Here is a 57,671-nt window from a genome sequence, read left to right as displayed (position 1 = left end):
AAATGCCGGCACGGACCCCAAGCGTCAAGCGCCGCGCCGCCCGCAAAGGACCCCAGGATCACGAAAACGTTCATAAACAGGACGGCCAGCGATGTCGCAACGACCGAGGCGCCGTCCGCATAGGTGAGTGTTCCGATAACACCGATAAAGTAGCTGGTCTGAAAGCCGGTATATATGAGGAAGCGCATTGCCACCAGGTGCTTAGCCCGCGCGGACAACGAAGGGTGAGGTTTTGAGAGAAGAGATACGAGCACGGAGACTCCTCGTTTCATACGAATACGGGCGGTGGACATTCGCCGCCGTCTGTCAAATCAATCTATCCGCATGAAACATTAAGGACGCATCAGGACCCTTCTCTCCGTTTTTCGCCCGTCATGAACTACTTGGTAGATTGTAAGGCATGTCACAAAAATCTACCAAAGCAAAAACCACCACAAAGGTGCCTGGCCCCTTTGTGGTGGAAATGACGTTTGCCCAGATAGAACCTGCCAAAATAAACCTGTCCCTTTTTGGCAGGTTCAGCGCCAAGCCTTAAAGGTGGTCTTGGATAAGGTCGCAGATGGCGCGGGCGTCGTTGATGTTGATGGCTCGGGTCGCAAAGCCGGCATCGAATGCCTGACGTGCCAGGGCTTCGTTGCAGGCAAGGGCCAGCGTGCGGCCGTCGACCAGGTCGAGCGAGCTCTTGCCGCGCAGACGGTCGACACCGGAGCGCGCGACCACGATGTTGTCGAAGCCCTCGGTCTTGTAGCCCTCGATGATCACCACGTCGACATCGTTGTAACGCGACAGCAGCTCGCGCGCGGGCATCTCGTCCTCCTCGCGCGTGTCGGCGTACTCCGCCCAGCGCGTGGCGCAGATGAGGCCCACGTGCTTGGATCCGGCCTGGTGATGGCGCCAGGTATCCTTAGCGGGCACGTCGATATCAAAGCCGTGGTGCCCGTGATGCTTGAGCGACCCCACGCGCAGGCCGCGGCGGGTGAGCTCGGCAATGACCTTCTCGACGAGCGTGGTCTTGCCCGAGTTTTGGTAGCCGATAAACGCGATCGCGGGGACGGCCGGTATCGGAGCTGCGGGCGCGACGGCGACGGGTGCGCTCGCAGGTGCGGCACCGTCAGTGGCCACGGCCTCAACAGCAGCGGCCTGACGCTCTGCGCGGTCCCATACGCCCGAGCGGCCGCCCTCCTTGTGCAGCAGGCGCACGTCGACGATCTCCATACCGCGATCGACTGCCTTGCACATGTCATAGATCGTTAAACACGCAGCACTCGCGCCGGTCAGGGCCTCCATCTCGATACCCGTCTTGCCCGTCACGCCGGCAGTAACCAGTACGTGAAAGCCAACCTGCCCGTCCGCGCGCGCCGGCGCCCAGCCCTCGGGCACGTCCTCGGCCGGCGTCCCCGCCGGAGCGATGGGCGCAATGTCGCACTTGCTCTTGGTAATGGGCAACGGATGGCACATGGGAATGATGTCGCTCGTGCGTTTGATGGCCATGATGCCCGCCACGCGCGCGCAGGCAAGTACGTCGCCCTTTTTGGCGCGGTCCTGCAGCACCATAGCCTGTGTCTCGGGATGCATGAGGATGGTGCCCTCGGCGATGGCGATGCGATGGGTCTCGGCCTTGTCGGACACATCGACCATGCGCACCTCGCCCTTGGCGTCCACGTGCGTCAGCTCGTTGCGACGTGCGTCACGGGCGGGTTTGGTGGCCGCGCTGGAAGTCGGCTGCGCGGACGCGTCGGCGTTGCCAGCATTCGCCGCGGCCGTGACTTTGTGGGCAGACATCGCGGCCCTGCGAGCGGCCTTGGTGGCATCGGCGTACCTGCTCTTGGCCATATGATCATCCTCCGATTTGGGACATAAATCGTTGCGTACCCTCAATTATCGCGTGTTCCTGCGGTTTGTGGGCCACGGCATCGCGCCAAATCGAAAGTACCTGCATATCATCACCACGGCGCAGGGCGTCGCGCACCGAATACTCGGCATCGCTAAACAGGCACGGACGCACGTTGCCATCGGCCGTCAGGCGCAGACGGTTGCAATTCGCACAAAAATGGTTGGACATGGCGCTAATGAAGCCAACCGTTCCCGCCGCGCCCGGAAAGCGCCAATAGCGCGCAGGGCCCGCGCCGGCAGGAGCATCGTTGATGTCGAGCGGCTCGAGCTCGCCCAGCCCCGTCGCGGTGGCCCCGGCATTGATGCGCGCCCGCAGCTCGTCACTCGGCACGGTATCGCTCGCGTCCCACAGCTCGGGATTGAGCGCGGGCGCATGCGGGTCCACAGCGCAATGCGAGCTCGTGTGCTCGTCGCCGATGGGCATATATTCGATAAAGCGCAGGTGGATGGGACGGTCGAGCGTAAGCCGCGCGAGGGCCGCCACATCCTGGTTGAGCCGGCGCACAATAACGCAGTTGACCTTAACGGGCTCAAAGCCCCAAGCCAGCGCCGCGTCGATGCCGGCCATGGTCTGCTCGAGCCGACCCAGGCGCGTGATCTTTCCAAAGAGCGTAGGGTCGAGCGTGTCGAGCGAGATGTTGACGCGGTTAAGCCCGGCATCTTTGAGCTGCGGCGCCAGCTTGGGCAGCAGGGCGCCGTTGGTGGTGAGCGAGATGTCCTCGATCTGAGGGATCGCGCGGATGTCGCGAATAAGCGGAATAATACGGCGGCTGACCAGCGGCTCGCCGCCCGTCAGGCGCACGCGGCGAATGCCCTCCCCCGCCACCAAGCGCACAAAGCGGGCGATTTCCTCGGCGCTGAGTAACTCGTCGTGTGCACGGGGCGCCACGCCATCGGCCGGCATGCAGTAAATGCAGCGGAAATTGCACTTGTCGGTAACGGCAATGCGCAGGTAGTTGATATCGCGGCCAAAACCGTCATGCTGCACGTGCCCGTCCACGCAGCCCTCCCCTCACGCGGCGTTTTATTCTTCGAAAAACATAATACCCCACGAGAGAATCATGCCGACACCCGTACGACAGGAGAGGTCGCTTCGAACAAGGCCGGCTTCCCAAGCCCATCCTCAACACGCAAACCTTGACTCTATAATCGTTGTAGGGTTTTCACTACACTGGTACGTAAACAGACCCAGCCAGAAAGCCCCACCTATGGAACACGACCTCACACGCGGCAATGTCCTTAAGACCATCGCGGTCTTTGCCCTGCCCTATATGCTCTCGTACTTTTTGCAGATGCTCTACGGCATGGCCGACCTGTACATGATGGGGCAGTTTAGCGGTGCCGCCGGCATCACCGCCGTGGGCAATGGCGCGCAGACGCTCTATATCATTACCGTGACGCTCGTGGGTCTGGCCATGGGAACGACGGTTATCGTCGGCCACGCCGTGGGTTCGCGCCGCTTCGATCGCGCCGAGACCGCCATCGGCAACACCATCACGCTGTTTATGGGTGTCTCGGTAGTGCTGGCAGCCATCCTGCTCGCACTGTGCCCGCAGATCGTGGCGCTCATTGGCACGCCGCCCGAGGCAGTTGAAGGCACCGCCGCCTACCTGCGCATCTGCTTTGTCGGCATTCCGTTTATCGCCGCATACAACATTCTTTCGGCCATCTTTCGCGGGCTGGGCGATTCGCGCTCGCCTATGTACGTGATTGGCGTGGCGTGCATCATCAACATCGCGCTCGATTTTCTGTTTATCGGCCACATAGGGCTCGGCCCCGTGGGTGCGGCACTCGGCACGGTAACCGCCCAAACGGCCAGCGTTGCCCTCGCGCTCGTGTGGCTTAAGAGCCGCCGCACGAACATCCATGTTAAGCGCAGCGACCTGCGTCCCCAGCCCGAGGTGCTCGGCGGCATCCTTAAGATCGGCGTGCCCGTGGCCGTGCAGGACGGCTGCATCCAGGTGGCGTTTATGTTTATCACCGTCATCGCCAACCATCGCGGCCTGGTCGACGCCGCCGCCGTGGGCCTGGTCGAAAAGATGATCAGCTTTTTGTTCATTGTACCGAGTTCCATGGGTGCCACCGTCAGCGCACTCACGGCGCAAAACGCCGGCGCGGGCAAGGGCGACCGCGCGCGTCAGGTGCTCAAAGACACCATGACGATCTCGGTGGTGTACGGATGCCTGATCACGGTGCTGATGTGGCTGGTGGCGCCGGCGTTTATTGGCTTTTTTGCCAAGGACGCTGCAGTAGTCGCTGCCGGCACCGGCTATATGCGCAGCTATATTTTCGACGCGATTTTTGCCGGCATCCACATTTGCTTTAGCGGCTTTTTCGCTGCATACGGCAAGAGCTACATCGGCTTTGCGCACAACGTGCTGGCCGTGGCACTCATTCGCGTGCCGGGCGCGTGGCTGCTGTCGAACGCCTATTCCGACACGCTGTTTCCCATGGGCATCGCCTCGCCGTGCGGATCGATTTTGTCGGCAGTCATCTGTGTTGTCGCGTTTACCGTGCTCAACCGGCGCGGGGCTTTTGACAAGTTGGCAGCGTAGCGGGGCAACGCGAAATCGCCCTCATTGACGACATCATCAGCGACGACCCCGCGACCTACGTGACGCAGATCACGATGCCGGTTTCCCCAACAAAGTAAGAACCGCCCGGAAGGCATCGCGCTTCCGGGCGGTTCTTCAATTTGACTATTGATGCCTTAAGCCTGGGGCACCTCGCCGGTAGCCAAGATCTGCTCGAGTGCGTCCTCATCCAGCACGGGCACACCCAGCTGCTCGGCCTTGGTAAGCTTGGAACCCGCTTTGGGACCGGCAACCAGATAGCTCGTCTTCTTTGATACGCTGCCCGAGACCTTGGCGCCGAGCACCTTGAGCGCCGCGCCCGCCTCGTCGCGCGTGCGGTTGACGAGCGTGCCGGTGAGCACGAAGGTCAGACCCGCGAGCGGCTGTGCGTCGGCGAGCTCGCCTGCCACGCCAGCGTCGGCTGCGGCTTGCGCGTGCGCGGCGCCCAAATCGACCTCGAGCGAAAGGCCCGCCTGGCGCAGACGTTCCAGGACGGCAAGGTTCTCGGGCACGGCCAGGAACTGCTTGACGCTCGCCGCAATCTTGGGGCCGATGCCCTCGCACTCGGCAATGTCTTCTTCGCTCGCCAAGATGAGCTTGTCAATCGACAGGAATCGCTCGGCGATGACCTCGCCCACGCTCTTGCCCACGTGACGGATACCCAGGGCAAACAGCACGCGACCGAGCGGCTGGCTCTTGGACTTGTTGAGCTCGGCGATGATTTTCTCGGCCGTCTTGAGGCCTACCGGAATGGGGTCGCCCTTCTTAACGCCCTTTTTGCTGTTAGAGCTGGCATAGGTGCGCCCCGTGTCCAGGCCTGCGATGTCATCGACCGTGAGCTGGTAGAAGTCTGCGACGTCGTGAATCAGCCCGGCGGCGATCATCTTGTCGACGATCTCGTCGCCTAGGCCATCGACGTCCATGCAACCGCGGCTCACCCAGTGGAGCAGGCGCTCCTTGAGCTGTGCGGGGCAGTCGATGGACACGCAGCGGTAAGCCACCTCGCCATCCTCGTGGACCACGGGGCTACCGCACACGGGGCAGACCTCGGGCATATGCCAGTCGACCGAATCGGCCGGGCGCTTATCGAGCACCGGGCCCACGACCTCGGGGATTACGTCGCCTGCCTTGTGCACGATGATGGTGTCGCCCTCGCGCACGTTTTTGCGACGGATCTCGTCGATATTGTGCAGCGTGGCGCGCGCGATGGTAGAGCCGGCAACCGTCACCGGATCGAACTCGGCGACCGGCGTGAGCACACCGGTGCGACCCACCTGGATGCGAATTTCGCGCAGGACGGTCTGCTTTTCCTCGGGCGGAAACTTAAAGGCAATGGCCCAGCGTGGTGCGCGGGCGGTAAAGCCCAGGTCGAGCTGCTGCTGGAAGCTGTCAACCTTTACGACCACGCCGTCGATGTCGTAATCCAGGTCGCCGCGGTGCTCGAGCGCCTGGGCGCAGAACTCGTGGACCTCGGCCGGTGTGGCGCAGCGTGCCACGTTGGGATTAACACTAAAGCCGGCGCTGCGCAGCCAGTCGAGAAATTCGCGCTGGCTGTGGACGTGCAGCGGATCGGTATCGGCGATGGCATAGATAAAGGTGGCAAGATCGCGACGCGCCGTGACCTTGGGATCCTTCTGACGCAAGGATCCGGCAGCGGCGTTGCGCGGGTTGGCGAAGGGGTCGCGGCCCTCGGCATCGGCCTCGCCGTTCAGGCGAACAAAGCTGCCCTTAGGCATGTAGACCTCACCGCGCACTTCGATGGTACGCTCGCGGTCGGCGCCCATGTGAGCGAGCGCCGGCTCGGACAGGTGCATGGGCACATCCTTGATAGTGCGCACGTTGAGCGATACGTCCTCGCCCGTGGTGCCGTCACCGCGCGTGGCGGCGCGTACGAAGGTGCCGTTTTGGTAGGTAAGCGCGACGCCCAGACCGTCAATCTTGAGCTCGCAGGTATAGGTGACGCTACCGGCACCGAGCGCATCCTCGGTGCGCTGGAGCCATGCGTCGAGCTCGTCCAGATCCATGGCATCGTCCATGGAATACATGCGTGCCATGTGCGTGACCGGCGTAAACTGCTCGCTCACGTAGCCGCCCACGCGCTGGGTATAGCTGTCGGGCGTCACCAGGTCGGGGTAGGCGGCCTCGATTTCTTGCAGTTCAACGAGCATTTTGTCAAAGGCGGCGTCCGTGATCTCGGGTGCATCGAGCATGTAGTAGCGGTAGGCGTGGTAATCGAGCTCGTGGCGCAACTCAGCCGCGCGCGCTGCCGCCTGGGCACGGGTATCGGCCGGCGCGGCGGTATCCGTGCTCGCTGTCGTTTCGGTATCGATGTCCACGCCGTCACCAAACAGGCTCGATTGCTCCATAGCGGCACTCCTTCGCTCGATTTCAAACGGATACTAGAGTACCACCGGTCGCAATGGGGCCGAATAGCGGTCTCAAACCGCACCGAATTGGCAGCGACCGGACCGGGGTTGGACAGTTAGTTCAGATTTGTATAATTACGCGCGCTGAATCGAGCTGAAATACCGGCTTTTCGCCCCAATCAATCGTTCTGGACGGCGAATTAGGTTTGCTTCCGTCTTCGAGACACCCATCTCGGCCCATCTTTCATTTCAAAAGCGCTCAAAACACGCCTCAGACCGCACCCGTTTTATACAAATCTGAACTAACTGTCCAAGCCCTTCCGAACCATGCCCTTGCCATTTCTAAATGATCCGTTTTCCTCCGCCCCCAACGGATCAATAGGAAAAGAGGGGCTGTCCCGCGCTGGCGGAACAGCCCCTCTGGCTTCGATATGTGCGATACAGCTCGTTAGAAACCCTGACCGTAGCCTTGCCCCTGGCCCTGCTGGCCCAGCAGCTCCTCCAGATACTGGCGCAGCTGCTCGTCGGTAATGCCGCCGTTGCCGGTGTCGGTCGCGCTGTCGTTCTGCTGCTGGTTCTGCAGCTCCTCATCAGAACCCAGCTCGACCGTGACCTTTTTCTCTTCCTTGCCGCGCACGAGCGTGATCTCGACCTTCTCGCCCACCTCGTGGCTGCGCAGCGCGATAATCAGGCCATCGGCGCTCGTAATCTCATCGTCACCCAGCTTGGTGATGACATCGCCCTCTTGGATGCCAGCCTTGGCGGCAGGACCGTCCTCGACGACACTTGCCACATACGCGCCGCTATCGGTGCCGAGATTGTTAGTGCGGGCGTTGAGCGCGTTGACGCTCGAAAGCGTGGCGCCCAGGTACGGATGAACCGGCGTCTTGCCGTCGATAATCTGGTCGGCGATGTTCTTGGCATAGTTGACCGGAATGGCAAAGCCCACGCCCGAGCTGGAGCCCGAGTAGCTCTCGATAAGAGAGTTAATACCCACGAGTTCGCCATTGTCGTTAACGAGCGCGCCGCCGGAGTTGCCCGGGTTGATGGCGGCATCGGTCTGGATCATGTTGGCGTAGATGGTGTTGCCGCTGGTAGAACTCATGGCCGTGGAGCGATACAGCGCCGACACAATGCCCGTGGAGACAGATTGCTCGTTGCCGAACGGCGAGCCGATCGCCATGACCCACTCGCCCACGTTGAGCTTGGAGGAATCACCAATCTCGATCGGCGTGAGCTTGGAGGCGTCAGCATCCTTGAGCTTGATGACGGCCAGGTCGCTCGAGGCGTCGTTGCCCACGAACTCGGCCTCGTAGGTGGTACCGTCGTCCATGGTAACCACGTACTGGTCATAGCCATCGACCACATGGTTGTTGGTGAGGATGTGGCCCTCGGTATCGAGCACCACGCCCGAACCGACGCTGCCCGAACCATCCGACTCGTCGGCAGACTGCGAAAGCGAGCCATTCTGGCTACCGCTCGAAGTGGCAGTGATGGAAACGACGGAGGGCAGGGCCTTGGCAGAAACGGCCTCGGCAAGCGTGGTGTCCTCGGAGTCGATCGTAATCTTTTGCGTCGATGAACCCGAAGCACCCGCCGTCACGACATTCTTTCCGCCGCCAATGTTGAGCGTGCCACTCATAATGAGCGCGATGACCAGCAGGGCGCCGCAGGCGCAGCCGGCGAGCGCCGTAATAAAGATCGGTAGCTTTTTGGTCTTGGTCTTGACCACCGTGTGCTTGGTTACAACCTGCTGACCGCCCAGCGGCTGGCCGGTCTGTGTGTCGTAGGCCTGCACGTAGGGAATGTTGCCGTCGGCAGGCGTCGACTCCACCTGCACGCGCGGCTGCTGCTGGGTCTCGCCAGCGTTGCCCGCATCCTGGGGACGCTGGGAATCGTTCTCGCTCATAGCTGCGATCCTTTCGTCTAATAACCAAAGGCCCGCCAAACATGTGGCGGGCCATCATTGTTCACGTTGAGTTGTACCCCAATATGCGGGCGAACGTGTATGAGAACGCAATCTTTAAGGAATGCTTAAGTTCTGCTGCAAACTCGAAAGGGATCCACGCATGCGGCAAAACCACCACGAAGGCACCTGCCCCCTTTGCGGTGAAAAGCTAGTCCTTAAACAGATAGCCCACGCCGCGGACGGTGGTAATGTGCGCCGCGATCTGCGGGCCCACCTTAGAGCGGATGCGTCGAATGTGCACGTCGACGGTGCGCGTGCCGCCGCAGTACTCAAAACCCCACACGCGGTGCAGCAGCACCTCGCGGCTGTAGGCGCGGTTGGGGTGCGTCGCCAAAAAGCTCAGCAGCGAGTACTCCATCAGCGTCAGGTCGATGGGCTCGTCGTCGAGTGTCACCTGGTAGGTAGCCAGGTTAATCTCGAGGTTATCGATGTTGAGCACATCGTCGGCGGTGATGGTCTCCTCCTCGCCCATCAGGCGCTGCGCACGAGCCTTAAGCTCGTTGGGTGTCGCCGTGGGGCATACAAAGTCGGCATGCGCGTGATTGGGCAGGCGCAGGGTGCCGAGCGCCTCGTCGTCGACGATTACCAACATGGGAACGCCGCCGCGGTCGTCGAGCCATTTGGCAATCTGATCGATGCGGTCGCTGCGGATGCCATCGGAATCGAGGATCAGCAGGTCAAAGTCATGCGCCGCAGTCGGCGAATCGGGGGTTGCCAGGCTCACCTCGACACCCAGGGTGGTCGTCAAGCTGCGGGCAAACTCGTGGAAGCGCGTCGTGCGCGCCATGAACAGGGCACTCTTTTCGGACATATCGACCTCCAAGGAAATGAGCTCAATCGTACTGGAACGAACCAGCGCGATTAGGAGTTCGCCAGATAATGCTTGATCTCCCACTCGGTAATCGTGGACTCAAACTTATGCCACTCGTCGCGCTTCTTTTTGAGGAAGAAGCTGTGGATGTGCTCGCCGAGGGCATCCTTCATAAACTGCGAGTCCTCAAACACGTCGAGCGCCTCTTTGAGCGAGCGCGGCAGCGGCGTATAGCCGGCCTCGACCATCTGACGGTCGGTAAGCTTGAGCGTCTCGGCCGTTGCCTCGGGCGGGAGTTCCAGCTTGCGCTCGATGCCGTCCAGACCAGCCGCCAGCGTGACGGCGTTGACCAGGTACGGATTGGCCATGGGATCGGGGCTGCGAAGCTCGATGCGCGTGGACAGCTGCTTGCCGGGCTTGTAGACCGGGATGCGGACCATGCTCGCGCGGTTGCGCAGGCCCCACGTAGCGTACTGTGGCACGGAGTCGCCGCCCGTGGTGATGCGCTTGTACGAGTTGACCGTGGGGTTGGTGATGGCGCTGATCTCGCGCGCGTGTGCCAGAATGCCGGCCATATAGTGCTTGGCGATATCGGAGAGGTGGTACTTCTCGTCGTCCTCGCCCCAAAAGACGTTGTTGCCGTCGTGGTCGAACAGCGACTGATGCAAAAACATGGCGCTGCCGTCCTCGCCCGCCAGCGGCTTGGGCATAAAGGAGGCGTGGCAACCGCTCTCGTAGGCCTGCTGCTTAATGATGAGTTTGGCCGTGGTGATGGCGTCGGACATGCTCAGGGCCTCGGCGTGACGCAAGCTCATGCCGTGCTGCGAGCGGCCGGCGGCGTGGAAGGTGTACTCCACGGGCACGGACATCTTCTCGAGCGTGAGCACCGTATTGCGGCGCAGGTCGCGAGCGGCATCGCTCACCGAAAGGTCGAAGTAGCCCACGTTGTCGAGCGGCTCGGGGGTGTGCTCGTCGGGGAAGTAGTAATACTCCAGCTCGGCACCCACGTTGAGCAGGTAGCCGGCCTTCTCGGCCTTATAGAACATGCGGCGCAGGGCGTCGCGCGGGTCGCCGGCAAACGGCTTGCGATCGGGAGTGCACACATCGCAGAACACGCGGGCGACGCCGTTATGGCTCGGGCGCCACGGCAGGATCTGGAAGGTCGAGGCGTCAGGGAACGCGAGCATGTCGGCTTCCTCGGGCGTGGCAAAGCCCTCGATGGCGGAGCCGTCAAAGCCAATACCCTCCTCAAAAGCGACCTCGAGGTCTTCGGGGCTAATGGCAAAGTTCTTGAGGCGGCCGAGAATGTCGACAAACCACAGACGCACAAAGCGGATGTCACGCTGCTCTACGGAACGGAGTACGTAATCGATGTTCTGCTGGTTCATGTCGCTCCCCTTTCTTTCGGGCGGGTTTCGACTGGTCTATATCGCAGATACTATCGCAGAAAAATGTTTCCGCAGGGTTAAAGCGTATCAAGCGCCCAAAAAACGTGCGCGAACAGGCAGTTACGAACGAGCGGCTAGCGCGAGGTCGAAGCGCGGTGTTCGATGTGGCCGGGAACCTCGATGCGTTTAGGCGCCAGCTTTGCGGCATCGCCCACGGTGGTGGTAACAACGTCGATACGCTCGGAGAGGCGATCGACCACGCGCTCGGCGATGGTGAGGGTGTCCTGCGCGGCCGTGGTAACTCCACCAAAGAGCACATGGTTCCAGGGATAGTCGTCAAACGTCGCGATCTTGAGCCCCGCCGGCAGCGAGGGACCAAGCTGCGCCAGCGCCTCGGTCAGGCTCAGGAAAACCAGGCCGTTGACGGCAATGAGGCCGAGCTCTTTTCCTGCATAGCCGCGGATGGTCTTGTCCAGGCGGCCGACGCCCGTGGCGCCCCCGTCGGCCAGGGTGACGACCTCGCCGGAAAGGCCGCGGCGCGAAAGCTCGTCGGTAAAGGCCTCGGCGCGCTCGCGACGGACGGAGCTGTCGTCGCTTGCCTCGGTGAGCAGGCACAGGTGCTCGCTGCCCGCAGCAGCCAAGGCGTCTACCAGGCCGGCGACCAGCTCACGGTTGTTAGATGTCACCAGATCGACACCGCCGTCGGCAACGTCGCGGTCGAGCAGCACAACGGGCAGGCGTCCCGCTGCCGCGACGATCGCCTCGTCGTTACCACCGCAGGTATTGACGACCAGGCCGTCCACGCCAGCGTCGATAAGCCTGGTGAGCGACTCGGCCTCCTTGGCGGGATCGTTGCCGCTAATGGCTGTCATGAGCGAGCAGCCGCGCGCGGCGGCGCTGGCGGAAAGGCCCTCGAGCATGGCGCTGGAGAACGGGTTGGCGATGTCGGCCAAGATCACGCCGATGAGGTTGGTACGCGAGCTGCGCAGATTGCGCGCGGCGGCACGTGGGCGATAGCCGGTACGCTCGATAACCTCCGCAATGCGAGCACGGGTTTCCTCGGTCATTTGCCCGGGGCGGTTATTGAGATAGCGCGAGACCGTGGCCGGGCTCACACCCGCCTCGACGGCAATGTCCTTGATTCTCATCTGCGCCATAGCGCACCCCGTTTCCCCATTGTCGGCAGTCTGAGCCATTTTAGGCATTTTTTAAAATTCTCGGTTGCAAAACGCTGTAGGTGAGCAGCATCGTTTTTGCGTCTCGAGCAGATGCGATAATGGGCTAGATAGCCGAGTCTTTGGACAGCTCAAAATAATCGGGATGTAAGGCGATAACCGGACCTTGCTCTTCGGGCATCAGGTGCAGGTGTGTCTCGGCCAGATAGCTCGCCGCGTCGGTATCGCCCCTCTTAATGGCCTCGAGAATCCGGCGATGCTGCCGACGAATCGGCTCCCAATCTAGATCCTGCGACACCATACGCAACCAGTTGTATCGCTCAAAATGCGTATTGACGCTCTTCATCCAATCCCACAACATGTGACGGCCGGCAATCTCAAAACACGTCTCATGGAACAGGTTGTCCAGGTCAAAGAAATGACGCGTTTCGCCATGGTCGAGCGACTCGGACTCGGCAAGAATCTGATCGAGCCGATGCTTTTGCTCGGGTGTGGCGACCGAGCAGCATTTAATGAGTACGCTTCGCTCGAGTTTCTCGCGCAAGAAACAGGCGTTCTCGGCGCGCTCCATGCTGATCTTAGAGACGTAGGTGCCGCTTTTGGGACGCGTTTCCACCAGCTCCTGCTCACGCAGGCGCACAAAGGACTCGCGAATGGGCGTACGCCCGATTCCCGTCTCCTTTTCCAGACCAATCGCCGAAAGGCGCGTGCCGGGCTTGAGCTCGGCATAGATGATCTTGGAGCGCAGTGCATTGTATGCCTGATCTTGCAAGCTCTGATAATGCTGGTGCTGTTCCATAAAGCCCTCGGATAAACCCTCGGTTAGTCGAATACCACCATGCAATACTATCGCATCGACACGCCCCAGCTCCCAATCAGTCTTTTTGGGACGGGGCTCTTTTAGCTACCCTAGCCCGCAGATCGGCCCCTTGCCACAAAAGTGGCCCATCTACTACGTTAACACGGATAGCCTCGGCCATACCAAAAACCGTGAAAACAAAACCGCAGGTAGGCAGCTTGTCGATTTTCGAAAAAGCCGACTATGGTTGACCCCTGAGGCTTAAACGAAGTAGATAGGCTCTTTTCGTGGCGCAGCACTACTGCACCCCAAATTGGCACCCCGAGCCTGTTATAAGTTGCTGCGAAACACGGACGGTTGATGATCAAGGCGCGCTATGCGGGTTGCTATAGCTCGAATGTCCCACGTCCGATGCACCAAAGCGTTTGCGACAGCTTCGCGAAACGCCTCGAGAGGAATTCGATCGGTTTGGACGCGCTCCATCCCTTCGATACGCTCATAACGGTAGTAGCGTGCAAACATAGCTACCGCCCTGTCCATCTGCTCAATTGCGGATATATTTGTCGCCGCCTCGCGATCCAAGATCACATCCTCGGTATCACCAAAACGAACGCAGTCGATGCCCGGAAAATCATTCTTATCCGCCAAAATCGCCGCAGCGTTGGTATAGCCATCTTTGCCGAGCAAGCGAAGCGTGCGCATAATATCCGGCGTTAGCTCAGAAATGCCGAGGTGTTCAACACACTTATGTTCGAACGTGTGAAAACTCAAGTCCTGGCGAGCCGACGTGAGCGCGTCGAACGTTACGTTGCTGCCTTCGAGCGTCAGCCTGCCATACTCAAACCGGTCGACCTCCACCGTTGCCGAATCGTTTCGCCTGTAGGCCTTCAAGATATAAGACGAAAACCGTTTGCGTACTGATTTATCCGAGACGCAAACGGTTTTCGTCTTGATTTGCGTACGGAATTAAGATGCATAATTTTGCTTTCGTATGGCTCAATACCGGACGCAGACTGTTTTCGTCTGTCAATACGTCTGCAATCCAAACGAAAAGAGCCCCGAGCTCGTATTAACTCGGGGCTCTTGGTGCCGCACATCTATGAGAGGATAAATTCGATGCGTACGGGCGCTACCCCATGAAGCCGCCCTGGGATGGCGGCAACCTCGTCGTTACCCGTCTGATGGGTGTGTTCAAGGCGTCCGTTCCCCTTTTTATCGACGTAACGGGCAAAAAAGCTCGTCGAGGAGACCATCCACACGCACCACGGTGCGGCCGACGCCATCGAGGCGCGCAACCCCACCGCCGCTCACGATACGATGTATCTGCACCTGGCCTACAACCGCAACATGATTGTGGAAGGCACACAGACAAAAGGCATTTAAGGCTCGGCAATGATCTTTCTTTGATAAAACGTAAGCGGCGCCCGCCCAAACACGGGACGGCCGCCGCTTGCGTTTTATCAAATGGTGCAATGGGGTCAGGTTCACATGCACCAAGTTGGTGCAAAGCAACCTGTCCCCATGCAACAAGGGGTTGACTAGAGCTCGCAGGCGACCTTGTAGCCATCGCCGATGGCGTCGCGAATGTTCCCGCACTTGTTGGCGTCGCCCAGCACGTGGGCGGCAACACCGGCTGCAGCCAGGTCGTCGGCCAGCTTGGTATTGGGACGATAGCCCATAGCAAGCACCAGCGTATCGGCACCGGCGATGGTGTGGACCTCGCCGTCCTTCTCGTAGCTGATAGTATCCTCGGTAATCTCGGTCACCTTGGCCTCGGTCAGCACGTGAACGCCCTTTGAGAGCATGCGCGTGATGAGCACCGCGCGGCCGGCGCCACCCTCGTTGGCGGCGAGCGTCTTGGTCATCTCGATGACGGTGACGTCGCGGTTCGCCGGCGACAGGTCGTTGACCAACGGGGCCAGGTAATCGGCCGTCTCGCAGCCAACGGTGCCGCCACCCACGATGACGATCTTCTTGCCCGGGAAAGCCTTGCCGCCCAACAGGTCGTCAGCCGTCATAACCTGCTTAAAGCCCTGCATGAAGGCCGGGGCGATAGGCTCGGCGCCATAGGCCAGGACGACCTCGTAGTCGGCGTAGTCACGCTGAATGTCCTCGGCAGTAAGCTCGGTGCCAAAGACGCACTTTACGCCGGCCTCGGCCAGGCGACGGTACTGATACTTGATCACGCGGGTGAGTTCCTGCTTTGCCGGCGGAACGGCTGCGATGCGCATCTCGCCGCCCGGCTCGTCCTGCTTATCCACGAGCACCACGTTATGACCGCGTTTGGCGGCAATGTAGGCTGCCTCCATGCCCGCGGGACCGGCGCCCACAACCAGTACGTTCTTGGCCTCGGCGGCGGGTTCGTAGCCAGCCTCGTCGCGCTCCACGTCCGGGTTGACGGTGCAGGAGATGCGCTTGCCAAACATAATGCCGTTCAGGCAACGCAGGCAACCGATGCAGGGACGGATCTCGTCGGCGTTGCCAGCGGCTGCCTTGTTGCAGAACTCGGCATCGCACAGATTGGCGCGGCCCATCATACAGATGTCGGCCGCGCCGTCCTCGATCAGCTCCTCGGCGATCCAGGCCTCGTTAATGCGTCCGACGGTGGCGACGGGAATGTTGACGTGCTTTTTAATCTCGCGCGAGCAGGCGGCGTGCGAGGCCTGCTGGGTACCGGCGGCGGGAATCGCGGAGCCACGCTTGATGGTGGTGCCGCCCGACACGTGAATCATGTCGACGCCGGCCTTTTCCAGGCGACGCGAGACGTAGATCATGTCGTTGAGGGTCAGGCCGCCATCGGTGTACTCATCGCCCGAGATGCGGACGTCGATGATAAAGTCCTTGCCGCAGCGCTCGCGAATCTCGGCGATGACCTCGAGCAAGAAGCGCATACGGGCGTCGAGCGAGCCGCCGTACTCGTCGGTGCGCTTGTTGTAGAGCGGAGTCAAAAAGCCGCCGAGCATGCCGTGGGCGTGTGCCGCATGGACCTCGACGCCATCGACACCGGCCTTCTGCATACGTACGGCAGCGTCGCCAAACTGATGCGTAAGCTCGTGAATCTCATCGACCGTGATAGGACGCGGTGCCTCGCGGGCATAGGACGGGCCCACAAAGGACGGAGCGATCAGGCGCGGCGTGCCCGGAATGTTAAAGGCCATGTAGGCGGGGTGGAAGAGCTGCGGCATGATCTTGCAGCCATACTCGTGGACGGCCGCGGCGAGCTTTTCCCAGCCGGGGATAAACGTGTCGTCGTAGCAGCACATGTCACCCGGTAAATAGGTATAGGTAGGCTCAACCGTCACGACCTCGGTAATGATGAGGCCCACGCCGCCCTTGGCGCGGGCACGGTAATGATCGACCAAGTCGTCGGTCACATAGCCGTGATCGGCTAGGTTGGTAGATACCGGCGGCATAAAGACGCGGTTCTTGACCTCGGTCGTACCGACCTTGATCGGGCTAAAGAGCATCGGGTAGGCACAGGACTCCATACAGGCTTCCTTTCGTTTAAGCCGCTCGGCGGCAGTTGCTGATGTACCTATCGTATCAGCGACCGCCGCATCTGCAGTCATACATGCCCAAGCGCCGTTCGACTAATGAATGCCGCGGCCCAGGTCTTCGGCGATTTTGTCCACGCCCTTAAGTGCGGCACACGTCTTTTTGTTGGAGCAATGCCCCGTGCAAACGCCACCCTGAGCACAGTCGGCGCAGGTGCCCTTGCGGTAGATGCGCACGCATACCGCGACAAACGCAATACCGATAACAGCCAGAACAACAATATCGATAGGTGCCATAGCAAGCCTCCTCTAGTTAACCAATACTTACTTTACCCCATTTTCCACCTGCCAAAAAGGGACAGGTTTATTTTGGTCGGTTTTATCTGCGGAAACGCCACATCTCCCCCATTACGCCAAAAAGCCCGAGTGTCGCTGGGACACCCGGGCTCGTGGAAAGGGGCTAATCCTTATTCGGACTTAAGCGGAAACTGCGGCGGAAGCAGTGTTGGTCTCGTCCTCGTCGGTCCATGCATGCGCAGGGATAGGGCGAAAGATCTGGAAGAGCATCGCAACCAGCAGAACGATGGCCACAATCGTCCAGATACCAAACTGTCCCAACACAAACAGGTTGTAGAACTGGTTGATGAACAGGCCGATCACCCAAGCGAAGGCGCACTCGTAACCGATGGCAATCGCGGTCCACTTGCCGGAGTCCATCTGGTTGCGGATAGTGCCCATGGCGGCAAAGCACGGAGCGCACAGCAGGTTGAACGCACCAAAGGCAACGCAAGCGCCCATGGTGGGGAACATACCGGCAAACGCAGTCCACAGGCTCGGGTCGGTCTCGGCGGCGTCAGCCACGGACAGCAGCGAGCCGGCGGTGGCGACGACGTTCTCCTTAGCCACAAGGCCCGAGACGGTCAGCGCAGTTGCCTGCCAGGTGCTAAAGCCGAGCGGAGCGAAGATCCAAGCGACCAGGTTACCGAGCATGGCAAGCACGGAGTAGTCCATGAACTCCTCGGGGATGCCGTCCATTGCAGGCAGGAAGCCAAAGGAACCGTTGTAGCTTCCAAAGTTGGAGAGGAACCAAACAACGACGGTGGATGCGAAGATGACCGTGCCGGCCTTCTTGATAAAGGCCCAGCAGCGCTCCCACACGTGCAGTGCCCAAGAGCGGATCGCCGGGAAGTGGTAGGCAGGAAGCTCCATAACGAACGGCGTCGGGCGACCGGCGAAGAGCTTGGTCTTCTTGAGCATAAGGCCCGAGGCGATGACGGCGAAGACGCCCAGGAAGTAGAAGAGCGGGCTGATCCACGCGGCGGTGGTGGAAGAATCGCCGATGATGGAACCCATGAGCAGGGCGATGATCGGCAGCTTAGCGCCACAGGGAATAAACGTGGTGGTCATGACCGTCATGCGACGGTCCTTCTCGTTCTCGATGGTCTTGGTGGCCATGACGCCGGGGACGCCGCAGCCCGAGGACACGAGCATGGGGATAAAGGACTTACCGGACAGGCCAAAGCGGCGGAACACGCGGTCCATGATAAAGGCGACGCGGGCCATATAGCCGCAGTCCTCCAGGAAGGACAGCATCACAAAGAGCAGGAACATCTGCGGGACGAAGCCGAAGATAGCGCCCAAACCGCCGACGATGCCGTCGCAGACCAGCGAATCGACCAGGCCGCCGTCTTCGGTGCCACCCGCCACAAGGGCATCGTGCACCACGGTGGTGATACCCGGGACATAGGGGCCGTACTGCGCCGGGTCAACCGAGTCGGCGTCGTCGCCCGCAGCCTCGACGGCTGCATCGTAGGCGTCGCGGCCCTGGCCGAGCACATACCAACCGTCGGTACCAAAGAGCTGGTCGTTGGTGAAGTCGGTCACCGTGCCGCCTAAGGTGGAAACGGCGATGTAGTACACGCAGAACATGATGACCACAAAGATCGGCAGGCCCAGGATACGGTTGGTAACCACACGGTCGATCTTCTCGGAGGTGCTCATCTTGGCCGGAGCCTTGGTGAGGCACTCGTCGATGATGTGCGCGATGACGCCATAGCGCTCACCGGTAATGATAGACTCGGCGTCGTCATCGCAGTCCTGCTCGCACTGGGCGACCAGCTCTTCCACGCGAGCGGCCTTCTCCTTGGTGAGGTTGATGAGCTTGCAGGCGTCCGCATCACGCTCGAACAGCTTGACCGCGTAGTAGCGACGCTTGTTGGCGGGAACGCTCGCCGGCAGGTTGTTTTCGATGTGGTCCAGAACGTCCTCGATGGAGGAATCGAACTTGTGCTCCGGCACCTGGCCCTTGGAAGCAGCGGACTTCTTAACCTGCTCGAACAGCTCCTTAATACCCTTGTTCTTAAGGGCCGAAATCATCATGACCGGGCAGCCGAGCTTATTGGAGAGCTTGTCCGTGTCAATCTTGTCGCCGTTCTTCTCGACCAAGTCGGCCATGTTAAGGGCAACGACCACGGGTAGGCCGGTCTCGATAACCTGAAGCGCCAGGTACAGGTTGCGCTCGAGGTTGGTGGCGTCGACCACCTGAACGACGACATCGGGCTCGCCGCTCATGAGGTAATCGCGTGAGCATTGCTCCTCGGGGCTGTAGGGGGAAAGCGAGTAGATGCCGGGGAGGTCCGTGATGGTAACGTTCTTGTCGCTTAGGAGCTTAGCCTCCTTTTTCTCAACCGTGACGCCGGGCCAGTTGCCAACGTAGCCGTTGGCGCCGGTGATCAGGTTGAAAAGCGTGGTCTTGCCGCAGTTGGGGTTACCCGCCAGCGCGACATGGATCTGAGAATCCGCCATTCAATCCTTCTTCCTTGTGCGCCCGCGCTGCTTTCTCCGCGCGGGCTGGATGATGTGCTTCAAAGTTGCTGCATTAAGTTAGAAAATTCTAACTTTATCTGCAGAAATTTACGTCGTGGGCCCTTACTGGACCTCGACGACGGCCGCCTCCTCCTTGCGGATGGAAAGCTCGTAGCCGCGCACGTTGATCTCGACCGGATCGCCGAGCGGTGCAACCTTCACGACCTTGAACGAAGTGCCCTTGATGAGCCCCAGGTCCATAAGGTGGCGGCGAAGCGCACCCTCACCGTGAAGCTTGACGATGGTAGAGCTCTCGCCCACCTTAACGTCACCCAACGTCTTCATCCTCTTGTCCCCCTTTCGGTTTTTATGAAATGCTGCAGATTAACCGACGGTCATGATGTGCATGGCAACCTTGGAATCGATGCCAAAGCGTGAGCCCAGCACCGTGACGATGATATTGGCGCCACTCGAGCTCACCACGTGGATCTCGCTGCCCTCGACAAAGCCGAGGTCCTTGAGACGGTGCTTTATGTCCTCATTGCCCTTTACACGAGACACGTGAACGGTTTCGCCCGCTTTTACCATTGAAAGCGGCATGGCCGGCATCTGCGGTCCGCAAGACATGAGTGAGCTCCTAACATCGGTTCGTCCTCAACATCGACGCGATAAAAGTTAACCGCGTCTATGTTTCAACTAGTAAACTAACACGCGGTTAACTTTTTGGAAAGAATCTCTATTCAGTTTTCGAAAAAGTTTCCCATATTAAACAAAGGCACCGCAAAGACGGTCTCTTTGCGGTGCCTTGTCATACCAATGTATGCAACAGAGGGGACTCTCCTTTTTCACATTGTTACGCTTAGAGCGAGAGGTTTCTGATCGACGTGACGCACGAGGCCTCATCCGCGCCCGAAACACGAAAGACGACGCTCTCGCCGCACTCACCATAGAGGGCCATGAGTCCCATGATATCGCGGCCATCCGTGTGGCGATCGCCGATGCTGACCGACACGTCACTACGATGCTTGGCGATAATGTCATAGAGAAGCGCAACCGGGCGGGCATGTAGTCCCAACGGATCTTTAATCGTCTTTGTAAACTCGACCATGTCCCCTCCCGCAGCATCGCACATTTGGCCGGCCAAACCCAGCCACGTGGTAGTTATTGTAGCGTTAGATGCTTGTCGAGAGCGGGACGGAAACCACATCCCACTTCGAGTGTCAACGATGGGACACGGTTTCCGCCAGAAGGCTCAACCGGAAACTGTGCCCCATTATTTTGCCGAATTCTGGGCCGCGCTTTCCCAGAGGACCCCCTTTGGGAAAGCGCGGCCCATTCTGGACGCAGATTCCGGGACGCCCTTTCCGCGACGTCCGGTCACCCTATGCCCTCGCAACGCCCGCGCATAAAAAACGAGGGAAGGCACGCGTCCTTCCCTCGTTAGAGACAATATGCAGCCGCTCGCCTACATCAAGCGCAGGCTGACGTCCTTGAGCTGGGCGCCGGAAACGGCACTCGGGGCGCCCGACATAAGGTCGGAGCCGCTGGCCGTCTTGGGGAACGCCATGACGTCGCGGATGGAATCGGAGCCAGTAAGCAGCATGCACACGCGGTCCAGACCCAGGGCAAAACCGCCCATCGGGGGCGCACCAAACTTGAGCGCCTCCATGAGGAAGCCAAACTGCGACTCGGCGCGCTCCTCGGTAAAGCCCAGGAGCTTGAGCATGGACATCTGCATCTCGGCGTTATGGATGCGCATGCCACCGCCGCCGGCCTCAAAACCGTCCATGACAAAGTCGTAGGTGCAGGAACCGGCAGCCAACGGGTCGGCCTCGATCTTGGCGATGTCGGTCTCGGTCGGCAGAGTGAACGGCTGGTGCTCGGCTGCATAGGCCTTGCGGTCCTCATCCCAGTGGAACAGCGGGAAGTTGACGACCCACAGGAAGTCGTGACCCTCGCGTTTGATCTCGAGTGCGTTGGCCATGTGAGAGCGCATGCCGCCCAGGATCTCGTCAGAGAGCAGGCGCGGGCCGGCGGCGAACATCACGAGGTCGCCAGGCTCGACGTTCATGCGCTCGCGCAGAGCCGCCATCTCCTCGTCCGAGAAGAACTTGACGATGGGGCTGTTGATGGAGCCGTCCTCGCGGAAAGCGATCCAGGCCAGACCCTTGGCGCCAAACGTGGAGGCCACGCCGGCGAGCTTATCGATCTTGGCACGTGCCCAGGCACCGGCGCCCTTGGCGTTGATGGCCTTGACGACAGAGCCCTCCTCGTTTGCGGCAGTCGCAAAGACCTTGAACTTGGAGTTGGCAAAGATGTCGGTCAGATCGACCAGATGCATGCCATAGCGGGTATCGGGCTTGTCGGAGCCATAGGTGTCCATGGCCTCCCAGTAGTCCATGCGACGCAGCGGCGTGGGCATCTCGACACCCATGCGACCGAAAGCATCGGCCAGGACCTCTTCGAGTGCGCTCATGACGTCGTTCTGGTCCACGAAGGACATCTCGATATCGACCTGGGTGAACTCGGGCTGACGGTCGGCACGCAAGTCCTCGTCGCGGAAGCACTTGGCAACCTGGTAGTAGCGCTCGACGCCACCGACCATGAGCAGCTGCTTTAGGAGCTGCGGGGACTGCGGCAGGGCGTAGAAGTTACCCGGCTGAATACGGCTGGGAACGATGAAGTCGCGGGCGCCCTCGGGCGTAGACTTGAACAGGGAGGGCGTCTCGACCTCCATGAACTCACGGTTGTGAAGCGCCTCGCGAATGGCAAAGGTGAAGTCGGAGCGCAGCTTGAGGTTGGCCATCATCTCGGGACGACGGAGGTCCAGATAGCGATAGCGCAGACGGGTGTCCTCGCTGGTCTCGATGCCGTCCTCGATCTGGAACGGCGGAGTAACGGAGGTGTTGAGCACCTCGGCGTGGTCGGTCAGGACCTCGATCTCGCCGGTCGCGAGCTTGGCGTTGGTGGTCTCCTCGCCACGGGCGCGCACGACGCCGTGAATCTTGATGGGCCACTCGGGACGCATGGTCTCGGCGATCTTAAAGGCATCGCCATCGGAGTGCTCGGGGTCGAAGGTGAGCTGCGTGATGCCCTCGCGGTCGCGAAGGTCGCAGAAGATAAGGCCGCCGTGGTCGCGGCGACGGCTCACCCAACCGGTGAGGGTGACCTCTTCGCCCACGTTCTCGCGGCGAAGCTCGCCGCAGGTACGGGTGTGCATGGAATGCTCGTCGATGGGACGGGTCTGGCTCATACCAGTGATCCTCCTTTATGGATCTGTGCCGCCCCGTGTCGTTCCGGGCGGCGTCGTACAGATTTGCCCAGCCTGCGTAAACCGCGCAGCCGGACATGGCGTTCTATCTTATCGCACCCGCGCCGATGTACCGCGAAAAAGTGGCTCCCGCTCAAAGACTTGACGGAGACGAAACAATTGGCGCACCGCACTGCCCGCCCGCGCTTGTCACGTGCGACAATGTGCCTACAATACAACCGCACTCGGAAAGGCCCACCATGACTGCACGCCTCATCGTTATGGATATCGATTCCACGCTCATCAACCAGGAGGTCATCGACCTGTTGGGCGAGGAGGCAGGCGTGGGCGGGCAGGTTGCGCGGATCACCGAACGCGCCATGCGCGGCGAGCTCGACTTTAAGCAGGCGCTCGAGGAGCGCGTGGGGCTGCTCGCCGGCCTGGACGAGAGCGTTTTCGAGCGCACCTTTGAGCGCGTGACGTTTACCCCCGGCGCACTGGAGCTTGTGCGCTCGGCGCACAGCAAGGGCTGGAAGGTCGGCGTGGTAAGCGGCGGCTTCCACGAGGTCGCCGACAAGATCGTGGCCGCTGCGGGCATCGATTTTTGCCTGGCCAACCGGCTGGAGGTCGTAGACGGCAAGCTCACGGGCAAGCTGGCGGCAGACATTGTGACCAAGGAATCCAAGCTCATCCAGCTACTGGATTGGGCGGTTGAGTGCGGTGTCGATATGGCCCATACCGTGGCGATCGGCGACGGCGCCAACGACATCCCCATGATTCAGGCCGCGGGCACGGGCATCGCATTTTGCGCCAAGCCCAAGACGCGCGAGGCCGCTCCGTTTGCCATCGACGAGCGCAACCTGATGCTCGCCATGGACATCATCCTGCGTGACTAGCCGATCCATCTAACAACAGAATCAAATCCCCTATATCTAGTTTCCGAACAATTTTGTCTTAGTGTTCGGAAACATACCCTTTGAGTGCTAGACTTTGCGCCGTCGAAGGGAAGATATATGGATAAGCGAGATCTTGAGCAGTTACTGAGCGATGTTGCCGGCGGATCAGTCACCCCCGCCGACGCCCTTACGCGCATCCAAACGGCGCCAACCGCCGATCTGGGTTTTGCGCAGCTCGATCTTTCGCGCGGGGTGCGCCAGGGAGCCGGCGAGGTTGTCTACGGCGCCGGTAAAACCGCCGAGCAGATTGCCGCCATTATCAAAGCGCTGCGCGATGCCGGTCAGGAGCGCATCCTGGTTACGCGCCTGGACGCCGAAAAGGCAGCCCGCACCTCGGAGCTTCTCGACAACGGTATCGACCTGGGATATGTCCCGAACGCCCAGCTCGCCCTCGTGGGCGGCAAGCCCTCCCCTACCGGTAACGGACGCATCGTTGTCGCCTGCGCCGGCACGAGCGACTTGCCCGTCGCCGAGGAAGCCGCGTTGACGGCCGAGTTCTATGGCAACGAGGTCGACCGCCTCTACGACGTAGGTGTCGCCGGCCTGCACCGCTTGCTCGCGCATGCCGAGGAACTTGCCCAGGCACAGGTGGTCATCGCCATCGCCGGCATGGAGGGCGCGCTGGCGAGCGTTATCGGCGGCCTGGTGAGCTGTCCGGTCATCGCCGTTCCCACCAGCGTGGGGTACGGCGCGAGCTTTGGTGGCGTAGCCGCACTGCTCGCCATGCTCAACTCCTGCGCCAGCGGCGTTTCGGTCGTCAATATCGACAATGGCTTTGGTGCCGCCTACCAGGCAAGTCTTATCAATCATCTGAGCGCCGGAACACCCTGCGCCCGTTAAGGAGCATTCCATGTCCAACCATCAGCACACGCTTATCATCGACGGTACCTCGGGCATCAGCGGCGATATGACCGTCGCGGCCCTGCTCGACCTGGGTGCCAGCGAGGAGCACCTGCGCGAACAGCTCGCCACGCTGCCGGTCGACGGCTTTGAGATTGCTGTTACACGCGTAAACAAGCATGGCATCGACGCCTGCGACTTTGATGTTCAGTTGGCAGAGGAGCTCGAGAACCACGACCACGACATGGCCTGGCTCTTTGGCAACGAAACAGCTGCCGAGCACACGCACGAGCATGAGCACCACCATCATGACCATGGCGGGCATGAACACGAACACTGCCACGAGCATACGCACGAGCATGACCATGAGGCTCACGGCCATGGCCACGAGGACCATCACCACGCCCACCACCATCACCACCGTTCTTTGGCGGACGTCACCGCCATCATCGACGGCTCACAGCTAAGCGATGGCGCCAAGCGTCGCGCGCTCGCCATCTTTACCGCGCTCGCCGCTGCCGAGGCCAAAGCTCACGGCAAAACGCCCGACACCGTCCTGTTTCACGAGGTGGGCGCTGTCGACTCCATCGTCGACGTCTGCTCTGTCGCCATCTGCCTCGATGACCTGGGCATCGAGGACATTGTGGTCGAGTCGCTCTCCGAAGGCCACGGAACCATCCGCTGCGCCCACGGCCTCATGCCCATTCCCGTCCCCGCTGTCGTCAACCTGTGCCAGGCAGGCAATATCGCCCTCACGCCTGCACCGGTCGCCGGCGAGCTCGTGACGCCCACGGGCGCCGCCATCGTCACCGCGCTGCGCACGTCCGACCAACTGCCCTCACGCTACCACATCGAAGCCGTCGGCTACGGCGCCGGCAAACGCCCCTACGAGGGTTGCTCCGGCACGCTCCGCTGTCTGCTCGTTCACGCGGACGCATAGCCATGGATGCCCGCAAGGCAAAAAGCCGCGCCGCCATCGTTGCGGCGTTCTCCGAGCTCCTGCGCGAAGAGGACTACGGCAAGATTACCGTCGGCGACATCATCGCTCGCGCCCATGTGGGTCGGGCAACGTTCTACGGCCTCTTCAAGAGCAAAGATGACCTGCTCGCTGAGTTCGTGTGCGATATCTGCACCCATGCCCTCGACGATGACGGCACACCCCTCAATGACCCGCTCGTACAGGTCGAGCATATCCTCAACAACCTCTGGGATCGTCGTCAGGGCGTACGCGCCCTCGTAGCCGGCGCCGGCTCGCGCGTCTTCGCCGACTGTCTCCGCAAGACCATCATGTCGCGCGCAGCCGAAACCGTCCCTGTCGACCCCGCAGGCCCCGCCAGCACCATGGATCGCAACTTCCTCCTCCACCACATAGCCTCAAGCTTCGTAGCCACCGTCCAATGGTGGGCCTGGCACAACTTCCAAGCAGATAAGGCCGACGTAGCCAAAGACTACCTCTCAGCCATAAAACCCCTCTTCACCTAAGTAAGAGGCTCATCCCAGAGCATTGCCCCAACCCAAGGCGCCACGCATCCCAACGTGTCACTCGCACTTCAACGCCCCCCAACAGCAACAAGCCCCTCCCATCCAAATTCAGAAATATGTTGGGTTACTTGTACGAACACAACAAAGACCCCGCAGCTGGCCGCATGGGGTAACTTCCCAGCGCATTCCGCAGGACGAAAGAACCCCCGCCGCACGAAGTGCGCAGCGGGGGTTCTTTCATGTCCGAGGACGCGCTGGGAAGTTACCCCACGCGGCCAGCGGACAACTATGTGGCCTTGGACTAGAACATGCCCAAAAAACCGTGCACAAACAGCGCGGCCAGAGCGGCACCGATAAACGGAGCGATGCCAGGAACGAGCAGGCCGTACTTCCAGTTGTTGTCAGCCTTGTTCTTGATCGGCAGCACCTGATAGGCCATGCGAGGACCAAGGTCGCGTGCCTGGTTCATGGCGAAGCCGGTGATGCCACCCATGCCCATGCCAACGGCCCAAACGATCAGGCCGACACAGATAGCGAGCATTAGAACGTTCTCGCCGGCGCGGCTAGCGGCAGCAAGGATGGCGCTGATGAACACAAAGGTGCAGATAGCTTCACAGAAGAAGTTGCGGGCATAGTTCGTGCCCTCGGTGGTGGGGTTGGTCGAAAAGATGTTGCGCTGGGCAATGGGGTCGACGACGCCCTCGGAAGCCCTGAACTCATCGGTATACATAAACCAAGCGATTACGGCGCCCACAAAGCCGCCGAGCATATCGGCAATCATGAAGGGGATGCAGCTGCTCCACGGCACCAGACCGACGATGCACTGGGCAAGCACCATAGCCGGGTTCATGCACACGGCGCCGCCAAAGACAAACAGGCAGACCGAGATGCCAAAAGACCAGGTGGTGATGGCAAACATGTGGCCGGAGCCCTGATACTTGGTGCCCTTAAGCACGGTATCGCAGTGTACGCCCACGCCAAAGATGATCATGAGGGCCGTTGCACCGAATTCGCAGAGGAGTTTGGTAAGCATAAAACCTTATCTTTCTTGTCGGTTACAAACGATTCGTTTAGGCCGCGCGCTAGTGCTGAGCGACGACAACGCCCAGGCCATCGGGAATGACGGCTACCTTGGCATCGGCACCCTTCATTTCAAAGGCGAGCTTGAGCGCCTCCTCGAGGGTGTTGACCGGTGTCATATGCATATCCTTGAGCATCTGGTGATCGCACAGGTCGGTGACCATAATCACAGGGTGATGCGCCAGGATGCGGGCAAAGATCTGGCTCGTCCACTGGTCGGGCAGGGTCTCGTCCTTAGGACGGTCGATGCAGGCGCGCTCAAACTCTGCCGGATCGTTGTCAGCGATGTTGTGATAGAAGCCCTCGCCACCGTGACCATCGGCGCAACCGGCGACATCGATGATCACGCCGCCCTCGGGAAGTGTGGCCTCGGCAGCGCACATGCCCTTCACGGCCTGATAGACGTTCTGATCGAGCGGATAGCCACCGTTGGTGGTGATGGCAATCTCGCACTCGACGGGCTCAACGCCGGCAAGGCTCTTCACGAACTCGCAGCCGGCCTCGTGCGCCTTGTGAATGTCGCCGGCAAAGGAGCCGATGACCTCGTGCTTGCCGTTGAGCACCACGTTGAGCACAAAGGCAAGGTGAGCCATCTCGGCAGCGGCAAACATGTCCTCGCTCACGTGGTTGTGGCACAGGTTGCCGGCGCGCGAATGGGAATCGTTCACAAACTGGCCGTTGTGGTTGTACATGATGGTCTTGTAGCTGGCGATGCCGGGCAGCACGGACTTGCGGCTGCCAGAAAAACCGGCAAAGAAGTGCGGCTCAATGAAGCCCTCGGCAAGCAGTAGATCGCAATCGGCGGCAATCTTGTTGATGATGCACTCTCCACCAGAAGGCAGGGTGCCAATCTTTTCCATCATGCTGTCGTCGGTCGCGACGTGCATGACAATTTCTTCGTTGGCAACGATCTCCTCGCCATACTTGTTGACGAGTTCCTCGTGCGTCGATGGACGATGCATACCCGTAGCAACCAGAATGCGAACGCGCGCCTCAGGCGCAGCGGAGTGGATGTGATGCAGCAGAATAGGCATCGTCACACGCGAGGGAACGGGGCGCGTATGGTCGGAGCTAATGATGACAATATCCTTCTTGCCAGCGCAAAGCTCCTCGAGCGAAGGTGAGCCGTAAGGGTTGGCAAGCGAATCCTCTACCAGCTCTTCCTGCGATTTTGCGGTCTTAAACTCGTTTTGGTGACCTTCCATCACACCCGCGAAGTTCCTATCCTCGAGCTCCAGATGCAATGTCTTGTGGTCAAACGGCAGTTCACATTCAAACAATGACGAGCGCCCTCTTCCTTTCAACTGACACACTAGATAAACCGTTGGAAGGATACGCCGCTCACCGAAAAACGCCACCTTCCACCGAGTCGTTAACACAACGTTCATATTTGACCCACAACAACACGGCCGCGATCCCAAACGGGACCGCGGCCTCCTGTCAAAGAAGCTATGGGCAGGGTGGATTACGCAGCGCCGAGGCAAACATCAATCCTGTGGCATGCGCGTGTAAGCTATCTTGCATAAATAGGTCAATATACTGCATAGAATGACGCATTGGGTTTCGAACCGCAACATGGTAGCCCCCTCCGGAGCGTGCATTTTTGCGAGTATTCAGCATTGCAAGATAAGATTTTGGTGTCAAAAGTCTTTCAAAAGGTAGATCGTCCTCATGACTCGTCCCATCTGGATAACATGCGGCGAGAAACCAGCCATATATGAGCATCGCCAAGGCCCAATTGTCTTGCAAAATCATCAACAAAGGCAGCGAGGGCCGGCTATGGCCTTATGCATCGATCTTTGGCTGCTGAAAACTCCGTTTTTTGCACGTCGCCCCAGGCACCACCCTCACCCAGCGGCCTTCCGCCGAAGCCGGACATCGCAGGGCCCGCCATCAGTTTACTTTTAGGCACACTCCGCAGGACGCAAGAAGCCCTCGACGCACTCCACGCTAAGCGCGAAGCGCGCCATTCTTCTCCTCAGCTTTAATTCCAGAAGACCGAGGACGAAGGGGCCCTACGGGTTTCCCTCTGAATGCATTCCGCAGCACGAAGCCCTTTCCAAACGCGCGAAGCGCGCCATTATTCCCCCAGCAGTAATCCGCCGAAGGACGGATATCGCAGGGCCCGCCATCAGTTTACTTTTAGGCACACTCCGCAGGACGCAAGAAGCCCTCGCCGCACGAAGTGCGCAGCGAGGGCTTCTTGCATGTCCGAGGACGTGCCTAAAAGTAAACATATGGCGGGCCCGGACGACTACAGGGCTATCGATTACCCCGTGTTCTGCAGACCTGCCGAGACGCCGGTCACAGTCGAAAGAATCAGGCTCATGTACTCGGCCTTCTTCTCCTCGGCCATCTCGTCCTGGTTCATACGCACCTCGCGAAGGGCGCGGACCTGGGCGATGGACAGGGCGTCGACGTAGGGGTTACGCACGCGAACGGCACAGCCGAGCACGCGACGACGCTGCAGCGGCCACTCGTCACCGACGATGGCAAGGACCCACTTACGGGTGAGCTGCATCTCGGTAAAGACCTTCTTGGACAGATCATCGCGGTCGCCCAGATGCAGATACATCTTGGCAATGCGCTGATCGGTCTTAGCAATCGACATCTCGATGTTATCGATAAAGGTGCGGAAGAACGGCCACTCCTGGTAGGCAGCCTTGAGCTGGTCAAGATCGCCCAGCTGCTCGCAGGCGGTGCCCAGGCCGTACCAAGCGGCCAGGTTAATGCGTGCCTGGCTCCAGCTGAAAATCCACGGAATGGTACGCAGGTCGTCGAGCGACTTGGCACCCAAGCCGCGCTTGGCGGGACGCGAGCCAATCGGCAGCAGACCGACCTCGGTCAGCGGCGTCACAGTCGAGAACCACGGTGCAAAGTCCTCGGTGTTCAGCAGGTCCAGATAGCGCTCGTGGCTTGCGGCGTTGAGTTTCTCGGCCATATCCCAGAACTTCTGCGTGGTCTCGGTGTTGGTCTTCTCGACGCTCGGGGCCGACTGCAAAAGCGTTGCGGCGGCAACGGACTCAACATGGCGCTGAGCCAGCGTGCGGTTGCCGTAACGGGCAAAGATGACCTCACCCTGCTCGGTGAGCTTAAAGAAGCAGTTGACCGAACCCTTGGGCTGCGCCAGTACGGCCTTGTTGGCCGGGCCGCCACCACGGCCCACGGCGCCGCCGCGACCGTGCATGAGCACCAGGTCGATATCGTTCTTCTCGGCCCACTTGGCGATGCGCTCCTGCGCGGAGTGCAGCGCAAGCATGGCCGTGGTAGGACCGGCATCCTTGGAGGAGTCGGAGTAACCCAGCATAACCTCCATGCGGCGGTTGGTCTGGGCAAGACGCTTCTGCACCACGGGCAGCGTAAGCATCTGGTCGAGCACGTCAACACAGCCCTCGAGGTCCTCGAGCTGCTCGAACAGCGGGATCACGTCGAGCTCGGGAACGTCCTCCTCGTGTGCGAAGGACAGGTGGGCCAGCTCAAAGACGTCGGCCACATGCTGGGCACTCTTGGTAAACGAGATGATGTAGCGGTGTGCCATCTTCTTACCGTAGCGCTTTTGGATGGAGCCGATAGCGCGGAAGGTATCGATGACCTCGCGCGTCATGGGCTGCAGGTCGCCATGGATACCGTTTTCGTGGATATCCTTAAGGGCGCGGGCATGCACCACGGAGTGCTGACGGAACTCCATCTCGACCATATGGAAGCCGAAGGACTCGACCTGCCAGATGATGGTCTGCACCGGGCCGTAGGCGGCACGGACGGCACCGCAGGCAGCCAGCGAACGCTGAACGACGCGCAGGTCATCCAGGAACTCGTCGGCGCTGTGATACATGGTGTCGGTGATACGGCGTACGGTGGCGTTCAGACGGTCGGCCATGACGAGCATGACGGCGCGATGCGGCTCGTGCTCGGAGATAAGCTCGGCGCGGGCCGTGTAATGCGCACTCATCTCGACCTGATGGTTCCACAGGTTGATGAGCTCGGCAGACGGCTTGCTGTAGGTGGCCTCGAGCGTGAGGTTGCGGCCGATGCGGCGGCACTTGTCCTCGAGCTTGAGCACCATGTGGGTGAAGTACTTGGCGGCGACCTCACGGCTCACCTTGGCGGTAACGTTGGGGTTACCGTCGCGGTCGGAACCGATCCAGCTGCCGGGATGGAAGAACGCCGGGCACAGCGGCGGCACGGTACCGGCCTTGTCACCCAGCACCCAGTCGTCAAAGCGACGATAGATGACGGGGATGACGTCGAACAGCGTGTTATCGAAGATGTCGATGATGGTATCGGCTTCCTCGACCGGCGTGGGCTTCTTGAGCGCGATGGGGCTCGTACGCACCAGGGCGTCGATCTCCTGCAGCATATGGCGCTCGTTCTCCACCAGGTCGGAGCCGCCCAGACGCGGACGCTCCTCCAGCAGGTTAGAGATACGGCGAATCTTGCCCTCGACGGCCTTGCGACGGGCCTCGGTGGGATGCGCGGTAAAGACGGGATGGAACTCAAGCTTACCGAGCAGCTCGTTGGCGCCCTCGACACCCATCTCATCCACCAGCTGGTGATAGGCGACGGTGAGTTCGTTGGCGGGATCGACCTCGGTATCGGTCGATGCGCCGGCCTCACGCTCGCGCAGCTGCTTCACACGGTAGTTCTCCTCCGACAGGTTTGCCAGATGGAAGAAGCTCGTAAAGGCACGGACGATAACCTGCTGCTTATCGAGCGGTAGGCTGTCGATCAAATCGACGACCTCGCGAAACGCCACAGCAGTGGGCTCGTCGGCGGTGGGCACGCCCTGCTCGTCGACGGCCTCGTCGGCGGCACGGCTACCGGGGTTGCCGGCATTGGCCACGATCTCGGCCGACAGAATCTTGTCGAACAGGTCCGCGATCTCGGGATCATACTCGCTAAGCACACGGCGCTCCAGGCGCAGGAACAGCGCAAGGTTGTCGCGCAGCTCCTCGGGAATCTCAATCTCGGCGAGACGCTCCCTGGACTCGGCATTCGAGCCGATTCGGTTAACGAGGCGGTTGACCACGGCAGCGACGCGCGCCGCGGCTTCGGGTACAGACTGGTTGCTTAGGTTCTCAGCCACGTTTCCTCCCATTCCTCCTTCTATGCACGTAACATGCGGTATTCATTATAGGCACTTGAGAAACACTTTCGACACTGATTGCGCTTTACCACACAAAAGTATTTTCTGCATTGCAAGGATTTTTGCCCCAAATGGTCGTATTTCTCGGTGGGCGGCATATGCAAACGGGGACATTCCGCATAAATGCGAAACACCCCCGTAACAATCGTTCGCCGCGAGCGGGACGCGTTAGCGGACCCGCAGCTCAAAATGATGCGCTACAGGCGCTCTCGAACCGCCTCGACCACGTTGGCCAGATCGACCAGCACCTCGTCATGGCTCTGCATGTCGCGCACCTTGACCTTGCCGGCGGCAAGCTCGTCGCCGCCCAAGACCAAAATGAGCTTGGCGCCCACCTTGTCGGCCTGCTTAAACTGAGCCTTGAGCGAACGACCCTGATAGTCTGCCTCGGTCACGATGCCTGCAGCGCGAAGCTTCTGCGTAATGGCAAAAACGTTCTGACGCAGTTCCTTGCCGGCGTTGGCAACGTAGACACACGGAGCCTCATCGGCACCCAGGTCGCTGCCAAAGGCCTGCAGGGCCAGCAGGGCGCGCTCAAAACCGACGGCGAAGCCGACACCGGCCGTGGGCTTGCCGCCCTCGAGCTCGACCAGGCCGTCGTAGCGGCCGCCGCCACCGATGGAGCCGACGCCGGCGCCGGGGGCCTCGACCTCAAAGACGGTACGGGTGTAGTAGTCCAGGCCGCGCACCAGGGTGGGATCCTCGACATACTCGATGCCGGCGGCATCCAGATAGCGCTTGACCTGCTCGTAGTGCTCGCGGCACTCGTCGCACAGGTTGTCACCCATCAGCGGGGCCTCGGCCATGATCTCGCGGCAATGGTCGTTCTTGCAGTCGAAGGCGCGCAGCGGGTTGAGCTCGGCGCGCTCGCGGCACTCATCGCACATCTCGTCGGCGTGATCGAGAATGAACTGCTTGACCTGCTCGCGATAGGCCGGACGGCACTGGGCATCACCCATCGAGTTAATGAGCAGACGGAGCTTGGAAAGATCGAAGCCCAGACGCTTGTAGAACTCCATGAGCATAATGATGCACTCGGCGTCCGCAGCCGGATCGGGAGCACCGAGCCACTCGATGCCCACCTGATGGAACTGACGCAGGCGGCCCTTCTGGGGGCGCTCGCCGCGGAACATGGCCTCGGCATAGTAGGCCTTAAACGGCGTGGAGCCCTGGGGCACCAGGTTGTTCTCCACGACGGCGCGCACCACGCCGGCAGTGCCCTCGGGACGAAGCGCCAAGCGCTGTTTGGGCTTGAGCTTGGCATCGGTGCCCTCGGTAAAGACACGCTCCAGGTTGGCGCCGCTAAACACGCGGAACATCTCCTTGCGCACGACATCGGTCGACTGGCCGATGCCGTGGACAAACACGTCCACCTGCTCGATCGCGGGCGTCTCGATGGGCTTAAAGCCAAACGGCTCGAACACGCCGGCAGCGATCCGCTGCATCTTTTGCCAGGCGCGCATCTCGGCGCCGATAAGGTCGCGGGTTCCCTCCGCCTTCTGTGCCTGCATGGGCAAACACCTTTCTTTTAGTATCGCGTCATAGGTAGTGGTCATTATACGGCACAAAAACAAAACGCGGCGACGCGTCTGACCGAACGAGGGTATGGGGGCTCGTTCGGCCAGACGTGCCGCCGCTGCAGCCGATCCGCTTTCCTCCGCCCCCTTCGAATCACACGATCTGTTGGGGACAGAGGAAAACGGATCATTTCGTATGCCCGTGGCCGCCTTGGAAACCGAATGATGGTACGAGCATCCATTCGGCTTCCAAGGCGACCACGGACAGAACACGGGGCGAACAGAAAAGAGCGACGGACGTCTACTCCCCCGCCACGCTCGCACGCAGCTTAGCGGCGATGGGCTCGGATGCCAGCAGGAATACGAGCATGACCACAGAACACACCAGGCACACGATCCAGGTGCTCGCAAAGGAGCCCGTGGCATCGAACAGCACGCCCGAGACAATGGCACCCACGGTGCCGCCGACCATCTCGAGCGAGGTAATGGTGCCCGTGACCTTGCCCAGATCGGCCATGCCAAACTGCTTGGACGCGGCGATAGTGGGCGTGATGGTGCCCATGCACGTTCCGACACCAAAGCTCACGGCAGCCACGATGGGACCAAGATCGGTCGCGGGGAAGCACAGGGCGACGCAGGCGATAATGCACGCAACGGATCCCAACACGTTGCCAAAACGTAGGCCAAAGCGATCGTAAATGACGCCGAGCGAAATCTTGGCGATAACGACGGTGACCATATAGGCCGAAAGCACAGTGCCCGCCCACACGGGATCGTGACCGCCCGTGACAATCTTGGCGCCGTTGACGGTAACGCTCGTCATGTTGGTGATCTGGTTGGGCAAGATGGCACCGTTAACGAGGCCCATAAAGAGAAAGGCGACGACAAGCAGCCAAAACGCCGGGCTCTTCTTGATACGAGACCAACCGACGTTAACCTCGGGAGCCGTGTGCTCGTCCTTGTCGCCAGCTGTCGAGACGGACGGATCGCCCGGGTTCTCGCCGAGCGGCTTAAGGCCTATCTCAGAAGGCTTGGTGCGGAAGGAATAGGCCGTGATGGGCAACGCCGCCACCATGCAGATAGCCGCGAGCACCAGGAAGGCGGAACGCCAGCCAACGCTCACGATAAGCGAGCTCACGGTGGGAGACAGAACAGCGCCTCCAAAGCCCGAGCCCGAAAGTGCTATGGAGATCGCAAGACCTCGCTTGGCCGTAAACCAGTTGGCGGTCACAAGGCTAATGAGCAGGCGGGTCGAGGCGACGGCAAAGCAGCCCGAGACGGCAAAGAGCACGTAGACCTGCCACAGCTCACCGACAAAGCTCATCCCGGCAAGAACGGCAGAGGTGGCGATAACGGTAAGGGAACCCAAGATGCGACCGCTCACTTTGTCGGCAACATGGCCAATGACAAGCGAGCCGACAACGCTCACCACGGTTGAGATGGCGTTGGAGATGTTGTACTGAGCAAGGGAAATGCCCAAGTCGCTCACGATAAGCGGCTGAAACAGGCTCATGCAGTTAACGAAAATCGTGTAACACGTGGCCATGATGACAAAGCCGGAGGCCACGACGAGCCAACCGGGGAAGAATTTATGCTGCTGGGACATGGATTACTCCTTGTGGTCGGCGATATAGCCCAGGGCGACCGCCGCATAAGCCGCGGCGCCGAGCGGCAACTCGGCATCGCTAAAGCGTGCCTTGGGATGGTGCTGGGCAAAGTGCTCGTCCGTATCGGTCACAGCCGCACCGAACGTAAAGTACGCGCTCGGTATCTCGCTCGAGATAAGCGCAAAGTCCTCGCTCGCCATGGCATGGAACAGAGGCAGGAAGGCGGCCTTGGGCAACGTCGCACCCACATAGCCAAGCGAAGCCTGGGTCATATCGTCATCGAGCACGAGCGGGGGAACATCCGAGAGCGTCTCGATAGTCGCCGGCGTACGATAAGTCGTGGCAACGCCTTTGACGACCTCCGCGATGCGGGTCTTGAGGTGCTCCATGAGCTCAACGTCAAAGCCGCGCAATGTTCCCTCGAGCACGCAGGTGTCGGGAATCACATTGGCCGCTTGGCCACCGGCAAACTTACCCACGGTGAGCGCGACCTCCTTGGCCGCCGGCACCTCGCGAGCGATAAGCTCCTGGAGCGCCAGGTGCACATGCACGCCTGCCGTGATGGGGTCGATGCAGATCTCGGGACTCGAACCGTGGCCGCCCTTGCCCTGCAGCGTGATGCGGAAACCGTACACGCCCGAAAGCGCCGGGCTGCCGTAGAGCACCAGGCCAAGCGGCGACTGGCTGTTGACATGCATGGCAAAAGCCGCCTGAGGACGCGGGTTCTCGAGCAAGCCGTCGGCGATGGCAGCACGTGCCCCCTCAAAGGTCTCCTCGCCCGGCTGGAACAACAGCTTGACGGTGGCATTGGCGTCGACAAGCGCGGCCTCGCGAGCCTTGAGCAGGCGCGCCGCACCAAGCAGCGCCGTCGCGTGCATATCATGACCGCAAGCATGCATGCAGCCATTGGTAGATGCAAAGGGCTCGCCGGATTCCTCGACAACGGGCAGGGCATCCATGTCGCCGCGCAGCATAACGACCGTACCGGCCTGTTCGTCCGTGCAGACGCCATTGCCCTGGGCCGCGGCGGCACCGGCACCGACAAGGCCCACAACGCAGGAACCATCGACGAGCGTGGAAAATGGGATGTCCATCTCGTTCAGGCGCGCTTGGATATACGCAGAGGTCTGTGGGAGGTCGTTACCGAGTTCGGGCATCCGATGCAGATCGTGACGCCATGCGGCAAGCTCATCGGCAAAAGCCTGAGCCTCTTTGACCAGACCGTCACCAATGGCGGCTTGCGCCGCCGCTGAGGTCTGGAGCGCTGGTTGTGGTTGGAAATCGGACAGAGCTGGTGCCATAGATGCCCTCCAGTAAAGTTTTAGCAGCAAGCACTTTCATACTCTAAAGTGCAAGGCATAACTTTAAAAGTGACGCATAAAAAACGCCGCCCCAGAGGGACGGCGCAACAGATTGTTTACAAACGCGCTCGCGGCTTTTTACGCAAAAAGTCAAAGTGCGTCTCGCTCAAGATAATCGACAGGAAGATGAGCGCAAAGCCGGCAAGCAAACGCGAGGTGAGCACCTCCCCCATCAGCAGCACCGAGAACAGCACGCCCGATGGCGACTCCATCGAAAGCAGTAGTGAGCCCGTCGAGGCCGGGACATGCGCCAAGCCCACGTTTTGGATGAGCAAACCCACACATGTGCAGCCCACCGAGAGAAATGCCATCACGCCAATAAAGCTCGGCGTCCACACGGATAAAGGCGCCTGGGTCTCGAACGGCAGCGAAGAGATCAGGCACAGCACACCGTTGCCCGCAAACATCCAAAACGTGATGACGTTGATGTCCATCTTGCGACCGTACTTAGCGGCCACCGCCATCTGGATGGCAAAGAAGACCGCGCCGCCCAGCGTAATAACATCGCCGACATTGAACTCGACGCTATCAAGCGCCACCAAGCCAATGCCCGCCAGACACAGCAACGCGGCGCCCAAGTTGTAACGGGTAAGTTTTTCGCCGCTTAGGACATAGCTCGCAAACGGAACCAAGATGCAGTACGTGCCCGTCAAAAACGCGCTTTTGCCTGCCGTGGTCTGCGCCAGGCCAATCGTCTGCAAACCGTAGGCACCCCACATGAGCGCGCCCATGCCAAGTCCAACAATCAGATTTCGAGCGTTGAAATGGGCAACAATGCGCTTGTGGAAGACGGCAAGCATGACCAGCGACGCCGGAAGAAAGCGAATGTAGAGCAGCTCGAACACCGGAATGGTATCGAGCGCGTCCTTCATGGTGGTAAAGGAATAGCCCCAGATGACCGCTATCGAAAGCAGCAAGACCTTCCAGAACAGCGGCGAGCGCGCACCGGCACCGCGAGAGGCACCGCCGGCACCCAGATCTTCGCGGGCTACAGGGCTATCGGGCATATTTTCGATTTCAATAGCGGCATGATGGGCCATAGGGCATCCTCGCGCTCGGTCTGGGCGTGGTGTCCGCACGCGCGCGACCGCATGCCGCCTCATGGTCAAATAAAAACGGGACGCGCCGGACCCCCGGCACGCCCCGCAACTGTAGCAACAATCAAGCAGCCCACGCAATTCAGCCCACTAAAGTATCGAACACAAAAGCCTCGATGCTCCGGCAACATCAGCGTTCACATTGTTGCGCTAGATTAATTTAGTACTCTCCAGCTTTTCGATAATCCAGTCGTTGGCTTTGATGACCGGACGGCGGAAGACCACACCCAGGGCCAGCGACGGAATCAGATAGCTCGCCAGAATACCCAGCTCAACCCAGTACTCCATATGGTAGGCGCCAGCCATGGCAGCATGCATGGCATTGATGCCATGGGTAAACGGCAGGAACGGATAGATCGCCTGGAACACGGGGCCGGTCATCTCGATGGGGAATGTACCGCCCGAACCACCGACCTGCATGACTAACAGCACGACAGCGAGCGCCTTGCCGATATCGCCAAACGAAACCGTAAGCGTGTAGACGATATTGGAGAACACGAGACTCGCGATCCAGCCCGCCAACACAAACTGCAGCGGGTTGTCGCACTGGATTCCAAAGAACAAGATATCGCCGGCGCACACGAGCGTCGCCTGCAGCAAGGCCAAGCCGCCAAAGAACAAGTAGCGGCCCAAATAGATCTCGTGCAGGCGTACGGGGATGAGCTCGTTGATAAGCTCATCGTCGACCGAGACCTTCATCATGGCTGCCAGCACAATCGAACCCACCCACAGCGACAGAATCGTATAGAACGGCGCCATGGCCGAACCGTAGTTGCGGATCGGATAGACCGGCTTGCGGTCGAGCGCGACGGGGCCGGAAAGCGACACGGCCAAACCCTCGGGATCGTTGCCGATCATCGTCTTAATCGTCGCAAGATCATCCGACATCAAGGCACCGTCGAGCTCGTCCTTAAACGCGCCGATCTTATCCGACGCCTCGCCCAGCTGATCGGAAACCTTGTTGACCAGCTTTGCAGCCTTTGAGAGGCCCTTTGCCAGCGAACCGGATGCATCGGTCAGGCCGTCTACGGCGCTATCCAAATCGCCCGAGATACCATCGAGCGAGTCTAGAATGCCCGAGACGGTCTTCTTGAGCTCCTTGGCCTTAACCGAGAACGTGGAATCGTAATCGGATTTGGCGCCCGCAATGCCGGCCTTGGCATCGGCGATGGCCTGATCGACCTCGGCACGCGTGCTGTTGACCTCTGCCATGCTGTCAGAAAGGGACTTAGCAGTTGCCGTCAGGTCCTTGGCGTTGTTGCGATACTCCACCGCGATCCTGCCCAGCGATGTTGCTACAGACTTAAGGCTCTCCTGGAGCTTTTCGTCACTGACCTGCTCGGCAAAGCCGCGGAGCTGGTCGGCCGTGGCGTCGATATCGTCGGCACGTGTATTGAGCGCCGCCGCGGCATCGTTGAGCTGGGACACCGTAAGGTCCACATGCTGGTTTGCGGTGTCGAACGCCTTCGCGAGCTCGGCAGACACATTATCGAACGAGCCCGCGCTTCCGTCAATCGCCGCGTCAACGGCATCGTTGGCGGCCTTGAGCGCTTCCTTGGAATCATTGATGCCGCTCTTGGCGTGTTCCATCAACTGCTTGGTCGACTCATCGACGGTACCCGCCTGCTGGAGCATACCGCTCGCCGACGTCAGCGAATCGGACGTGGAGCTCAAAATGCCCGCAAGCGACGTTGCGCTGGCCTGAACGCCCTGCAGGTCCTGGACCGAATCGCCGAGCGTCGAGGACAGGTTGGCGATAAAGTTGCTGACCTGGTCGGTGCTCATGTAATCGAGCAGGCTGGACACCGTCTTAAGACCGATGCTCGTAATGGTCTCGGTAAAAGTTTCGTTAACCTGGCTTTGAACGGCGTTCGAACCCTTCTCGGTCACGATCTGCGCGATGGCGTTGGCCTTCTGGTTCTCGTAAAACTCGATATCGGCGTGCTTCACCTCAGTCGAGAAAAGCGTCATCATGTCGGCGCTAAACGTTTTAGGGATAACGACGGCAGCGTAGTACGCGCCCGACTTAACGCCCTCGATCGCCTTATCGCGGTCGTTGAGGACAACCCAGTCGAAGTTCTCGTTGCCGCGCAGGGTGGCGGTTACGTTTTCGCCCACGTTGACCTCGACGGGAATCAGATCGCTCTCGTAGCCCTCGTCGGTGTTGACCACGGCAATCTTAAGATTGCCGGTGTTGCCGTACGGATCCCAGCTGCCGGCGATGTTAAACCACGCGTACAGACACGGTACGATAATGAGGCCCATCACGACAATCAGGCCGATCACGGAGCGAGACACGTTTTGGACATCGCGCTTAAACAGATGCAGGATGTTCTTCATTTATGCCTCACCTCCTTTGGAGTACTTGCCAAGCGCGGTGGTATCTCCATCATTTGTGGCTGTGCTGTCGCTGCCCTGAGATTTATGGTGCGATCCTATATGCGGCAAGCGGCCCGCGGACTGATCGCCGCCCTTGGCACCACGCTCGCTGGCGTTGTGGCCAAACATGTGGCGGGCGGCAGGAATGGCGGCCGTGTGTTCGCGCATCTCGCGACGCAAGTCCTCATCCGAAAGCGCCGAGATGCGCATCTGGGTATTGAGGCTCGCGCGGATATATTCGATATTGATAAGCCAGCCGCAGATAGCAATAACCGAGATGATCCAAATGACAAGCAGGATGATCTTGCCGTTATTGTCGATATCGAGCACCGTCGAGAGCACAAAGAGCAGGACCTGAACGCCCACCACGGCGGCAAAACCGCCCTTGATGTAGTAGGGGTAACGGTGCTCAAAGGTTACCGCATGGTCGAGCAGTTCGCGACGGTACGAATCAGAATCGAGCATGACACGCATGGCCGTGCGCAGCGAGTAGCGCTGGCGCGGCAGGTCGTTGGACTCGCAAATCATCATACCGGTCGTGGAAAGCTGTTTATCAAAGAGCAGGTTAAGGTTGAGCAGCAGCGGACGCAGCTGCAGGCCGATAAAGAGCGCCACGATCAAGAACACGCCCAGAATGCACAGGTTAAACAGGTAGTTGAACGAATACATGCCGCCGACCGTCTCGCGCAGCAGATTGATGCCGTAGGTAAAGGGCAGCAGCGGATGCAGCCACTGGAAGAAGCCGGGCATCATCTCGATGGGGTACATGCCCGAAGAGCCCGGAATCTGCACAATGACCAGGATGACGCCGATCGCCTTGCCGATATGCTTAAACGTGGTGGACAGCGCATAGATGATATTGACGTAGGTGAACGAAATGGCGATGCCGCCCAGCACGAACAGCAGCGGGCTGACGCACTGCACGCCAATCACCAGATCGCCTACCGTAACGATGATGGCCTGGAACGCGCCCAGGATCACCAGTAGCAGCCAGCGGCCAAAGTAGCCCTGACGCGCGGTAAAGCTGCCGATGCCTTCGCGGTCGACCTCGAGCTTGTAGATAGCGATAAGCACGTAGCCGCCCACCCAAAGCGCCAGATTGGTATAGAAGGGAGCGATGCCCGAGCCAAAGCTCTTGACCGGGAAAATTGACTTGGAAGTCAGCTCTACGGGAGATGCCATAAAGTCTGCCACGTCATTGACGTCGACACCCATCAGATCAGCCAGCTCGCCCATGGACTCGGAGGTCTGCAGCGCCGCAATGTCGTTGGCGGCGGTTGCGAGCTTGTCCTGGACCTTGCCAAGCGAGGCATCGGTCTGGGACAGCGTGGTCTTGGCCTGACCGAGCGTAGCGTTGAGTTGCGAAAGTGTACCGCGCGCACTTGCAATAGTAGGCGTGAGGCCAGACACGATTCCCGTCAGATCACCCGAGACGGCGGCAAATGAATCAAGCGCGCTCGAGGCCTTCGGCAGCGCGTTTTGACCCAGGTCCGTCTGGGCCTGGCCAAGGTTAGTCGCACCGGTCTGGATTGCGTTATTGATAGCGTCGCTGACACCCGAGACAGCCGCGGCGTCATTCGCCATGGCGCTCGACTGCGCAGACAGACTATCCTTGATGCTCTGAAGTTTTTCATTCTGCTCGCGGAGCAAATCGATGGTCGATACAATGCGCGCGTCAATTTCCTCGGAACCTGTCGACGTGTCATTAACGAGAATTTCCAAGTGCCCGATAACGGCCTTATTGTGGTCGATCGTCGCCTGGAGAGACTCAAGCGAGTTGTCGATACGGGTGGTCGTAGATGTGACCGTGCCCGTCAGCTTGCCAATCGCAGCGTTCGCGGAGGCTGACGTTTTGGTGAGCGCAAGGCTGCCTTCCGAGAGCGCCTTGGAGAGCGAGGTGATGGAATTACCCGCCGTGGCGCGAGCCTCGCCCAGCAGGTCGTTGCCCTGGGAGATCGCCTGCGTCAGCGACGGCGCCTGACCCTGTAGACCGGCAAGTGCTGCATCTGCCGAGGCAATGGAACCACTCGTCTTATCGATGGCGGCATTCATGTCGCCAATCGAACCACGCACCTCGCCCAAGGTATCGGATGCTTCGGACACCGAACTTGCCAGCGAATCCTGGGTCTGGGTTGCCTTGTCCTTTAAATCGACTCCGGCATCCTTGGCGATACCGGCAACAGTCTCGCCCGCCGTGGAGACAAATTCCGAGTTGATCTGCTCCTCGATGGTGCTTGCGCCGGTGTCGGTAACCTTCGGCGCAATAGCGCTCTTCTTCTCATTGACGTAGTACGTAAGCTTGGGCTGATGGTAGTTGCCGTCGAGCATCGAAACCAGGTTATCTGAAAAGTTCTTGGGGATTACGATGGCCGCATAGTACTCACCGCTCTCGACGCCCTCTTTGGCATCGGCCGCCGAATCGACGAAGGTCCAGCCCAGCCGATCGTTCTCCTTGAGCTGATCGACGACCTTATCGCCCGCGTTGAGCTCGCCCACCAAGTCGTTTTGGGTGCCCTGATCGTTGTTGGCGATGGCAATCTTGATACCCTGGGTGTTTCCGTACGGATCCCAGTTGGCAACGATGTTGTACCAGGCATACAGCGAGGGAATAACACACACGCCGAGGGTAACCACCAGGGCGACGGGGTTCACGATCAATCGCTTGATGTCGCGTTTAAAGATTGCAAAGGAAACCTTTGCATCGGATAGTTTGCTGCCGAGACTCACGCTTGGACCATCCATCCTGTCGTTGAATCGAATCGTACTATCGATAACCATTGTACGAAGGCGTTTTAACGTCTCGATGCACAATGGTATTGAGTTTTGCGGGTAGCAATATACTACGAAGATGAGTTAACGTACAGTTGTACAGTATCTTAAATTTCAGCAGGTCACAAAACCACAACCCGCACAAATTAGCAACCCAACTAGTCATTGGGGACGTTCTTTAGTCATTAGGGACGTTCTTAAACGACCAGTCAAACAAGAACGCCCCCAATGACTACTTAGGATCACGAAAGCGTCGCTGGTTGAGCATAAGTCAGCGAAAACGCCCCTAAGCGAGCAAGGTGACGTGAAAGAGGAGGGAAGCGTACTTCGGTACGCGACCGACGATTGAACGTCAGATTGCCGCTTAGGGGCGTTTGCAGCGTCGACCGGTCTGCCGTTCGTTAGAACGGCAGAACCAATAGGTTCGTTAGAACGGCGGAACTGAGGGCAGCGTCGAGCCGTTACGCGGTTCGTAGAACCGCGTAACTTAAGTTACATTAGCTCGCAGACAGCCGCCGCGAAGGCAACGGGGTCCTCGGGCAAAATACCCTCGACGAGCAGGGCCTGGTCATAGAGCAGGCCGGAGTACTGCTTGATCTTGTCGGCAGCGCCCGCCTTCTGAGCAGCGACGAGCTTGGCAAAGACCGGGTGCTTGGCGTTGAGCTCGAGCACACGCTGGCTCTTGGGCATACCGTCGGGCGCACCCTCGGGACCCTTCTGAAGCACCTTCTCCATCTCGAGCGAAAGCGGACCCTCGGTGGTGATGCACGCGGGAGCATCGGTCAGGCGCGCAGAGACGGCGACCTTCTCGACCTTGTCACCGAGTGCCTCCTTCATGGCGCTAAAGAGGTCCTCGTTCTCCTTAGTGGCGTCCTCGGCCTCCTTCTTCTCGTCCTCGGTCGCCAGGTCAAGATCGCCGGTAGCGACATTCTTGAGCTCCAGGTGACGATCTTCGACCTCGGGCTCGGCACCGTCGGCAACAGCCTTCTCGGCAGCCTCGCGGGCAGCATCGTCCTCGTAGATCTTGGGCATATCGACGGCAACGTACTCACGCATAGCCTGGAATGTGAACTCATCTACATCCTGCGTCAGCAGCAGCACGTCATAGCCTCGGTCGAGCACACCCTTTACCACGGGCATCTTGGCCAAGCGCTCACGCGAGTCGCCGGCGGCGTAGTAGATGGCCTTCTGATCTTCGGGCATGCCCTTGGCATACTCGGCCAGGGTAATCATCTTCTGCTCCTTGGCAGACCAGAACAGCAGCAGGTCGGCGAGCTCATCGGCCTTCATGCCATAGCTCGAATAGATGCCGTACTTAAGGCCACGGCCAAAGTTCTCAAAGAACTTCTCGTAGGCCTCGCGGTCGTTGTCACGCATATCCTCAAGGTCGGCGGTAATCTTCTTTTCCACACGCTTGGCGATGGCCTTGAGCTGACGGTTCTGCTGCAGCGTCTCGCGCGAGATGTTGAGCGACACGTCGGCGGAATCCACGACGCCGCGGACAAAGTTATAGTAGTCGGGAAGCAGGTCGTCGCACTTCTCCATGATCAGGACGTTGGAGCTGTAGAGCGCCAGGCCCTTCTCGTAGTCCTTACTGTACAAATCGAACGGCGCGCGGCCCGGCACAAACAGCAGGGCGTCGTACTCGAGCGTACCCTCGGCGTGGAAGCTGATGGTGCGCGCAGGATCGTCAAAGTCGTGGAACGTAGACTTGTAGAACTCGTCATAGTCCTTCTGCTCAACATCGGAGCTGCGCTTCTTCCAGATCGGCGTCATGGAGTTAACGGTCTCGAGCTCCTGGTAGTCCTCGTACTCGGGCTTGTAATCCTCCGGCGCGTCCTCGGGCTTGGGTTTCTGGCGGCTCTTGGAGACCATCATTTGGATCGGGTAGCGCACATAGTTGCTGTACTGCTGAATCAGGCTCTTGAGGCCCCACTCGGTCAGGAAGCGATCGTAGGTCTCGGCCTCGCCATCGGCGTCGAGCTTCTCGTTCTCGCGCAGCGTCAGGATGACATCGGTGCCGTGCTCGGCGCGCTCGCCGTCCTCGATGGTATAGCCCTCAAGACCGTCGGATTCCCACACATGGGCGACATCCTCGCCATAAGCGCGGCTGACCACCTTCACGTGGCTGGCGACCATAAAGGCCGAGTAGAAGCCCACGCCAAACTGACCGATGATGTCGACATCCGAACCCTGCTGCTCGGCGTTCTCGGTCTTAAACTCCTCGGAGCCGGAATGGGCGATGGTGCCCAGGTTGCGCTCGAGCTCCTCGGCGGTCATGCCAATGCCGTTATCCGAGATGGTAATGGTGCGGGCGTCTTTATCAAAGGAGACGCGAATAGCCAGGTCGCCCTGGTCGAGCTTGACGCTCGGATCCTGCAGGCTCTTAAAGTTGAGCTTGTCGACGGCGTCGCTCGCGTTAGAGATAAGCTCGCGCAGGAAGATTTCCTTGTTGGTGTAGATGGAGTTGATCATGAGGTCGAGCAACTTTTTGCTCTCGGTCTTAAATTGACGCATGTGCAGTCCTTTCGCGCTACCCCCGTCCGCAAAAACAGCCCGGTTGCCCGAGCCGTATCGCAGACCTGCTATGTTCAGACTTAGATTTTATAACCCATTAGCGCGCATATATACATGCGGAATCGAAAAACTGTATGTCCGAGCACTCCGATACGCCAATTGCCGAGGAGTGTTCCCAACTGCCGACAGAAAAGGAACGTCCCTATCTGCCATCTACGCGCTTGGCCATCCAGGCATGGGGTTGGCCCTCGTCTTCGTAGTCAACCGGGGCAATTTGTGTGTAGCCAGCCTTTTCATAGAGCGGCAACACGTATTCCTGCGCGTGCAGCTTAATAAGTTTAGCGCCGGCATCGCGTGCGCATGTATCGCTGGCCTCGACGATCGCGCTTGCCAACCCGCGACGACGCATAGCCGGCAGCACGGCGACGCGCCCCATAATGTAGGTCTCCCCCGCAGCGACGCCTTCGTCCAAGTCGCACGCCGGTGGCACCGGAGCCTCCGCATCTGCCGCGCGCTCCAGCTCCTCGGGAAACACGCGCGAGCAGCCGGTGAGTTGGCCATCCACATACAGCGTCACATGGATGCAGCCCGGGTCCTCGTCAATCTGGTCAAACTCGTTTTCATAGCCTTGTTCGTCCATAAAAACGGCGCGGCGCACCAGCGCCGCGTCCTCAAAGCAACCTGTCTTAAGTTGGATATCCAAAGCGGCCCCTTTATCGGTGTTCTTCGCCTTAGCCATGCCTATTTACCACCTTTCATAGCCGGAATTCGGCCAACAACGGGAATACCCAGGAGCTCTTCTGCCTCTTCGGCACCGCGGATGCGCATGTTGAGTATATCTGCCAAAACAACGTAGGCAATTGCGATAAAGACGCCGGCAAGGAACGCAACGGCAACATACAGCAAGCGCTCGGGGTCGCTCGGAGACTCAGGGGTCTTGGCTTCATCGACCACGTTAATGCTCTGGGCGGCGCCAACATTCTGAGCAACCGTGCTTACCGAGTTGGCCATTGCCCTTGCAACCTTGGCCGTCTCCTTGGCATCGGTACCCGTCACCGAAAGCGTAATAACGCGCGTCGTGGTCTCGGACGAAACGGCAATCTTGTAATCATCCAGATCGGAAAGGCCCAGATCCTTGGCAGCACCGCTCTTAACGCTATTGCTGTCGAGCAGCGTGGCGATATCGTTGGAAAGCATCTGGCTCGCCGAAAGGTCGTTATAGCTCATCTGACCGCCGTCGGTCTTAGCGAGAATGTACATGCTCGTCGTGGCGGTGTAGGTATTGTCCATCATGGCAAAGGACGCGATACCCATGACGATCGCACAGACCACCGGAAGGGTAATGACCAGCTTGAGATGCTTTTTAAACAGCTGGAACAATTCGAGAAGGGCCATGCAGCGTGCCTTTCAGTTCCCGAGTTCGTATTGACAAAACTGTCCATTTGTTATCGCATCTTTTTCCCATGTCCAAACTCTATACATAAGCTACAGCGCTTATAACAATGTTGCGCAACAATAACGCCGCACCGGCAACCTCGATGCGGCGTTTACATCAAGGCCAGCGGCCAAGCGCTATGCAAACGGCTCTTTCTGCTGTGCGGGAAACGTCACCGTGATGGTTGTCCCCACCCCCGGCTCACTCGACAGGTCGATATTGGCATGATGGTACAGGGCGGCGTGCTTGACAATGGCCAGGCCCAAACCGGTTCCGCCACGCGCCTTAGAACGACTCTTGTCCACGCGATAAAAACGCTCGAAAACTTTACCCTGCTCCTCGGGCGCAATACCGATACCCGTATCGGCAACAGACAGGTACGGATGACCCTCGTCATTGGTCCCGCAGCGCAGCGTGACCGTACCGCCAGGTCGGTTGTAGCGAATGGCGTTGCTTGCAAGGTTGTAGATCAGCTCGTCAATCAGGCGCGGCACGCCTTCGATCACCATGGGCTTCGTCTCGTGCCCAATGGTCACATTCGACTGCCGGGCAACTTGCTCAAGACGCTGTTCCACCGTCAAAATGGCGCGAGAGAGCTCGATGGGTTCTGTGGACCCAATGGGCACCGCCTCGCCCTCGGATGCTCGCTCCGCCTCGTCCAAGTTGGAAAGCGTAAGAATGTCGTTGACGAGCGCTGCCAGGCGGCCCGCCTCGCGATAGATGCGGCCACCAAAGTTGCGCAAGTCGTCCTCGCCCTCAACCATGCCGTTTGCAATAAGCTCGGCATAGCCCGAAATCGCGGTAAGCGGGGTCTTGAGCTCATGGGTGATATTGGCCGTGAACTCGCGGCGCATTCGGTCGTTGTCCGCTAGCACCGCCATTTGGCGCTTGAGTTCCTGGCGCTGCGACTCGATACGCTCAAGCATGGGGACCATCTCGGCATAGGCGTGCTCATAGCTACGGCGTGGGTGGTCCAAATCTACCTCTTGCAACGGCGCGATGATTGCACGGGACTCACGACGCGCCATAAAAAACGAGAGTACTGCACCCGCTGCTGCGATAAGCAGCATCGGCGCCACCATCGACAGCAAAATCGCCGCAACGCCAGGCTGGGCTTGCGCCAAGCGGACAACCTGGCCGTTATCAAGGGCGACGGCGCGATACAGCATAATCTCGTCGAGCGTAGAGCTTGCGCGCTCCGCGGAACCCAAACCATTCTCAAAGGCCTCGATGACCTCGGGGCGATCGCCATGGTTGGGCAGTGAGGAAGGCGACGCCTCGTTGTCGTAGGCAACCGATCCATCCTTGTTAATCAGCGTAATGCGCAAGTCCTCGCGATCGAGGCTACGCAAGAACGGGATGGGCTCCTGCTGTTCGTCGAGGGCGGCAGCAATGAGCTCGGTTTCCTGCGCCAGATTGGCACTCGTGGCATCCGCCAAGGTGTTTTGCACAAAGAACGCACCCAGCACCGTAAACGCCACGATAACCGCCATGGCGCAAACAAAGATCGTTACAAAAACGCGGTGCGACAGCGTATGTTTTCCCTGGGGGGCGAAGACCACGGGTTACTCCTCCGATGCGCTGGCCGCGGTGTCGTCACCTTCGGCACCGTCACCGGCAGAAGGCTCGGCCAAGCGGTAGCCCACGCCGCGCACGGTCTCGATGGCGCTGGCATGCTCGCCCAGTTTTTGGCGAAGCGTCTGCACGTGCACGTCGACGGTGCGCGAACCGCCGTCGAAGTCCCAGCCCCACACGCTCTGCAGCAACGACTCGCGGGTAAAGACCACACCGGGCTTGCGCATGAGGTACTCGAGCAGGTCGAACTCGCGCAGGGTGAGCTTAAGCGGCTCACCGGCAACGGTCACCTCGCGATGGCTGGGCGAAAGCACGATATCGCCCACGCTGAGCACATCGCTCGCCTGCTTGACCATGCCGCCGCGACGCAGCAGTGCGCGGCAGCGGCTCGCAAGCTCCATGAGCGAAAACGGCTTAGTCAGATAATCGTCGGCACCGCCATCGAGCGCCATCACCTTGTCGAGCTCGGTATCCTTGGCGGTAAGCATCATGATGGGCACCGTCTCCGTCAGGCGATCGGCACGCAGGCGACGCATAATCGCCAAGCCATCGGTATCGGGCAGCATGATATCGAGCAGCACGGCATCGGGCACCCGTCGCGCCACGGCAGCCTTAAACTCACCGTCGCACGAAAAGCCTTCGGCCTCGATCCCCTGCTTGCGCAGTGCATAGACCGTCAAATCCCTGATGTTGTCATCGTCCTCGACGTAATAGATCATGTTGAACCCCTTTGCGGCCGGCATGACCGCATCTTAATCCTAAAGGTACCTTTACTAGATGGTATCAGCCAAAACGCCCCGTCAAATAATCCGCCGTACGCGGGTCAGTAGGATTTTTGAAAAGCTGAGCGGTGGGCGCGTGCTCCACCAACTCACCTAGCAAGAAAAACGCGACGGAATCGGATATGCGCGCCGCCTGCTGCATATTGTGTGTAACGACCACGAGCGTGCAGGTCTCTTTGAGCTCGCAGGCCAGCTGCTCCACCACGAGCGTCGACACGGGATCGAGCGCCGAGGTCGGCTCGTCCATCAACAGAATATCGGGCCGCACGGCAAGCGCACGGGCGATGCACAAACGTTGCTGCTGTCCGCCCGAAAGCCCCAGACCAGACTCCTTGAGTTTGTCCTTGACTTCGTCCCACAGGGCAGCGCGGCGCAGGGAATCCTCGACCAGCTCATCCAGCACAGCGCGATCGCGCACACCCATACCGCGGGGGCCATAGGCGACGTTGTCGTAGATGCTCATGGGAAACGGGTTGGGGCGCTGGAACACCATGCCCACGCGCTGGCGAAGGCGGCAGATATCGTAATCGCCCAGGATATCTTGACCATCGAGCGCAATCTTGCCCTCGATGCGGCAGTCCTTGATGCCGTCGTTCATGCGGTTAAAGCAACGCAGCAACGTCGACTTGCCGCAGCCCGAAGGACCGATAAACGAGGTAATCTGCTTGTCGCGGATCTTGATGGACACATCCTTAAGCGCGTGGTGATCGCCATAGAACAGGTCGAGGCCCTCGACATCGATGCGCGTCGGCGAGGTGGCAAGGTCCTCTGCCGTGGGGCGAGTCGCATCTCCAATTTCGCGCTCATGCGCGGCCTCGGCCTGCGCTTCCATTAGCTCCTCGAGCTCCGTGGGCCCCACAGCCGCAGCAGCCGTCATACCGCATACCTCCACATCGATATCAAATCAGCAGTATCGATAGTAAAAATAGCAGCTCATATAGTCGTGAGGGTATTGTCAAGTGTTTGTAAGGACCTCCTCGATACGCGACGGGCAATCATATCGACCGTGCACACCCAAGCGTCCGCTCAGACACGAAGATAAACCGCACGCGCCAAACCCCAAGCGACACAGCCGGTAAACGATATACTCTAGAGCCAAAGGAGACCATCCCGTCGAAAGCGAAATCAGTGAAGCATCTTACCCCTCTTGTAAAGCGTTCCGCGCAGCTGACCGTTGGCCTTGCCTGCGCCGTCGCCCTTGTCGCCGGCATTCCGTCCGTCGCCGGTGCCCAAGTGCTCACGACCGATAACATTTGCGGCAAAGCCGCCGATGCACGCGGCATTGCAGCCGAAGACCTGCCCGATATCGATGCCTCCAATGCGTTTGTCATGGGTAAAAACGGCACCGTCTACTATGCCCGTAGCGCCGACGAGCAAGTCAAAATCGCCTCGATCACCAAGGTCATGACTGCAATCCTCGCGGTCGAGAACTGCAAAATGGACGAGAAAATCACCGTGAGCAACGCGGCGGCAACCGTAGGCAACTCGACCGCGGGACTCCTCGAAGGCGACGAGCTCACCGTCGAGCAAGCGCTACGCGGCCTGATGATCCCCTCGGGCAACGACGCCGCCATCGCGCTTGCCGAACACGTGGGCAAAAAACTTGACCCCAAGACCAAAGATGCCGTCGCTACGTTTGTAAAAGCCATGAACGAGCGGGCCAAGAAGCTCGGCTGCACGGGAACGCTCTTCGAGAACCCGCACGGGCTGGATTTTGACGAATGGGCCGGCGATATGCATTCAACCGCACACGATGTGGCATTGATGATGCAAGAGGCCATGAAGGACGACACGATTCGCGAAGTCATGGCGAGCAAAGATCCCTGGATCGAAGTGACGGGCGCCGACGGCTCCGATCATTCGCATTCCATGGATACGCACAATGTTTTATTGGGCCAAGACGGCAATATCGGCGGTAAGACCGGCACCACCGACGATGCCGGATACTGCTTTGCAAGCGCCTACAATCGCGATGGCGACGAGATCTATACCGTTGTCTTGAACTCCAGCACCACCGACCAGCGTTTTGCCGATACGGCCACACTTGCTAGTTGGTATTACGACCACAAGGTAACGGTCGAAATCGCCAATACGCAAAAGAAGACCGCCAACGGAAATCCGCTGATGGCACGTGTCAGTCAAACCGACTGGACAGACAAAACGATCGACGCCACGCTTGCCGACCCCACCGCGCAGGCAACGGTGTTCTCACTCGCCGGCGAAGTGACCGAAAAGGTTAGCTACGATGACCTTTCGGGCACGGTGCATGTTGGCGATAAGGTGGGCAGCGTTACATTGAAGCAGGACGGCACCAAGATTGCCGTCATGGACCTGGTTGCCGACGAGGAAGGAACGGGGCCCAATCCCATCGAGTGGCTGCTCGTGAAGCTCGACCGCCTGGGCCGCCGCATCGACAACCGCCCGCTCACAGCCGAGAGCGAGACCGTAGCCAAGGCTCCTGAGGTGTAGGGCCAAAGCGATATCACATCGAACCAAATGAGGCGTCCAACGGGGCGCCTCATTTTGAATACCTCTTAAACGGGATGCGTCAGAATCAACAAAGCGACATTGCTAGCCGTTTACCTTCGCTGTGTCTTTTCGGATCTTGAAAACGGGTCCGCCGGGCATGCTAGTAGATCCTTTCGACCTCCTTGGTCAAGGCCCTGAACAGATCCCCAGTTGAGGGGTCTGCCCCAGGACACAGCGATTGCCAGGCACCCGTTTCTCCGATGGTGCCCGCACTCGTCATAACAAGATCGTCGCTCCGCCTGCGAATGGAGACACTAACGGAGCTGCCATTATGGAACCCATGGATATCGACTTTATTTATGCGCCCATCAGCTAGATAGCTGATAATGACATTGATGCTGTCACCATACTCCGGCAATTCGAAGCCGTGGGAATCCATCAATAGCTTCACGTCCTGATGGTAAATCCGGGCCTCGACGACATTCTTGGGCATTTTCCCCGTCTTTGTTGGAGAGCAAAAGCTGATGCTTGGCTCCTCTTCGCTCATGCCTCGGTCAAACCTAAGCATGCACGGGCATACCGACTCAATGGTTCGCAAGGCGTCCGCCGCGACCTTTTCCTCGGTAAACATCTCCACATCGATGCCGTTTTCTTCCATATAGGCACGGTTTTTGCGTTGAAGCTCTAGCCGAGCCGCAGCCTCCCCATCTCCACGCTGCTCCCAATTTCCGGAATCGGCGACATTTCGATCGAATGTAGAATCAACGGAACACGGCGCCCGCTGTTGAGTCGAATCGCTGTCGCCGAAACGCCTTAGCTCGGAGCGTCTCATCAGTAGTGTCACAATATCAAACAGCCAACCAAATCCAAAAAGACCAAAGGTAAAGAGATATAGAGAGAAGCTGCCCCACATCCGCGCATACGCCCTATGGGCGCCCGACCATCCGAGAAGAAAGCATAACAAAAGCGCCTTGTTTGCTCTGTCAACCGACGTGATTTCTCGAACAAGAGATTTCTGTTCAGGCTTCGCCAAAGGTATGACCTCGTGCGGTGGGACAGATGTTGAGGACGCCCTTGACGCCGAGCGTCGACCGCCTGATTTAGAGACGGCACGAGCGACATCCCCAACCCCGACAGTCGTCCTACTGTATACGGCATTGTAAGCGGCTTTCTTCGGATTCTTGATCCATCCCATGCCCTTCTTACCATAGCCGGGGATTATCGCCCGCTTTACCGCGCGTTTCGCCCTGCCAGTCGTCCGGGCCATGAGTGATGACTTTAGGTTCGGCTTACGCAGCCCGATCTTTACCATGTTCCTACTCCATCCCCTCGGAGCCCTTCCCCATGCCGCGACATCAACAAAACGGCGAATCGGACCTTCGACCCAAAGGTAACACCTTTACGATTTTCAGCATCGTGTCTCATGGCCAACTACGGCCAGATAGACAACTGCTAGAAATACAGAATAATGCAGTAAATAGAAAACGTCCCCTGAACTGAGATAATCCAGAGGACGCATTAGCACGATGAGCGGAAAACTGAAGCGTTTAGGCATGCTTCGAACACCCTCCGCGCTCGCCTGAAGTCCGCGCTCCCGTTCTTCGCACTAAAAAAGGGCCCCAAATGGGACCCTTCTTTAAAGTCTTACTGGCGGAGAGCTGGGGATTCGAACCCCAGATGCCCTTTTGGGGCATACTCGCTTAGCAGGCGAGCACCTTCGGCCTCTCGGTCAGCTCTCCGTAACAGCCGTTCTATAGTAACCAAACAGTCGAGGATGGGCAAGAGGGAATTTGGAGCGATTCCATTTTTACCGTTCCCGTACCGCCTCCAACAAATAGTCGCGCATATACGGAATTGCAAACGAAACACAGCCATAGCCCGCAGGCTCAATCAACCCCGCATCGATGAGACGTTTACGATACGAGCCGACCTTGTTCGCCGGCAACCCCATCTTCTTGGCGATATCACCGTTGGCAATCTCATCGCCCTCGCATTGAGCCATTGCCGCGAGATACTGAAACTGTCGCTCTGAAACCCTGCGCAGCGCCGGGGCAATCACCATAGCATTAAAGCTATCAAGAGCTGCTTGGATACCTTTACGCGCGGACCCTTCGTTCACGCTCTCCGCCCCGCTGCGCGCAGCAACCTGCCAAGCGTAATATCCGACCAACTGGACCATAAAGGGATAGCCTGCTGAAGCCTTTGTTAATAGCTCAGCGGCGTCTTCATCGAGCTCCTTGCCCGCTCGTCTCATTGTATCCTCAAGCGATCCACCGACTTCAAAATCGGAGAGACGAGTGAGTTCGATATGTTTTGCCCGCTGAAGGAAGGTAAGGGTATCATCAACCACCACGCCATCCACCGATGTTGGCAAGCCGGCGAATGCAAAAGCGACATTCGCCCCTTGGCGAATCAAAAGCTGCATCTCATTGCCCAGCTCGCGCATTTCCTCAGTTGAGGCATCCTGAATCTCGTCGAGCGTAATGAGCAGACCTCCGCGCTTCGCGGCATCGTACATTGCCTCGCCCAGATGAGATGCCGACTTCGATACCTCAACGGAGCCAAGGCTGACTCCTAGAATTGATGGGGAAATCGACATTGACTCAAGACGAACATTTCGCTGTAGAGCCTCGAGGATTCTACTGCAAAAACCGGCATTCGAGGCGACGTCAACAACCTCGAATCCTTTTTTTCGCGCAAGATCACCCAATGCATTGAGAAGCACCGTTTTACCTGTGCCTCGGACGCCCGAGATGCGCATGAGTCGATCGGGAGCACCAGGACCATTCTCAAGGGCCTCGGCAAAATCATCCAAAACAGCGTCACGTCCGATAAGCTCAGGCGGATTCATGCCCGCCGTTGGCTTAAAGGGATTAATGGCTTTCGACATTCGACCCTCCTCTGCTAGTTTTAACAACTTTAACAAAGTTTAGCAACTTTAGCAGAGTTTAACAGGTTTAGCAGACCTAGCCGCTTTTGACCTTACCGGTCCTGCTGGAGCCACCCACCTGAGCAAATACAAATGGCTCCATTCAATTTGTCGGCAACCTGCTCGATACAGTAATTCGTACTTTAATTCGCTACGACTTAATTCGTTATACCTTATCTATACGCAAATGTTCCCGGTACGCCGGTAGCAGTAGCCCCTTCGTTTTGTCGGCATGGTGAGCAAATGGGATGACAAGCGCGGTCCAGCCCTTCTATGCCGCTCCTACCCCAACGACCGGCTGAGGGAGCCGAGCTCATCGTTTCCCATCGTGCGCCACATTTGGAAGATGCAGACACGTGCCAGGAAAAAGAAACCGTTATCGACCAGCTGCACAGCAGCGTCTGCCAGCTGGTTGGACACGGCGGGCACCGGCGGCAGTTCGAGCCCCGCCTTACTGATGGTCTCAACCGCTTCCTCGAACGTCGGTGGCTCATTGACACCCATCTCGTTCATAAGGCCCTGCATTTCCTCCAGTGCGTTGCTACCCGACTCCTCGCCGCGCGGTACCAAGCGGTAGCACGCCAACGCCAGCTCGAGCTGATCGCAGTTCCAGTAGGCAAACGCTAGGCGATAGAACAGGTAGCCGATTGAGGAACGGTCACTGGCAATGCGCAGGCCGTGGCGCGCCACCTCAATGACCTCGTCATAGCGCTCCAGACGCGCCAGCACGTTGATGAGTGCAAAGTGTGATTGCATGGATGAGCGCGCCAGATCGTAAAGATGACGCACCTCGGGCAATGCCCGCTCAAAATCCTCCTGATCGGCGTAAAAGCTGCAAATCTCATGCTGGGCAAAGTACAGCGCATCGGGAGCGCGCAAAATACGAACGGAGCGGTCTTCCTCCATTACCGGCAGCACCATACGCACCAGTTGGTTGTCGCAAAACAGCGTCTGGACCGGTCCTGTCGCCAAAAGCTCGGCAACGGCGCACTTGGCCTCCAGCTCCTCAACAAGACGGGAAAAGCCCTCAAACGCACCCGCGCGGTCGACTTTTGCCCGCTCGCGCAACTCAGCGACGCGCGCCACATACGGGTCATCGCCCTCCTCCATAACCTCAAGCTCATCAGCCGTATCGGCAAGCAGCAGGTCGCGCAACGCCGGCGGCAGCGAACGGTGGTCGTCACGCGGGCGAGCATGAACCTCAGCGGGCTCAATCGCATCCGGCGCGTCCGACTCATATGCCTCAAGCATGCGCTTGCACGGCATATCATCCATATCCATGCTTTCAAAATTCTTAGCGGCGGGAACGCAATTGGCCAGATAGGCCGCACGCCCAAAGGAATATGTTGCAATGATGCGCTCGCCCTGCTCGCCATCGGGAGCCGCAATCTGAACGTAGCAGCGCGCAATGCGAGCGCCCGAAGCAAAGCAAGCCGCCGCGAGTGTAAGCGCAATGCGCGCATCGTGCTCGGTGGCCCATGCTGCGCGCTTAGGCTCATCCACCTCGCGCCAGGCATCATCTTGAGCATCGTATTCGCGCTGCGGCAAAGCATCGACAACCGTGCGGCCAAATCGAACCAGCATGATGCCCTCGGCGACGTTCGCTCGATAGATGTAGTCGAGTCGCGTGACCACGTTGAGTGCTTCTACGATACGTGCAAAGCGGGTGCGAACGTCCCACTCGCCACCCGGCTGACACGCAACCGTCCCCGGTTTGGCCCACGGGTTGTCATTCGACAGCGTTTCGAGCAGGTGAGGAACGTCGTTTGTCGTCTTGCTGATATGCCATAGATCAAAGAGCGAGCAGCCCTCAAAGCTTGGCGACGAGGCAACGGGGCCCAACCCCGCCCCAATACGCTCAAGGATGCCGGAGAGGCGGTTAAGACGACCCTCGATAGCAAGCAGCATGTCAATCTCGTCTTGGTCCAGCAGGCTACGATCAAAATTGAGATAGAACAGCTTTGAGCGGTCGATACGCGCTAGGCCCATCTCGGACTTGGCAGCGATGGTGCGCAGTCGGGGCAAATCGACCTCGCTCATAAGGGCGGCGGCATAACGCTCGATACCGCTCGGATTATCGGCATGGTCAACGCGGTAGAGCAACGTCTCGATAGCATCGGGGAGCGGTGCCGTGTTAAAGCCCAAAAACACCTCGACCGGCTCGGGCAACTTTACGAGTTTGATCTTGTTGGCGGTGTTTTTTATACCCTCATCGAGCTCGTCGGCAGGTACCGTGTTCGCAAGGGCGTTTTTGGGGTCGGCAAATATCACGTAGCGCAAGAACATCGAGGCCATAAACTCGCCATAAGGGAGAGCACGGCTCGAATTCCATGTCTCGTGGTCGGACTGCTCACGCATGGCCCCTTCGGGAGAGCCGACCGTTCGCGCGCAAGCGCGCATTGTGCCGTTGGCTCCCCGCACCAAAATCTCGCCAACACTGGAATCGGACTCGTCAAGGACCAATTTCATGTCGGGGTTCTTGGGCAATGGCACTTTCTGAACAGGGCCGTCAACCTTATAGACCTCACCTGACACGCTCACGTAGCCCAAAAGCGATATGTGGCTTTTGCCTACGAATTCGACGACGTAGCAAGACTCTTTAGGATCCTCGCCAAAAACTTTCCAGACAACACCATACGAGCGCCCCGCGGGTTGCTCTGGCATCGATGGAAAACGCTTTTTGGGGTCGAGAAACCTGAGCTTGTATGTCGGACGCTCTGCCACGAAATATCACCCTGATCGGTCGTCTAGCGAAGGAGTGGTCGCGGATGGGCCGCGACATCTACTCGGAATCTTACACGAGTCGATAAGAAATAGTCTCCCGCGGGCGGAGGCGCACGATTCCAGTCGAGTGTCTGGGGTCGAATGGCGGCGTAAAAGAAAAGCCCCCGTTGCCGGAGGCTTTAAGCTCAATTGGTGCGGCGTATAGGATTCCGCGCATCCGCTTCGCGGATCCGCACCGGCTTCGCCCGCCTGCCGGCGCGCTCGCCCGCTCGCTAAAAACGCTCCGCGTTTTCTTTACGCTCGCGCCTCGACCGAGGTTCGAATCCATGCACGGCTTCCAAAAAAGAAAAGCCCCCGTTGCCGGGAGCTTTAAAGTCAATTGGTGCGGCGTATAGGATTCCGCGCATCCGCTTCGCGGATCCGCACCGGCTTCGCCCGCCTGCCGGCGCGCTCGCCCGCTCGCTAAAAACGCTCCGCGTTTTCTTT

41 protein-coding genes and 1 tRNA gene (1 of these 42 running past the window's edge) are annotated in these 57,671 nt (G+C 59.3%); 6 read left to right on the top strand and 36 right to left on the bottom strand.

Going from position 1 to position 57,671, the window contains the following annotated elements:
- The 3 genes from ACTQXO_RS01265 to moaA form a co-directional block, all read right to left on the bottom strand.
- Positions 1 to 254, bottom strand: the start of a protein-coding gene (locus ACTQXO_RS01265) for an MFS transporter (RefSeq protein WP_441032185.1). The gene continues 1,033 nt to the left of window position 1, outside the view; the window shows 254 of its 1,287 coding nt (coding positions 1–254); its start codon is at positions 252 to 254; its stop codon lies beyond the left edge, outside the window.
- Positions 255 to 531: 277 nt separating this feature from the next.
- On the bottom strand, positions 532 to 1,833 hold the full coding sequence (gene mobB / locus ACTQXO_RS01260; protein WP_441032187.1) for a molybdopterin-guanine dinucleotide biosynthesis protein B: 1,302 nt from the start codon (positions 1,831 to 1,833) through the stop codon (positions 532 to 534).
- 4 nt (positions 1,834 to 1,837) lie between these two features.
- Positions 1,838 to 2,893, bottom strand: a complete 1,056-nt coding sequence (gene moaA / locus ACTQXO_RS01255; RefSeq protein WP_441038668.1) for a GTP 3',8-cyclase MoaA — start codon at positions 2,891 to 2,893, stop codon at positions 1,838 to 1,840.
- Positions 2,894 to 3,101: 208 nt separating this feature from the next.
- Between moaA and ACTQXO_RS01250 the strand changes: the two genes are divergently transcribed.
- Positions 3,102 to 4,448, top strand: coding sequence for an MATE family efflux transporter (locus tag ACTQXO_RS01250; protein ID WP_441032191.1), 1,347 nt, complete (start codon positions 3,102 to 3,104; stop codon positions 4,446 to 4,448).
- Between the two features lie 155 nt (positions 4,449 to 4,603).
- Here the strand turns inward: ACTQXO_RS01250 and ligA are convergent, their stop codons facing one another.
- From ligA to aspS, 14 genes are all read right to left on the bottom strand, one after another.
- Positions 4,604 to 6,832 (bottom strand): NAD-dependent DNA ligase LigA, encoded by a 2,229-nt coding sequence (gene ligA / locus ACTQXO_RS01245; protein WP_441032193.1) that lies wholly within the window; start codon positions 6,830 to 6,832, stop codon positions 4,604 to 4,606.
- A 448-nt stretch (positions 6,833 to 7,280) separates the two neighbouring features.
- Entirely contained in the window at positions 7,281 to 8,741 is a 1,461-nt protein-coding gene (locus ACTQXO_RS01240) for a S1C family serine protease (protein WP_441545375.1), read from the bottom strand.
- Between the two features lie 208 nt (positions 8,742 to 8,949).
- Positions 8,950 to 9,612 carry a response regulator transcription factor gene (locus ACTQXO_RS01235; RefSeq protein ID WP_427728642.1) on the bottom strand — a complete coding sequence of 221 codons (663 nt, stop codon included), beginning with the start codon at positions 9,610 to 9,612 and terminating at the stop codon, positions 8,950 to 8,952.
- Positions 9,613 to 9,662: 50 nt separating this feature from the next.
- Complete coding sequence (locus tag ACTQXO_RS01230; protein ID WP_427728639.1) at positions 9,663 to 11,000, bottom strand: glutamine synthetase family protein; 1,338 nt, start codon at positions 10,998 to 11,000, stop codon at positions 9,663 to 9,665.
- A 134-nt stretch (positions 11,001 to 11,134) separates the two neighbouring features.
- On the bottom strand, positions 11,135 to 12,157 hold the full coding sequence (locus ACTQXO_RS01225; protein WP_441545374.1) for a LacI family DNA-binding transcriptional regulator: 1,023 nt from the start codon (positions 12,155 to 12,157) through the stop codon (positions 11,135 to 11,137).
- A gap of 124 nt (positions 12,158 to 12,281) precedes the next feature.
- On the bottom strand, positions 12,282 to 12,974 hold the full coding sequence (locus ACTQXO_RS01220; RefSeq protein ID WP_441545373.1) for a GntR family transcriptional regulator: 693 nt from the start codon (positions 12,972 to 12,974) through the stop codon (positions 12,282 to 12,284).
- A 330-nt stretch (positions 12,975 to 13,304) separates the two neighbouring features.
- Positions 13,305 to 13,832 carry a hypothetical protein gene (locus ACTQXO_RS01215; protein WP_441545372.1) on the bottom strand — a complete coding sequence of 176 codons (528 nt, stop codon included), beginning with the start codon at positions 13,830 to 13,832 and terminating at the stop codon, positions 13,305 to 13,307.
- Between the two features lie 680 nt (positions 13,833 to 14,512).
- Positions 14,513 to 16,462, bottom strand: a complete 1,950-nt coding sequence (locus tag ACTQXO_RS01210) for an NAD(P)/FAD-dependent oxidoreductase (RefSeq protein WP_441032202.1) — start codon at positions 16,460 to 16,462, stop codon at positions 14,513 to 14,515.
- A 102-nt stretch (positions 16,463 to 16,564) separates the two neighbouring features.
- Positions 16,565 to 16,765, bottom strand: a complete 201-nt coding sequence (locus tag ACTQXO_RS01205) for a hypothetical protein (RefSeq protein ID WP_117634210.1) — start codon at positions 16,763 to 16,765, stop codon at positions 16,565 to 16,567.
- Positions 16,766 to 16,945: 180 nt separating this feature from the next.
- Positions 16,946 to 19,273, bottom strand: coding sequence for a ferrous iron transporter B (feoB, locus tag ACTQXO_RS01200; RefSeq protein ID WP_441545371.1), 2,328 nt, complete (start codon positions 19,271 to 19,273; stop codon positions 16,946 to 16,948).
- Between the two features lie 123 nt (positions 19,274 to 19,396).
- Positions 19,397 to 19,618 carry a FeoA family protein gene (locus ACTQXO_RS01195; RefSeq protein WP_006234774.1) on the bottom strand — a complete coding sequence of 74 codons (222 nt, stop codon included), beginning with the start codon at positions 19,616 to 19,618 and terminating at the stop codon, positions 19,397 to 19,399.
- 39 nt (positions 19,619 to 19,657) lie between these two features.
- Complete coding sequence (locus ACTQXO_RS01190; RefSeq protein ID WP_427747574.1) at positions 19,658 to 19,900, bottom strand: FeoA family protein; 243 nt, start codon at positions 19,898 to 19,900, stop codon at positions 19,658 to 19,660.
- 232 nt (positions 19,901 to 20,132) lie between these two features.
- Positions 20,133 to 20,381, bottom strand: coding sequence for an HPr family phosphocarrier protein (locus ACTQXO_RS01185; protein ID WP_195838595.1), 249 nt, complete (start codon positions 20,379 to 20,381; stop codon positions 20,133 to 20,135).
- Between the two features lie 357 nt (positions 20,382 to 20,738).
- Positions 20,739 to 22,526, bottom strand: a complete 1,788-nt coding sequence (aspS, locus tag ACTQXO_RS01180) for an aspartate--tRNA ligase (protein ID WP_427729277.1) — start codon at positions 22,524 to 22,526, stop codon at positions 20,739 to 20,741.
- 257 nt (positions 22,527 to 22,783) lie between these two features.
- Between aspS and serB the strand changes: the two genes are divergently transcribed.
- The 4 genes from serB (at position 22,784) to ACTQXO_RS01160 (ending at position 25,801) form a co-directional block, all read left to right on the top strand.
- Complete coding sequence (gene serB / locus ACTQXO_RS01175) at positions 22,784 to 23,419, top strand: phosphoserine phosphatase SerB (protein WP_427747576.1); 636 nt, start codon at positions 22,784 to 22,786, stop codon at positions 23,417 to 23,419.
- Positions 23,420 to 23,536: 117 nt separating this feature from the next.
- The gene (gene larB / locus ACTQXO_RS01170; protein ID WP_441032212.1) at positions 23,537 to 24,319 is read left to right on the top strand and encodes a nickel pincer cofactor biosynthesis protein LarB; all 783 of its coding nucleotides are present in this window, start codon (positions 23,537 to 23,539) and stop codon (positions 24,317 to 24,319) included.
- A gap of 10 nt (positions 24,320 to 24,329) precedes the next feature.
- On the top strand, positions 24,330 to 25,259 hold the full coding sequence (locus ACTQXO_RS01165) for a LarC family nickel insertion protein (protein WP_441032214.1): 930 nt from the start codon (positions 24,330 to 24,332) through the stop codon (positions 25,257 to 25,259).
- Between the two features lie 2 nt (positions 25,260 to 25,261).
- A complete protein-coding gene (locus ACTQXO_RS01160; protein WP_154517701.1) occupies positions 25,262 to 25,801 on the top strand; it encodes a TetR/AcrR family transcriptional regulator in 540 nt (179 codons plus the stop codon).
- Between the two features lie 301 nt (positions 25,802 to 26,102).
- Here ACTQXO_RS01160 and larD read toward each other — a convergent pair whose 3' ends face one another.
- The 15 genes from larD to pstB form a co-directional block, all read right to left on the bottom strand.
- The gene (larD, locus tag ACTQXO_RS01155; RefSeq protein WP_441032216.1) at positions 26,103 to 26,834 is read right to left on the bottom strand and encodes a D/L-lactic acid transporter LarD; all 732 of its coding nucleotides are present in this window, start codon (positions 26,832 to 26,834) and stop codon (positions 26,103 to 26,105) included.
- Between the two features lie 49 nt (positions 26,835 to 26,883).
- Positions 26,884 to 28,161 carry a nickel-dependent lactate racemase gene (gene larA / locus ACTQXO_RS01150; protein ID WP_441032218.1) on the bottom strand — a complete coding sequence of 426 codons (1,278 nt, stop codon included), beginning with the start codon at positions 28,159 to 28,161 and terminating at the stop codon, positions 26,884 to 26,886.
- A 989-nt stretch (positions 28,162 to 29,150) separates the two neighbouring features.
- Complete coding sequence (locus ACTQXO_RS01145) at positions 29,151 to 31,964, bottom strand: phosphoenolpyruvate carboxylase (protein WP_370450652.1); 2,814 nt, start codon at positions 31,962 to 31,964, stop codon at positions 29,151 to 29,153.
- A gap of 257 nt (positions 31,965 to 32,221) precedes the next feature.
- Positions 32,222 to 33,535 carry a histidine--tRNA ligase gene (gene hisS, locus ACTQXO_RS01140; RefSeq protein ID WP_427729192.1) on the bottom strand — a complete coding sequence of 438 codons (1,314 nt, stop codon included), beginning with the start codon at positions 33,533 to 33,535 and terminating at the stop codon, positions 32,222 to 32,224.
- Positions 33,536 to 33,842: 307 nt separating this feature from the next.
- Positions 33,843 to 35,147 (bottom strand): MFS transporter, encoded by a 1,305-nt coding sequence (locus ACTQXO_RS01135; protein WP_441032221.1) that lies wholly within the window; start codon positions 35,145 to 35,147, stop codon positions 33,843 to 33,845.
- Positions 35,148 to 35,150: 3 nt separating this feature from the next.
- On the bottom strand, positions 35,151 to 36,449 hold the full coding sequence (locus ACTQXO_RS01130; RefSeq protein ID WP_427795309.1) for a M20 family metallopeptidase: 1,299 nt from the start codon (positions 36,447 to 36,449) through the stop codon (positions 35,151 to 35,153).
- 116 nt (positions 36,450 to 36,565) lie between these two features.
- Positions 36,566 to 37,549, bottom strand: a complete 984-nt coding sequence (locus tag ACTQXO_RS01125) for a DMT family transporter (RefSeq protein ID WP_427719031.1) — start codon at positions 37,547 to 37,549, stop codon at positions 36,566 to 36,568.
- 207 nt (positions 37,550 to 37,756) lie between these two features.
- Positions 37,757 to 39,946, bottom strand: coding sequence for a YhgE/Pip family protein (locus ACTQXO_RS01120; RefSeq protein ID WP_441032225.1), 2,190 nt, complete (start codon positions 39,944 to 39,946; stop codon positions 37,757 to 37,759).
- Positions 39,947 to 42,712 carry a YhgE/Pip family protein gene (locus ACTQXO_RS01115; protein ID WP_441545370.1) on the bottom strand — a complete coding sequence of 922 codons (2,766 nt, stop codon included), beginning with the start codon at positions 42,710 to 42,712 and terminating at the stop codon, positions 39,947 to 39,949.
- Between the two features lie 534 nt (positions 42,713 to 43,246).
- Entirely contained in the window at positions 43,247 to 45,271 is a 2,025-nt protein-coding gene (gene htpG, locus ACTQXO_RS01110) for a molecular chaperone HtpG (protein WP_441032229.1), read from the bottom strand.
- Between the two features lie 202 nt (positions 45,272 to 45,473).
- On the bottom strand, positions 45,474 to 46,010 hold the full coding sequence (locus ACTQXO_RS01105; protein WP_427719041.1) for a GNAT family N-acetyltransferase: 537 nt from the start codon (positions 46,008 to 46,010) through the stop codon (positions 45,474 to 45,476).
- A 2-nt stretch (positions 46,011 to 46,012) separates the two neighbouring features.
- Positions 46,013 to 46,666: a YveK family protein gene (locus ACTQXO_RS01100; protein ID WP_441032231.1), complete on the bottom strand. Its 654-nt coding sequence runs from the start codon at positions 46,664 to 46,666 to the stop codon at positions 46,013 to 46,015.
- Between the two features lie 177 nt (positions 46,667 to 46,843).
- Complete coding sequence (locus ACTQXO_RS01095) at positions 46,844 to 48,268, bottom strand: sensor histidine kinase (protein ID WP_441032233.1); 1,425 nt, start codon at positions 48,266 to 48,268, stop codon at positions 46,844 to 46,846.
- Between the two features lie 3 nt (positions 48,269 to 48,271).
- The gene (locus tag ACTQXO_RS01090; RefSeq protein ID WP_441032235.1) at positions 48,272 to 49,000 is read right to left on the bottom strand and encodes a response regulator transcription factor; all 729 of its coding nucleotides are present in this window, start codon (positions 48,998 to 49,000) and stop codon (positions 48,272 to 48,274) included.
- 64 nt (positions 49,001 to 49,064) lie between these two features.
- Positions 49,065 to 49,940 carry a phosphate ABC transporter ATP-binding protein PstB gene (gene pstB, locus ACTQXO_RS01085; protein WP_441032237.1) on the bottom strand — a complete coding sequence of 292 codons (876 nt, stop codon included), beginning with the start codon at positions 49,938 to 49,940 and terminating at the stop codon, positions 49,065 to 49,067.
- Between the two features lie 251 nt (positions 49,941 to 50,191).
- Between pstB and ACTQXO_RS01080 the strand changes: the two genes are divergently transcribed.
- Positions 50,192 to 51,532, top strand: a complete 1,341-nt coding sequence (locus tag ACTQXO_RS01080) for a D-alanyl-D-alanine carboxypeptidase family protein (RefSeq protein ID WP_441032240.1) — start codon at positions 50,192 to 50,194, stop codon at positions 51,530 to 51,532.
- A gap of 160 nt (positions 51,533 to 51,692) precedes the next feature.
- Here the strand turns inward: ACTQXO_RS01080 and ACTQXO_RS01075 are convergent, their stop codons facing one another.
- From ACTQXO_RS01075 to ACTQXO_RS01060, 4 genes are all read right to left on the bottom strand, one after another.
- Positions 51,693 to 52,565, bottom strand: coding sequence for a TM2 domain-containing protein (locus ACTQXO_RS01075; RefSeq protein WP_441032242.1), 873 nt, complete (start codon positions 52,563 to 52,565; stop codon positions 51,693 to 51,695).
- 615 nt (positions 52,566 to 53,180) lie between these two features.
- Positions 53,181 to 53,271: transfer RNA gene (locus tag ACTQXO_RS01070), tRNA-Ser, on the bottom strand.
- A 68-nt stretch (positions 53,272 to 53,339) separates the two neighbouring features.
- Positions 53,340 to 54,422, bottom strand: a complete 1,083-nt coding sequence (locus tag ACTQXO_RS01065; protein ID WP_240128712.1) for an AAA family ATPase — start codon at positions 54,420 to 54,422, stop codon at positions 53,340 to 53,342.
- 321 nt (positions 54,423 to 54,743) lie between these two features.
- On the bottom strand, positions 54,744 to 56,930 hold the full coding sequence (locus ACTQXO_RS01060; protein WP_441032245.1) for a tetratricopeptide repeat protein: 2,187 nt from the start codon (positions 56,928 to 56,930) through the stop codon (positions 54,744 to 54,746).
- Between the last annotated feature and the right edge of the window lie 741 nt (positions 56,931 to 57,671).

The organism is Collinsella sp. LCP19S3_D5, from assembly GCF_052121415.1.
In the GTDB taxonomy this organism is placed as follows: Bacteria; Actinomycetota; Coriobacteriia; order Coriobacteriales; family Coriobacteriaceae; genus Collinsella.
The sequence above is the reverse complement of the archived record's forward strand: the minus strand, read 5'-3'. Positions and strand labels throughout refer to the sequence as shown.

Coding starts and splice junctions, on each gene's coding strand:
- mobB (WP_441032187.1), bottom strand. CDS start 1,833: ATGGCCAAGAGCAGGTACGCCGATGCCACCAAGGCCGCTCGCAGGGCC.
- ACTQXO_RS01250 (WP_441032191.1), top strand. CDS start 3,102: ATGGAACACGACCTCACACGCGGCAATGTCCTTAAGACCATCGCGGTC.
- ligA (WP_441032193.1), bottom strand. CDS start 6,832: ATGGAGCAATCGAGCCTGTTTGGTGACGGCGTGGACATCGATACCGAA.
- ACTQXO_RS01240 (WP_441545375.1), bottom strand. CDS start 8,741: ATGAGCGAGAACGATTCCCAGCGTCCCCAGGATGCGGGCAACGCTGGC.
- ACTQXO_RS01235 (WP_427728642.1), bottom strand. CDS start 9,612: ATGTCCGAAAAGAGTGCCCTGTTCATGGCGCGCACGACGCGCTTCCAC.
- ACTQXO_RS01230 (WP_427728639.1), bottom strand. CDS start 11,000: ATGAACCAGCAGAACATCGATTACGTACTCCGTTCCGTAGAGCAGCGT.
- ACTQXO_RS01225 (WP_441545374.1), bottom strand. CDS start 12,157: ATGGCGCAGATGAGAATCAAGGACATTGCCGTCGAGGCGGGTGTGAGC.
- ACTQXO_RS01220 (WP_441545373.1), bottom strand. CDS start 12,974: ATGGAACAGCACCAGCATTATCAGAGCTTGCAAGATCAGGCATACAAT.
- ACTQXO_RS01210 (WP_441032202.1), bottom strand. CDS start 16,462: ATGGAGTCCTGTGCCTACCCGATGCTCTTTAGCCCGATCAAGGTCGGT.
- ACTQXO_RS01205 (WP_117634210.1), bottom strand. CDS start 16,765: ATGGCACCTATCGATATTGTTGTTCTGGCTGTTATCGGTATTGCGTTT.
- feoB (WP_441545371.1), bottom strand. CDS start 19,273: ATGGCGGATTCTCAGATCCATGTCGCGCTGGCGGGTAACCCCAACTGC.
- ACTQXO_RS01195 (WP_006234774.1), bottom strand. CDS start 19,618: ATGAAGACGTTGGGTGACGTTAAGGTGGGCGAGAGCTCTACCATCGTC.
- ACTQXO_RS01190 (WP_427747574.1), bottom strand. CDS start 19,900: ATGTCTTGCGGACCGCAGATGCCGGCCATGCCGCTTTCAATGGTAAAA.
- ACTQXO_RS01185 (WP_195838595.1), bottom strand. CDS start 20,381: ATGGTCGAGTTTACAAAGACGATTAAAGATCCGTTGGGACTACATGCC.
- aspS (WP_427729277.1), bottom strand. CDS start 22,526: ATGAGCCAGACCCGTCCCATCGACGAGCATTCCATGCACACCCGTACC.
- serB (WP_427747576.1), top strand. CDS start 22,784: ATGACTGCACGCCTCATCGTTATGGATATCGATTCCACGCTCATCAAC.
- larB (WP_441032212.1), top strand. CDS start 23,537: ATGGATAAGCGAGATCTTGAGCAGTTACTGAGCGATGTTGCCGGCGGA.
- ACTQXO_RS01165 (WP_441032214.1), top strand. CDS start 24,330: ATGTCCAACCATCAGCACACGCTTATCATCGACGGTACCTCGGGCATC.
- ACTQXO_RS01160 (WP_154517701.1), top strand. CDS start 25,262: ATGGATGCCCGCAAGGCAAAAAGCCGCGCCGCCATCGTTGCGGCGTTC.
- larD (WP_441032216.1), bottom strand. CDS start 26,834: ATGCTTACCAAACTCCTCTGCGAATTCGGTGCAACGGCCCTCATGATC.
- hisS (WP_427729192.1), bottom strand. CDS start 33,535: ATGCAGGCACAGAAGGCGGAGGGAACCCGCGACCTTATCGGCGCCGAG.
- ACTQXO_RS01135 (WP_441032221.1), bottom strand. CDS start 35,147: ATGTCCCAGCAGCATAAATTCTTCCCCGGTTGGCTCGTCGTGGCCTCC.
- ACTQXO_RS01130 (WP_427795309.1), bottom strand. CDS start 36,449: ATGGCACCAGCTCTGTCCGATTTCCAACCACAACCAGCGCTCCAGACC.
- ACTQXO_RS01125 (WP_427719031.1), bottom strand. CDS start 37,549: ATGGCCCATCATGCCGCTATTGAAATCGAAAATATGCCCGATAGCCCT.
- ACTQXO_RS01120 (WP_441032225.1), bottom strand. CDS start 39,946: ATGAAGAACATCCTGCATCTGTTTAAGCGCGATGTCCAAAACGTGTCT.
- htpG (WP_441032229.1), bottom strand. CDS start 45,271: ATGCGTCAATTTAAGACCGAGAGCAAAAAGTTGCTCGACCTCATGATC.
- ACTQXO_RS01105 (WP_427719041.1), bottom strand. CDS start 46,010: ATGGCTAAGGCGAAGAACACCGATAAAGGGGCCGCTTTGGATATCCAA.
- ACTQXO_RS01100 (WP_441032231.1), bottom strand. CDS start 46,666: ATGGCCCTTCTCGAATTGTTCCAGCTGTTTAAAAAGCATCTCAAGCTG.
- ACTQXO_RS01090 (WP_441032235.1), bottom strand. CDS start 49,000: ATGATCTATTACGTCGAGGACGATGACAACATCAGGGATTTGACGGTC.
- pstB (WP_441032237.1), bottom strand. CDS start 49,940: ATGACGGCTGCTGCGGCTGTGGGGCCCACGGAGCTCGAGGAGCTAATG.
- ACTQXO_RS01065 (WP_240128712.1), bottom strand. CDS start 54,422: ATGTCGAAAGCCATTAATCCCTTTAAGCCAACGGCGGGCATGAATCCG.
- ACTQXO_RS01060 (WP_441032245.1), bottom strand. CDS start 56,930: ATGAAATTGGTCCTTGACGAGTCCGATTCCAGTGTTGGCGAGATTTTG.